The 52,456-nt window shown below is 52.4% G+C and carries 73 protein-coding genes and 2 pseudogenes (1 of these 75 cut by a window edge); 40 read left to right on the top strand and 35 right to left on the bottom strand.

The window, feature by feature from the left end; all coding sequences use genetic code 11:
* The 3 genes from FZZ85_RS01940 to FZZ85_RS01930 form a co-directional block, all read right to left on the bottom strand.
* Positions 1-112, bottom strand: partial view of a hypothetical protein gene (locus FZZ85_RS01940; RefSeq protein ID WP_226411674.1) — the 5' portion only. It extends 65 nt beyond the left edge of the window; 112 of the gene's 177 nt are visible here — the first part of the coding sequence; it begins with the start codon at positions 110-112; the stop codon falls past the left edge of the window.
* 3 nt (positions 113-115) lie between these two features.
* Positions 116-277 (bottom strand): hypothetical protein, encoded by a 162-nt coding sequence (locus FZZ85_RS01935; RefSeq protein ID WP_226399520.1) that lies wholly within the window; start codon positions 275-277, stop codon positions 116-118.
* An 83-nt stretch (positions 278-360) separates the two neighbouring features.
* Positions 361-513, bottom strand: coding sequence for a hypothetical protein (locus FZZ85_RS01930; protein WP_226399519.1), 153 nt, complete (start codon positions 511-513; stop codon positions 361-363).
* Between the two features lie 106 nt (positions 514-619).
* Here FZZ85_RS01930 and FZZ85_RS01925 point away from each other — a divergent pair, with 106 nt between their 5' ends.
* Both FZZ85_RS01925 and FZZ85_RS01920 read left to right on the top strand, forming a co-directional pair.
* Complete coding sequence (locus FZZ85_RS01925; RefSeq protein ID WP_226411672.1) at positions 620-781, top strand: hypothetical protein; 162 nt, start codon at positions 620-622, stop codon at positions 779-781.
* Between the two features lie 109 nt (positions 782-890).
* Positions 891-1,319, top strand: coding sequence for a tellurite resistance TerB family protein (locus FZZ85_RS01920; protein WP_226411670.1), 429 nt, complete (start codon positions 891-893; stop codon positions 1,317-1,319).
* On the opposite strand, the gene FZZ85_RS01915 is transcribed toward FZZ85_RS01920, so the two are convergent.
* From FZZ85_RS01915 to FZZ85_RS01895, 5 genes are all read right to left on the bottom strand, one after another.
* Entirely contained in the window at positions 1,316-1,465 is a 150-nt protein-coding gene (locus tag FZZ85_RS01915; RefSeq protein WP_170950621.1) for a hypothetical protein, read from the bottom strand. The two genes, FZZ85_RS01920 and FZZ85_RS01915, sit on opposite strands and share 4 nt — an antisense overlap.
* 46 nt (positions 1,466-1,511) lie before the next feature.
* On the bottom strand, positions 1,512-1,694 hold the full coding sequence (locus tag FZZ85_RS01910) for a hypothetical protein (RefSeq protein WP_226411668.1): 183 nt from the start codon (positions 1,692-1,694) through the stop codon (positions 1,512-1,514).
* Positions 1,695-1,775: 81 nt separating this feature from the next.
* Positions 1,776-1,946: a hypothetical protein gene (locus tag FZZ85_RS01905; RefSeq protein ID WP_226411666.1), complete on the bottom strand. Its 171-nt coding sequence runs from the start codon at positions 1,944-1,946 to the stop codon at positions 1,776-1,778.
* A 78-nt stretch (positions 1,947-2,024) separates the two neighbouring features.
* Positions 2,025-2,216, bottom strand: a complete 192-nt coding sequence (locus FZZ85_RS01900; protein WP_226399509.1) for a hypothetical protein — start codon at positions 2,214-2,216, stop codon at positions 2,025-2,027.
* A 71-nt stretch (positions 2,217-2,287) separates the two neighbouring features.
* Positions 2,288-2,653, bottom strand: coding sequence for an AbrB family transcriptional regulator (locus FZZ85_RS01895; protein ID WP_226411664.1), 366 nt, complete (start codon positions 2,651-2,653; stop codon positions 2,288-2,290).
* 411 nt (positions 2,654-3,064) lie between these two features.
* On the opposite strand from FZZ85_RS01895, the gene FZZ85_RS01890 reads away from it, so the two are divergent.
* Positions 3,065-3,520 (top strand): lipocalin-like domain-containing protein, encoded by a 456-nt coding sequence (locus FZZ85_RS01890; protein ID WP_226411659.1) that lies wholly within the window; start codon positions 3,065-3,067, stop codon positions 3,518-3,520.
* Between the two features lie 18 nt (positions 3,521-3,538).
* Here the strand turns inward: FZZ85_RS01890 and FZZ85_RS01885 are convergent, their stop codons facing one another.
* A complete protein-coding gene (locus FZZ85_RS01885; RefSeq protein ID WP_226411657.1) occupies positions 3,539-3,814 on the bottom strand; it encodes a hypothetical protein in 276 nt (91 codons plus the stop codon).
* A 64-nt stretch (positions 3,815-3,878) separates the two neighbouring features.
* On the opposite strand from FZZ85_RS01885, the gene FZZ85_RS01880 reads away from it, so the two are divergent.
* On the top strand, positions 3,879-5,117 hold the full coding sequence (locus FZZ85_RS01880) for a cytochrome P450 (RefSeq protein ID WP_226411655.1): 1,239 nt from the start codon (positions 3,879-3,881) through the stop codon (positions 5,115-5,117).
* On the opposite strand, the gene FZZ85_RS01875 is transcribed toward FZZ85_RS01880, so the two are convergent.
* The 9 genes from FZZ85_RS01875 to FZZ85_RS01835 all read right to left on the bottom strand — a co-directional run bounded on the left by FZZ85_RS01875 (position 5,099) and on the right by FZZ85_RS01835 (position 9,108).
* Positions 5,099-5,353 carry a hypothetical protein gene (locus tag FZZ85_RS01875; protein ID WP_226411653.1) on the bottom strand — a complete coding sequence of 85 codons (255 nt, stop codon included), beginning with the start codon at positions 5,351-5,353 and terminating at the stop codon, positions 5,099-5,101. The genes FZZ85_RS01880 and FZZ85_RS01875 overlap by 19 nt on opposite strands.
* A 63-nt stretch (positions 5,354-5,416) precedes the next feature.
* Complete coding sequence (locus FZZ85_RS01870) at positions 5,417-5,641, bottom strand: hypothetical protein (RefSeq protein ID WP_226411651.1); 225 nt, start codon at positions 5,639-5,641, stop codon at positions 5,417-5,419.
* A 12-nt stretch (positions 5,642-5,653) separates the two neighbouring features.
* On the bottom strand, positions 5,654-6,256 hold the full coding sequence (locus tag FZZ85_RS01865) for a hypothetical protein (RefSeq protein ID WP_226411649.1): 603 nt from the start codon (positions 6,254-6,256) through the stop codon (positions 5,654-5,656).
* Between the two features lie 71 nt (positions 6,257-6,327).
* Complete coding sequence (locus tag FZZ85_RS01860; RefSeq protein ID WP_226399493.1) at positions 6,328-6,567, bottom strand: hypothetical protein; 240 nt, start codon at positions 6,565-6,567, stop codon at positions 6,328-6,330.
* Between the two features lie 163 nt (positions 6,568-6,730).
* Positions 6,731-7,603 carry a phycobilisome rod-core linker polypeptide gene (locus FZZ85_RS01855; RefSeq protein ID WP_226411647.1) on the bottom strand — a complete coding sequence of 291 codons (873 nt, stop codon included), beginning with the start codon at positions 7,601-7,603 and terminating at the stop codon, positions 6,731-6,733.
* Positions 7,604-7,803: 200 nt separating this feature from the next.
* Positions 7,804-8,037 carry a hypothetical protein gene (locus FZZ85_RS01850; RefSeq protein ID WP_226411645.1) on the bottom strand — a complete coding sequence of 78 codons (234 nt, stop codon included), beginning with the start codon at positions 8,035-8,037 and terminating at the stop codon, positions 7,804-7,806.
* A gap of 104 nt (positions 8,038-8,141) precedes the next feature.
* Positions 8,142-8,546, bottom strand: coding sequence for a response regulator transcription factor (locus FZZ85_RS01845; protein ID WP_226411643.1), 405 nt, complete (start codon positions 8,544-8,546; stop codon positions 8,142-8,144).
* Between the two features lie 8 nt (positions 8,547-8,554).
* A complete protein-coding gene (locus FZZ85_RS01840) occupies positions 8,555-8,704 on the bottom strand; it encodes a hypothetical protein (RefSeq protein WP_226411641.1) in 150 nt (49 codons plus the stop codon).
* A 206-nt stretch (positions 8,705-8,910) separates the two neighbouring features.
* Positions 8,911-9,108 (bottom strand): hypothetical protein, encoded by a 198-nt coding sequence (locus FZZ85_RS01835; RefSeq protein ID WP_226411639.1) that lies wholly within the window; start codon positions 9,106-9,108, stop codon positions 8,911-8,913.
* 162 nt (positions 9,109-9,270) lie between these two features.
* Between FZZ85_RS01835 and FZZ85_RS01830 the strand changes: the two genes are divergently transcribed.
* Positions 9,271-9,498 carry a hypothetical protein gene (locus FZZ85_RS01830; RefSeq protein WP_226411637.1) on the top strand — a complete coding sequence of 76 codons (228 nt, stop codon included), beginning with the start codon at positions 9,271-9,273 and terminating at the stop codon, positions 9,496-9,498.
* Positions 9,499-10,049: 551 nt separating this feature from the next.
* On the opposite strand, the gene FZZ85_RS01825 is transcribed toward FZZ85_RS01830, so the two are convergent.
* Positions 10,050-10,220, bottom strand: coding sequence for a hypothetical protein (locus FZZ85_RS01825; protein ID WP_226411635.1), 171 nt, complete (start codon positions 10,218-10,220; stop codon positions 10,050-10,052).
* A gap of 197 nt (positions 10,221-10,417) precedes the next feature.
* Between FZZ85_RS01825 and FZZ85_RS01820 the strand changes: the two genes are divergently transcribed.
* The 3 genes from FZZ85_RS01820 (at position 10,418) to FZZ85_RS01815 (ending at position 11,088) form a co-directional block, all read left to right on the top strand.
* Positions 10,418-10,597, top strand: a complete 180-nt coding sequence (locus FZZ85_RS01820; RefSeq protein WP_025362229.1) for a hypothetical protein — start codon at positions 10,418-10,420, stop codon at positions 10,595-10,597.
* A gap of 96 nt (positions 10,598-10,693) precedes the next feature.
* A complete protein-coding gene (locus tag FZZ85_RS12005) occupies positions 10,694-10,816 on the top strand; it encodes a hypothetical protein (protein WP_255615901.1) in 123 nt (40 codons plus the stop codon).
* Between the two features lie 104 nt (positions 10,817-10,920).
* Positions 10,921-11,088: a hypothetical protein gene (locus FZZ85_RS01815; RefSeq protein ID WP_226411633.1), complete on the top strand. Its 168-nt coding sequence runs from the start codon at positions 10,921-10,923 to the stop codon at positions 11,086-11,088.
* Positions 11,089-11,105: 17 nt separating this feature from the next.
* Here the strand turns inward: FZZ85_RS01815 and FZZ85_RS01810 are convergent, their stop codons facing one another.
* Both FZZ85_RS01810 and FZZ85_RS01805 read right to left on the bottom strand, forming a co-directional pair.
* A complete protein-coding gene (locus FZZ85_RS01810; protein WP_226411631.1) occupies positions 11,106-11,990 on the bottom strand; it encodes an LOG family protein in 885 nt (294 codons plus the stop codon).
* A 47-nt stretch (positions 11,991-12,037) separates the two neighbouring features.
* Positions 12,038-13,426: a PhoH family protein gene (locus FZZ85_RS01805; protein ID WP_226411629.1), complete on the bottom strand. Its 1,389-nt coding sequence runs from the start codon at positions 13,424-13,426 to the stop codon at positions 12,038-12,040.
* Between the two features lie 934 nt (positions 13,427-14,360).
* Here FZZ85_RS01805 and FZZ85_RS01800 point away from each other — a divergent pair.
* From FZZ85_RS01800 to FZZ85_RS01785, 5 genes are all read left to right on the top strand, one after another.
* Positions 14,361-14,663, top strand: coding sequence for a hypothetical protein (locus FZZ85_RS01800; RefSeq protein WP_226411627.1), 303 nt, complete (start codon positions 14,361-14,363; stop codon positions 14,661-14,663).
* Positions 14,664-15,102: 439 nt separating this feature from the next.
* On the top strand, positions 15,103-15,279 hold the full coding sequence (locus FZZ85_RS01795; protein WP_226411625.1) for a hypothetical protein: 177 nt from the start codon (positions 15,103-15,105) through the stop codon (positions 15,277-15,279).
* A 772-nt stretch (positions 15,280-16,051) separates the two neighbouring features.
* Entirely contained in the window at positions 16,052-16,312 is a 261-nt protein-coding gene (locus FZZ85_RS01790; protein ID WP_226411623.1) for a hypothetical protein, read from the top strand.
* A 109-nt stretch (positions 16,313-16,421) separates the two neighbouring features.
* Positions 16,422-16,547: a hypothetical protein gene (locus tag FZZ85_RS12000; RefSeq protein ID WP_255615898.1), complete on the top strand. Its 126-nt coding sequence runs from the start codon at positions 16,422-16,424 to the stop codon at positions 16,545-16,547.
* Between the two features lie 858 nt (positions 16,548-17,405).
* Entirely contained in the window at positions 17,406-17,555 is a 150-nt protein-coding gene (locus FZZ85_RS01785; protein ID WP_226411621.1) for a hypothetical protein, read from the top strand.
* 6,345 nt (positions 17,556-23,900) lie between these two features.
* On the opposite strand, the gene FZZ85_RS01780 is transcribed toward FZZ85_RS01785, so the two are convergent.
* Positions 23,901-24,395 carry a hypothetical protein gene (locus tag FZZ85_RS01780; RefSeq protein WP_226411619.1) on the bottom strand — a complete coding sequence of 165 codons (495 nt, stop codon included), beginning with the start codon at positions 24,393-24,395 and terminating at the stop codon, positions 23,901-23,903.
* A 175-nt stretch (positions 24,396-24,570) separates the two neighbouring features.
* On the opposite strand from FZZ85_RS01780, the gene FZZ85_RS01775 reads away from it, so the two are divergent.
* The 3 genes from FZZ85_RS01775 to FZZ85_RS01765 all read left to right on the top strand — a co-directional run bounded on the left by FZZ85_RS01775 (position 24,571) and on the right by FZZ85_RS01765 (position 26,295).
* Positions 24,571-24,786 carry a hypothetical protein gene (locus FZZ85_RS01775; protein ID WP_226411617.1) on the top strand — a complete coding sequence of 72 codons (216 nt, stop codon included), beginning with the start codon at positions 24,571-24,573 and terminating at the stop codon, positions 24,784-24,786.
* Positions 24,787-25,604: 818 nt separating this feature from the next.
* Entirely contained in the window at positions 25,605-25,793 is a 189-nt protein-coding gene (locus FZZ85_RS01770) for a hypothetical protein (protein WP_226411616.1), read from the top strand.
* Between the two features lie 112 nt (positions 25,794-25,905).
* On the top strand, positions 25,906-26,295 hold the full coding sequence (locus FZZ85_RS01765; protein WP_226411614.1) for a putative quinol monooxygenase: 390 nt from the start codon (positions 25,906-25,908) through the stop codon (positions 26,293-26,295).
* A gap of 42 nt (positions 26,296-26,337) precedes the next feature.
* On the opposite strand, the gene FZZ85_RS01760 is transcribed toward FZZ85_RS01765, so the two are convergent.
* Both FZZ85_RS01760 and FZZ85_RS01755 read right to left on the bottom strand, forming a co-directional pair.
* Positions 26,338-26,592 carry a hypothetical protein gene (locus tag FZZ85_RS01760; protein WP_226411612.1) on the bottom strand — a complete coding sequence of 85 codons (255 nt, stop codon included), beginning with the start codon at positions 26,590-26,592 and terminating at the stop codon, positions 26,338-26,340.
* Entirely contained in the window at positions 26,585-26,872 is a 288-nt protein-coding gene (locus FZZ85_RS01755; RefSeq protein ID WP_226411610.1) for a hypothetical protein, read from the bottom strand. The genes FZZ85_RS01760 and FZZ85_RS01755 overlap by 8 nt, the downstream gene beginning before the upstream one ends.
* A gap of 652 nt (positions 26,873-27,524) precedes the next feature.
* On the opposite strand from FZZ85_RS01755, the gene FZZ85_RS12135 reads away from it, so the two are divergent.
* The 3 genes from FZZ85_RS12135 (at position 27,525) to FZZ85_RS01740 (ending at position 30,691) form a co-directional block, all read left to right on the top strand.
* Positions 27,525-27,605, top strand: a complete 81-nt coding sequence (locus FZZ85_RS12135) for a DUF1651 domain-containing protein (RefSeq protein WP_370631112.1) — start codon at positions 27,525-27,527, stop codon at positions 27,603-27,605.
* A gap of 506 nt (positions 27,606-28,111) precedes the next feature.
* Positions 28,112-28,291, top strand: coding sequence for a hypothetical protein (locus tag FZZ85_RS01745; protein ID WP_226399437.1), 180 nt, complete (start codon positions 28,112-28,114; stop codon positions 28,289-28,291).
* A 636-nt stretch (positions 28,292-28,927) separates the two neighbouring features.
* The gene (locus FZZ85_RS01740; protein ID WP_226411608.1) at positions 28,928-30,691 is read left to right on the top strand and encodes a gamma-glutamyltransferase family protein; all 1,764 of its coding nucleotides are present in this window, start codon (positions 28,928-28,930) and stop codon (positions 30,689-30,691) included.
* 16 nt (positions 30,692-30,707) lie between these two features.
* Here FZZ85_RS01740 and FZZ85_RS01735 read toward each other — a convergent pair whose 3' ends face one another.
* The gene (locus FZZ85_RS01735) at positions 30,708-31,100 is read right to left on the bottom strand and encodes a DoxX family protein (RefSeq protein ID WP_226411606.1); all 393 of its coding nucleotides are present in this window, start codon (positions 31,098-31,100) and stop codon (positions 30,708-30,710) included.
* 445 nt (positions 31,101-31,545) lie between these two features.
* Between FZZ85_RS01735 and FZZ85_RS01730 the strand changes: the two genes are divergently transcribed.
* Together FZZ85_RS01730 and FZZ85_RS01725 are read left to right on the top strand one after the other, a co-directional pair.
* Complete coding sequence (locus FZZ85_RS01730; protein WP_226411604.1) at positions 31,546-31,719, top strand: hypothetical protein; 174 nt, start codon at positions 31,546-31,548, stop codon at positions 31,717-31,719.
* Positions 31,720-31,735: 16 nt separating this feature from the next.
* Positions 31,736-32,617 (top strand): GNAT family N-acetyltransferase, encoded by an 882-nt coding sequence (locus FZZ85_RS01725; RefSeq protein ID WP_226411602.1) that lies wholly within the window; start codon positions 31,736-31,738, stop codon positions 32,615-32,617.
* A gap of 152 nt (positions 32,618-32,769) precedes the next feature.
* Here FZZ85_RS01725 and FZZ85_RS01720 read toward each other — a convergent pair whose 3' ends face one another.
* A complete protein-coding gene (locus FZZ85_RS01720) occupies positions 32,770-32,997 on the bottom strand; it encodes a DUF3136 domain-containing protein (RefSeq protein ID WP_226411600.1) in 228 nt (75 codons plus the stop codon).
* 145 nt (positions 32,998-33,142) lie between these two features.
* Between FZZ85_RS01720 and FZZ85_RS01715 the strand changes: the two genes are divergently transcribed.
* From FZZ85_RS01715 to FZZ85_RS01700, 4 genes are all read left to right on the top strand, one after another.
* Positions 33,143-33,361, top strand: a complete 219-nt coding sequence (locus FZZ85_RS01715) for a CP12 domain-containing protein (RefSeq protein WP_226411961.1) — start codon at positions 33,143-33,145, stop codon at positions 33,359-33,361.
* A gap of 63 nt (positions 33,362-33,424) precedes the next feature.
* On the top strand, positions 33,425-34,111 hold the full coding sequence (locus FZZ85_RS01710) for a response regulator transcription factor (protein WP_226411598.1): 687 nt from the start codon (positions 33,425-33,427) through the stop codon (positions 34,109-34,111).
* Positions 34,112-34,194: 83 nt separating this feature from the next.
* The gene (locus FZZ85_RS01705; protein WP_226411596.1) at positions 34,195-34,434 is read left to right on the top strand and encodes a DUF3136 domain-containing protein; all 240 of its coding nucleotides are present in this window, start codon (positions 34,195-34,197) and stop codon (positions 34,432-34,434) included.
* A 23-nt stretch (positions 34,435-34,457) separates the two neighbouring features.
* Complete coding sequence (locus tag FZZ85_RS01700) at positions 34,458-34,721, top strand: hypothetical protein (RefSeq protein ID WP_226411594.1); 264 nt, start codon at positions 34,458-34,460, stop codon at positions 34,719-34,721.
* Between the two features lie 28 nt (positions 34,722-34,749).
* On the opposite strand, the gene FZZ85_RS01695 is transcribed toward FZZ85_RS01700, so the two are convergent.
* Together FZZ85_RS01695 and FZZ85_RS01690 are read right to left on the bottom strand one after the other, a co-directional pair.
* On the bottom strand, positions 34,750-34,914 hold the full coding sequence (locus FZZ85_RS01695; protein WP_226411592.1) for a hypothetical protein: 165 nt from the start codon (positions 34,912-34,914) through the stop codon (positions 34,750-34,752).
* A 240-nt stretch (positions 34,915-35,154) separates the two neighbouring features.
* Positions 35,155-35,592 (bottom strand): hypothetical protein, encoded by a 438-nt coding sequence (locus FZZ85_RS01690; RefSeq protein ID WP_226411590.1) that lies wholly within the window; start codon positions 35,590-35,592, stop codon positions 35,155-35,157.
* A gap of 109 nt (positions 35,593-35,701) precedes the next feature.
* On the opposite strand from FZZ85_RS01690, the gene FZZ85_RS01685 reads away from it, so the two are divergent.
* On the top strand, positions 35,702-35,899 hold the full coding sequence (locus FZZ85_RS01685; protein ID WP_226411571.1) for a hypothetical protein: 198 nt from the start codon (positions 35,702-35,704) through the stop codon (positions 35,897-35,899).
* A gap of 3 nt (positions 35,900-35,902) precedes the next feature.
* Positions 35,903-36,181 (top strand): hypothetical protein, encoded by a 279-nt coding sequence (locus FZZ85_RS01680; protein WP_226411569.1) that lies wholly within the window; start codon positions 35,903-35,905, stop codon positions 36,179-36,181.
* Positions 36,182-36,601: 420 nt separating this feature from the next.
* Here the strand turns inward: FZZ85_RS01680 and FZZ85_RS01675 are convergent, their stop codons facing one another.
* Positions 36,602-36,778 carry a hypothetical protein gene (locus FZZ85_RS01675; protein WP_226411567.1) on the bottom strand — a complete coding sequence of 59 codons (177 nt, stop codon included), beginning with the start codon at positions 36,776-36,778 and terminating at the stop codon, positions 36,602-36,604.
* 8 nt (positions 36,779-36,786) lie between these two features.
* On the bottom strand, positions 36,787-37,056 hold the full coding sequence (locus FZZ85_RS01670) for a hypothetical protein (RefSeq protein ID WP_226411565.1): 270 nt from the start codon (positions 37,054-37,056) through the stop codon (positions 36,787-36,789).
* Between the two features lie 144 nt (positions 37,057-37,200).
* On the opposite strand from FZZ85_RS01670, the pseudogene FZZ85_RS01665 reads away from it, so the two are divergent.
* The 4 genes and pseudogenes from FZZ85_RS01665 (at position 37,201) to FZZ85_RS01650 (ending at position 38,687) form a co-directional block, all read left to right on the top strand.
* A pseudogene (locus tag FZZ85_RS01665) lies at positions 37,201-37,853 on the top strand (phosphoesterase).
* A 108-nt stretch (positions 37,854-37,961) separates the two neighbouring features.
* Entirely contained in the window at positions 37,962-38,180 is a 219-nt protein-coding gene (locus FZZ85_RS01660; protein WP_370631111.1) for a hypothetical protein, read from the top strand.
* 4 nt (positions 38,181-38,184) lie between these two features.
* On the top strand, positions 38,185-38,406 hold the full coding sequence (locus FZZ85_RS01655) for a gibberellin regulated protein (protein WP_226411561.1): 222 nt from the start codon (positions 38,185-38,187) through the stop codon (positions 38,404-38,406).
* Positions 38,403-38,687: a hypothetical protein gene (locus FZZ85_RS01650; RefSeq protein WP_226411559.1), complete on the top strand. Its 285-nt coding sequence runs from the start codon at positions 38,403-38,405 to the stop codon at positions 38,685-38,687. The genes FZZ85_RS01655 and FZZ85_RS01650 overlap by 4 nt, the downstream gene beginning before the upstream one ends.
* A 15-nt stretch (positions 38,688-38,702) precedes the next feature.
* On the opposite strand, the gene FZZ85_RS01645 is transcribed toward FZZ85_RS01650, so the two are convergent.
* Positions 38,703-38,873, bottom strand: a complete 171-nt coding sequence (locus FZZ85_RS01645; protein WP_226411557.1) for a metallothionein — start codon at positions 38,871-38,873, stop codon at positions 38,703-38,705.
* A gap of 671 nt (positions 38,874-39,544) precedes the next feature.
* On the opposite strand from FZZ85_RS01645, the gene FZZ85_RS01640 reads away from it, so the two are divergent.
* Positions 39,545-40,120 carry a helix-turn-helix domain-containing protein gene (locus FZZ85_RS01640; RefSeq protein WP_226411555.1) on the top strand — a complete coding sequence of 192 codons (576 nt, stop codon included), beginning with the start codon at positions 39,545-39,547 and terminating at the stop codon, positions 40,118-40,120.
* A 392-nt stretch (positions 40,121-40,512) separates the two neighbouring features.
* Complete coding sequence (locus FZZ85_RS01635; protein WP_226411553.1) at positions 40,513-42,042, top strand: iron uptake porin; 1,530 nt, start codon at positions 40,513-40,515, stop codon at positions 42,040-42,042.
* Between the two features lie 96 nt (positions 42,043-42,138).
* Here FZZ85_RS01635 and FZZ85_RS01630 read toward each other — a convergent pair whose 3' ends face one another.
* A complete protein-coding gene (locus tag FZZ85_RS01630) occupies positions 42,139-42,363 on the bottom strand; it encodes a hypothetical protein (RefSeq protein WP_226411551.1) in 225 nt (74 codons plus the stop codon).
* A gap of 80 nt (positions 42,364-42,443) precedes the next feature.
* Complete coding sequence (locus tag FZZ85_RS01625) at positions 42,444-43,112, bottom strand: Fe2+-dependent dioxygenase (RefSeq protein ID WP_226411549.1); 669 nt, start codon at positions 43,110-43,112, stop codon at positions 42,444-42,446.
* A 114-nt stretch (positions 43,113-43,226) separates the two neighbouring features.
* Here FZZ85_RS01625 and FZZ85_RS01620 point away from each other — a divergent pair, with 114 nt between their 5' ends.
* From FZZ85_RS01620 to FZZ85_RS01600, 5 genes are all read left to right on the top strand, one after another.
* Positions 43,227-44,231, top strand: coding sequence for an extracellular solute-binding protein (locus FZZ85_RS01620; protein WP_226411547.1), 1,005 nt, complete (start codon positions 43,227-43,229; stop codon positions 44,229-44,231).
* 142 nt (positions 44,232-44,373) lie between these two features.
* Positions 44,374-44,958, top strand: a complete 585-nt coding sequence (locus FZZ85_RS01615) for a ferritin (RefSeq protein WP_226411545.1) — start codon at positions 44,374-44,376, stop codon at positions 44,956-44,958.
* A 457-nt stretch (positions 44,959-45,415) separates the two neighbouring features.
* On the top strand, positions 45,416-45,709 hold the full coding sequence (locus tag FZZ85_RS01610; protein WP_226411543.1) for a 2Fe-2S iron-sulfur cluster-binding protein: 294 nt from the start codon (positions 45,416-45,418) through the stop codon (positions 45,707-45,709).
* 331 nt (positions 45,710-46,040) lie between these two features.
* Entirely contained in the window at positions 46,041-46,808 is a 768-nt protein-coding gene (locus FZZ85_RS01605) for an alpha/beta hydrolase (RefSeq protein WP_226411541.1), read from the top strand.
* Complete coding sequence (locus FZZ85_RS01600; RefSeq protein WP_370631099.1) at positions 46,805-47,764, top strand: NAD(P)/FAD-dependent oxidoreductase; 960 nt, start codon at positions 46,805-46,807, stop codon at positions 47,762-47,764. Before FZZ85_RS01605 ends, FZZ85_RS01600 begins: the two co-directional genes overlap by 4 nt.
* Before the next feature lie 45 nt (positions 47,765-47,809).
* Here FZZ85_RS01600 and fldA read toward each other — a convergent pair whose 3' ends face one another.
* Together fldA and FZZ85_RS01590 are read right to left on the bottom strand one after the other, a co-directional pair.
* Positions 47,810-48,319 carry a flavodoxin FldA gene (gene fldA, locus FZZ85_RS01595; RefSeq protein WP_226411537.1) on the bottom strand — a complete coding sequence of 170 codons (510 nt, stop codon included), beginning with the start codon at positions 48,317-48,319 and terminating at the stop codon, positions 47,810-47,812.
* A gap of 875 nt (positions 48,320-49,194) precedes the next feature.
* Entirely contained in the window at positions 49,195-49,743 is a 549-nt protein-coding gene (locus FZZ85_RS01590; protein ID WP_226400324.1) for a Crp/Fnr family transcriptional regulator, read from the bottom strand.
* A gap of 1,799 nt (positions 49,744-51,542) precedes the next feature.
* On the opposite strand from FZZ85_RS01590, the pseudogene rpmG reads away from it, so the two are divergent.
* Positions 51,543-51,741: pseudogene (rpmG, locus tag FZZ85_RS01585) on the top strand (50S ribosomal protein L33).
* A gap of 293 nt (positions 51,742-52,034) precedes the next feature.
* The gene (locus tag FZZ85_RS01580) at positions 52,035-52,241 is read left to right on the top strand and encodes a hypothetical protein (protein ID WP_226411535.1); all 207 of its coding nucleotides are present in this window, start codon (positions 52,035-52,037) and stop codon (positions 52,239-52,241) included.
* Positions 52,242-52,456: the final 215 nt, after the last annotated feature.

Below are 52,456 nucleotides of genomic sequence, written 5' to 3'. Positions count from 1 at the left end.
CGCAATGGGGGCAATCCTGCCCCCGCTTCTCCACCTGCACAAAGGGGATCCAACGGGAGTTGGCCTGCCCCTCGTAGCCGCAGTGCTTGCAGTGAATCCGGAACTCCGCCATGGCTCAGAGCCCGGGCTTTTCCTGACGTTGCACGGCCTCATGGGCCTGGCGGAGGCCATGCACCATGAAGCAATAGGCCTGATTGCAGACCAGATATTTGCCTTCGCCGATGGCGTCGATGGTGGACCCGCGCGAAGTGGCAAAAATGCGGCTTTTGAACTCCATCTCATCTCCAGAGCTGACCTCACTGTTGTGGGGACATGGAGCAACGGCAACCGGTGTAAACGCGCATTTTGCGCTGGACTCACTCAGTCGACGCGCTCGCAATGGTCGCCATCACACTGCAGCCCGCATTGGGGTTGCTTGGCGCCGTACTGCCAGGGACGACGCATGGCCCAGTACTCATCCACCAAACCGAGCAGGTAAGTGCCGATGCGCCGGAGCAGGGAAGCCTGTTTCATCCCCTCAAGCTGGCAACAACGCCGCAAGCCTGCAACCGAAGGCGACGAAATCAATGTGGCAAAACACAGCCTGGGTGGGTTAGGCCCGGTGCAGTGCTGTCGACCCATGACCACCACGCAACATTCAAACCACCTGCTTGAAGAGCTGGTTGCCGAAGAGATCAGTATTCAGATCGATCAAATCGCTGAAAGCCTGCAGCGGGAAGGCTGGCCAATCTCCATGGTGAAGCGGTTTATGCATGTGGCCGTGGAGCGACTGCCGGAATAACTCCAAAGGCGACTAGGTCAAACAACTCATCTGCAACGGGCTGTTGCGCTTTTAACAACGGCGACCCAGGCCATTCATCAACTGTTGGGCAACGATTGCGCCATTCCCAATGAATGTCGTCACTGCTTTTGCAGCCGTTGGCCTTACCGCGGTGTCATGGGACGACACCCTCAGCCGAGCTGAGGCCAGGGCGTTCCGGCATGCCCTCGGCTATCGCGAGCCCTACTGCCGAATGAGTGAGAACGAGGTGGTGCTGCTGATGGATGCGGTGCTTGCCATGCGGCTTGAGCGTGGGACCAAGGCGCTGATGCTCGAGGCCGCCAAGGTGCTCACGGCCGATCAAGCGCTCACGGCCTACGCCATGGCCTCAGAACTGATGCGCTCCGATGGGCCCTATTCCGCCGAGGAGCGGCGACGGCTCGACGTGCTGGCCTTGATGCTCTCGATTTCGCAAGTGGAGGCTGAGCGCATCGATTCTGTCTTTGAGTTGCTGCACGCCCCTCTGGAGCCAGCCGTTCTCGTCAACGGCGCGACCTAGGCCGCACGCTTGTCATCACCAAACCAAATCCCCCGGCGGCTATCGGGCAGGCGAACAACGGCGCGCTCATAGCGCTGGCGGCAGCTTCGGGCACGGAGGTGCTCTTCTGCCTCCTGAAGCAACTGTTGCAGCCTGACGTCGTCCATGGAGTTGCCTTGATGCCCACCCATTCAGGCCACGATCTGAGCGGCGTCAATAGGCCAAATTCAACTCGTCTGATCCGTAGCGGAGCAGAAAATCAGCTTCGGATTGATCGGAAAGCAACAGACAGGTGTAGTCATTGGCGCCCGTTCGGTAGCAGTAGACGTCGAGCTCGTCAGGGTTGCGGTTGGAGTGGATGATCTCCCCCGTCCGAAGCACGTAACGCGTTGCCATAAACATCCACCAACGGATTCCTCCGCGATAGCGCTGATTCAGCCCTACCAATCGTCTCTGTGCTGAGCTGCGAACAGGAGGTCATTCGTTGTCGACGCGGATGAAAAAGCGACTGTCAACATCCATCTCGCCCTGCTCATCTGTCTCCTCCGGATCACCCTCCACCAACTCAACGGCGAAATCTTTGTCGTCCAGTTCATGCACAACGCTCTGACCGTGCACCAGGTTGTGGACGAGCAGGAGTCGTTTCATTGTTGGAAGAAGACACCATTCCACAGGTTGATAGCAACAACTTGGTGGCATCGGGTTGCTCACCCAGCCGCTTGACGTTCAGCGAAAGCCGAAACCATCGCGGCTCGGCTGCTTAGCGGAATACTCCCGAGACAGAGCATCAAGCATCAGGGCGATGTAACGGTCATCCATGCCGATGTCCTGCTTCAGCTGACGCATCAGGCCGTTGATGCTCTTAAACGCGTCTGGAATGTGATGGTCCAGATGCTCTTTGGTGGGTTGATAGGGCATCGAAGCCAAAAAAATTCCCCGTGGAACCTAAAGGAACCACGGGGAATGCGATGTTTCTGCTGAACGGGTGATCAATCCTCTTCTTCGGAGCCGCCAACGGGAATCAGGCGGATCTGCTTGCGTCCGAGCTTGATCTCATATTCATCACCGGGCTGCAGTTCTAACAGGGCGGTGTAAGCCTTGCCGATCAAGAGATTGCCATTGCCCTGAACTACAGCTTTGTAAGAAAGCTTGCGACCTCCTTTGCCCACACCGGATCCACCAGTGGAGAACGAGAGGCCCTTGGCCTCAAGCAAAGCCTCGTAGAACGCGGTGAATTTCACCTGTTCAGAGCCGTCTTTCTTCTGGACGACGTAACCACAACCTCTGGCCAAATCTGTCTTGGCGCAATCGCCAAGTTCTTTGACGCGGTTGAGCAATTCAGCTCCGGTAAGCATGGGCCTTTGTGGTCGTGACTTCTCTATTAGAACAAATATTGTGCTGGTCACAAGGGGAAAAAAGACTGAATTCAGTTGATTTGCTGTGAAAACAAAAAATCAGCATGTGTGGATGGTTTGACACAGCCCTCAGCATCTAACAGTTGGCCCCCAAATAATGAGTTGAGATGACCCGCGGATGGTCGGTGAGCACAACCCAAAAGCCGGTGGTGCATTTCAAGCCAGAACCCCTCAGCCATCCCCGGGTTCTGCGTCGGAGCGCCATCGACACCTGGAGCGTGTGCTGATCACTTTCGTTGTTGTTGCTACTGGATCGGCATTCAATGGCATCAATTGCCTAGGAATGCCTCGCTTCATGCTGTTAAAGCCAGATCACGATCGATAGGTTGCCGCAGAGGAACAGGTTCAGTTGTGAGAGTCAGTTCAGTTCAGCCCGCCCAAGCCATCACCACTCCCACCGTTTATGGCGCGTGGCAACTGTTGAGCTACGAGGTTGAAGAACAATCCAACGGCGAAACCTTCGCGCCGATGGGCGAGAACCCCACGGGCTATGTGATCTTCACGGCCGAGGGTCGTCTCTCCTTCATGCTCTCAGCGGAGGATCGCCAACCAGGCAACAACGCCGACGAGCGATCTGCCCTTCTCAGCAGCATGATCGCCTACACCGGTATCTACCGGCTCGAAGGTGACCGCTGGATCACCCATGTGGATGTGGCATGGAACCCGGAATGGGTGGGCACGGAACAAACCCGCTTTTTCGCGATCGACGGCGACCTGCTCACGGTGCACACCCCCTGGCGGGTGATGCCCAACTGGCCCGACAAAGGCCTGACCCGCAGCATTGTTCGCTTTCAGCGCTGCCGCTGAACTGGTTCCGGCGAACGCTCAGGCGTCGGTCTCGCTCTTCTGGCCACCACAGGCATGGCGGGGTTGGTAGCCCTGCTGCTCGGCCAGGTAGCGGAGGTAAACGATCTGATGACGATCCGGCATGCCCACGGCAGCAATCAGACCCAACGGACCAAAGAGAAAACCCGCAATAGCCCAGCGGTTGCTGTTGCGCGCCTTCTGGGCGGCAACGGTTTTCGAGAGGCCTGCGCTGATTAGATGAGCAACCAGCACCACAACCAGGGACTTGACTTCCACAGAGAACGGGCGGCACACCACTTGAGATAGCCAGCGCCTGCAGCACTGTCAGCCTTAGAACGGCAGCTCACACCAAGCTGCGATGGCCACCACCCCCCTCCCCAGCACGGGCGCCGTGAGCGGACTGGGAGAAACCCTGGCCTTCTTCACCCAGGCGGATTTCGCCCAACGGCGCTTCCAGTCCCACGGCGATGTGTTCGAAACCAAGCTGCTGGCCCAGCGGATGGTGTTCATCCGCGGCGAACGGGCCATCGGCGATCTACTGGGGCAAAGCGACTCACTCGAGGGCTGGTGGCCTGAGAGTGTGCGGCAATTGCTAGGCAGCCAATCGCTGGCCAACCGAACAGGCCCCGGCCACAAGGCTCGGCGGCGCGTGGTGGGGCAGCTGTTTTCCAGCGCAGCGCTGGCGCGCTACACCCCGTCCATTCAGCAGTTGGTGGACGAGCTCTGCCAGGAGTTAATCAGCACAAACACACCGCTGCCTCTGGCGGCGCGGATGCGGCGTTTCGCCTTTGCGGTGATCGCCACCACGGTGCTGGGGTTGGATGGCGTCAGCCGTGACGCCCTGTTCGCCGATTTCGAGATCTGGACCCGGGCGCTGTTCTCGATTCCGCTGGCGATTCCGGGCACCCCCTTCGCCAAGGCGATGGCGGCACGCCAACGGCTGCTGAACCGCATCAAAAGAGTGCTTCAAGCGGGGGGCAACCAAGGAGGCCTGGATCTGCTGAGCGGCGGCTTGGATGAAGCCGGCATCCCCCTGGACGATGACGACCTGGCCGAACAGCTGCTGCTGTTGCTGTTTGCCGGCTACGAGACCACCGCCTCGTCCTTGAGCTGCTTGTTCCGGGCCCTGCTACTCAACCCGGAGGTCGAGAGCTGGTTGCGCGAGGGCTTGGCGGACGATCCGGCATCACCACGCTTGGACGCGACGGTGCTGGAGGTGATGCGGCTCACGCCGCCGGTGGGGGGATTCTTCAGGCGCAACCTCGCGCCGATCAACCTGGCGGATGTGGCCGTTCCCGAAGGCAGCGTGATTCAGGTGGTGCTGAGCCCGACGTACAACAACGATGACGACGATCTGGTGACGTTCAGGCCGCAACGCCACCTGGATGGATCGTTCAACCAAACGCTGCTGCCCTTCGGCGGCGGCGAACGGGTCTGCCTGGGCAAGGCCCTGGCGGAACTGGAGATCCGCTTGATGGCAGTGGGACTGCTGGAGGCGGTGGAACTGCAGCTGCAGCCGGATCAAGACCTGACGCTGCAGCTGATCCCCAGCCCCACTCCTAAAGACGGCCTGCTAGTTCAGGCTGCAGCGCGGTGACGGCGGCGGCCCAGGGGTTCGATCCAGTCCACCAGGACTTCCTGGTGGCGCAGCATCGGCTCCGGCAGGCGGCAACCCAGATTGATCTCACCTTGATCCATCAGGCGCCCTAGGCGGATGGCGGCTGCTTCTTCGGGCCGGTCGAAGTTGGTCTGGTGAGAGGCCAACCAGCTCACCTCATGCTCGGTGATCACCCCAGTGGAGAGGCTTTCCAGGAAGATTTCTCCGACGGTCATGGGGTTTGTAACGAATTCGTTACATCCTGGCGTGCGGGGCCGGCGGCCGTGGATCGATGCCGCTCAAGAGAGCCACTGATCGGCGTCCATCACCTTCTTAATCAACAGGCCGAGGCGCTTGAACTCCGCAAAGTTCACATCCTTCACCGCCTGATCCAGACCGCAATCCACCCAAGCACCATCACGCTTCTCCTCAATCGTGAAGTCCTGGTCGAGGGTGTCGCGGCGGATCCGGTAGGTGAAGCCGTCGTCGTGAAGGTAATCGGCGGAAACCAGCTGCAGACCCATCGATCGCTCGCGTCAATCCAGCGATGGTGGCGTGAAGGTGTCGCCCACCGCAACAATCCAACGGGCCGCCGCCGCCGTCACCTGTTCCTTGGTGACGTTGAACTCCAGATCATGGCCCTGCTCAAGCAGGTCGGGAATGATCGTCTGCCAGGCCATGCCGGCGGCACTGGCATTGAGATCGCCGATCAGCACGAAGGCTTTAGCCGCCCCGGTGACGGCATCGGTGTAATCGGAATTGGCACTCACCTTGTTGCGGTACCAGTCACCCACCAGATCCCGCTGGGCTTTGCTCAGGAACGGCGGGGCGCCAACGAGATAGGCATCAAGCACCAGCATCGGGCTGGGCACGCTCTTGCCGGGGTGCTTGAGCTCGAACCAGGCTTGGCCGATGGAGGCAGCATCGGGCCAGTGGCAGAGAATCGCGGCGTCCTGGCTGTCGAGGGAGCGCTGACTGGCCAGCTGATCGATGCGTTCCAGCAGGGCGGGCCCGGTGAGGGGCGGTTCACAGCGGGCGTGCTCGGCGCGGGCTTCATTGATCGCCTCGGCCACGGCCGCCTCGTTCTCGTTGAGCTGCTCGAGGGCCCGCTTGAGGTTGGCGTCGGCGGGAATGGCCACAAAGCATCGAGCGGGGGTCAACCCCAAGATGTCATTGCCGTCGCCAGGACGCAGCCAAGGCAACGAACACGCTATTGATAGTTTTCCACCTGAAGGTTATAAGCCGACACCAGCAGATTTTTATCCAGACAGATCTCGGCTGGAAATTTTGGCGACGCCGATTTAATCAGCCGCAAGTGAACATCAATCGGCTTGTATCCCACTCTCAGACAGCTTTCAAAGAATTTGGAGACAGCAACTTCGAGGACTTCAGCACCAAAGAGAGGTGTCACTTGACCGCTTTCATGCACCAATAGCCCGAAGTAATGCATCGACTAAATCAAAGCGACGAGACTTTACAAAACCGAGAATCATTTGCAATAAGCATAATTACTCACCAAATACCGTGCCAAAACGTGGGGGCTCTCATAAAAAAGCAGGAGGGTTGCCCCTCCTGCCCTTACTGTTCAACTCATCGCTCCAAGCAGCAATGAATCAGAAGCGGCCGTAGTTGAACTTGCCGCCATACATGCGGCGGTAGGCAGCGTTGCGGGGGTTGCTGACGGCGTTCGTGTAAGAGAAGCCACCACGATCGCTGTCGTCTGAATAAACAGCAGCAGCAGCGAAGGAATTGAGATCCATGCTGAAACGTTTCACCAGGGAAGGGCCGGTGTACATGGCGTTTTCAGAGCTGGCATTGGCCGGAGTGATTTCGGCCATGCCAACAAAGGTGGAGCAGGAAGCCCGTGCTTCCGACTTGAAGCCACGCAGATAGGGAACCGTGTCGGTTCCGAAGGTTTCGAGGTACTCCTCCGAGCGAACGAGGCTGTCAACGAAAGCGTCAAAACCCTCTGCAGAGATCAGCTGAATGCCAGCACTCACTTCCTTCTGATTGATAGGAGGGCGACCCAGCAGGTGCTTGGTGGTGAGCTCGATGCCACGCATGGGAGACACAGCGTGGAAAAACTTCTGCTTGTAAAGCTCAGATTTCACCAGGCCTGCCATGAAGCCCTGCACGTTGATGCGGCCGTCACAGAGGAAGGCCTCAAGTGAGACGAGACGCTGGTTGTCGGAGATACCGATGTTGCCAAACACCTGCTTGTACCCGGCGGTGATGGCAGCTTCCAGAGCCTGGCTGCCCGTTGAGGCATAGGAGTGGTTGATCGCCGAGAAGGGGCACTCCTCATGGATCCGGGGGCCCATACCAATGCCCATAGCGGCGCACTGGTTTTGCTTGTACTCAGCAGGTGTAGATGCCGCCTTGCCCTTGTTGGAGCTGGCACTTTTGGCTGCATCCACGGAGTTCGCAAATGCGAATGACACCCGCTGTTCGTGGGTGAAATCCCGCTTGTACTTCAGGGCTGGCATCCGAGAAAACAGTGAAATCAGGTCAAAGATATGGCGATCGCTTCATCAATGGAGATGAACTTAGTAATAGTTAAAAGCTGCGTTGCAGCAGCAATAGGCGTTGATTGCTTCAGGCCAAAACAAAGGCCTGTTCTCGGCCAGAACACAGGCTCTTCCCAAGGGTGTTGGCCACAACCCTTGGGAAGAGTTGGTCATTAAGCTCAGCCGCCATTGCAGTAGCGAACGGCTTCAGCTTGAGAGAGGCCCTCAGCCACAACAGTTTCAACGCAGCCGTTGAACAGGCGGCTCTCCTGCTTCACGGCGCACAGGCCTACGGCAATGGCCGCCAACGACACAGCCGACACCACGGTGGCAGAGATCTGAACCAGGCCATAGGCGAGCATCGCCCGCTTCTTGCCGCCACAGGACTGCTGGTTGGTGATTTCTTCGGACATCACAAATAAGCGACGCCGAGGCTCTATGGATCGAGCGTTGGCAACCGAAGAGAGATCACGACCGTGATCACCGAACAGGCGATCACCGAACAGCCCCCCAGGAATCAGCCGAGGGGATCGATCAGGCCGTAGAGCAACGCCATCACCGCCAATTGGGTGCGATCAGCGGCACCCAACTTGTCTTTGGCGTTCACCACATGGGTCTTCACTGTTTCCACCGAGATGCCGAGGCTGCTGCCGATGCCCTGGTTGGTGAGGCCTCGGGCCACGTCTGCCACCACCTCCAGCTCCCGCTCGGTGAGCTCTTCAATCAAGGGCGGCAGATTCGGGTTCGGTGCCTGGGCTGCACCGAGCTGGCGTATTTCCTCGGGGAGATACACGCCGCCTTCAGAAAGGGTATGGAGGGCTTGAACGAAATCACGCTTGCCGGTGCCGAGGCTTGATTTGAAGATCACCGCATCGGCATAGGCCTGCATCGCCTCCTGCACCACGGCCTTGCTTTCACGCACCAACACGATCAGCAGCTGACAGGTGGCAGCTCCGCCTTCACCCGACGCAGCAGGTTCATGCCGTAGCCGGTCTCCAGATCCGACGTGCAGATCAACAGGCTCGGCTTGAGGCGCAGCACCAGCTCAAAGCCCTCCTCTTCAGTGGTGGCGGCACCCAACACGGCGCGGCGGATGGCTCGGTCAGACAGAGGGAAGCGAGGGTGAGGCGATCACCTCAGCAGGCCACCACCCGCTGTATCTTGAAAAACTTAGCCGTTGCCTAAATGGCTGCATACAACGCGCGCGATTCGAGCCGCAGCTCCATCCCGAGAACTTACGGATGCTTTTCTTCTAGCGGCGTTTGGATGGCTCAGCTGCAGAACCATCACGAGATCGATCTAGAGCCATCCCGACGCACAACGCCGCGGATGGAGTGGGGATAGCGCTCACGCCCCAGCCGCCAGGCCTGGGCAGCATCGGCCACCTGCACCGTTTCGGCTTGTAGCTCGCCCTTGCGCTGAAGAATTAGGTCATAAATGAGGAGACATGCAAACCAGCGGCGGGCTTCCTTATTCAGCGACACGCCAATGAATTTCGCATCCCTCAGTTGAGGGAGCCGTGTGGGTGGTTGTATCCCTCAACTGAGGGATGCAGAGCAATGACCAAGGCACCAAGCCACCTTCGTGTCATTTGGCACAACAGCATTGATGTGGGGCCAGCACATTGATGCAGTTGCTTCAAAGCTGTGGTCAGCCGGCTGCGTCGATCCCTGATTCAACTCGGTGACCGCGTTGGCCGCCGCGTGCCGCGCTGGCCGGAGGGATCATGGCCCGATGCCATGCAACGCAGTCCCCGCCGGGTCCGCACTACTGCCAAGGACGTGATCAAAAGCACCGCCCAGGCAGTAGTGGGGCTTGGGCGCCGGGCTGCACGTCTGGGAATGAAATCGATCAATCGAGCCAGCAATCGATGAACAGCGGCTTGCTTTTGCTGTCTGTTCTGCTGTTTGTGGCAGGTGTCACCTTGATCAACCTGGGCTGATTAAGCACAAATACTCAACACGAGTAAACGGATCGATCGACAACCAAATTCAAAAAAAACGACAGCGGTTGATACAACTTGTCGCTGGAAATCACCTGATTATTCATTCATCAAATTCGAAAGTCCATGGAGTTCCTTGTGGCCAGCTGCTTCATTTTTCCGCTGTCAGCCCTATGGATTCAATCCAGGGAAGACGACAACAATGAAGATGAGATGGACTTCCTCTGAATCAAGTCCTGTAGGACAGCAAGACTGAGGCCTTCAATGCATGGGCCAGAAGATCCGCCGCCAGCATGGTGAGAGCAACACCCTCAGCACAATTGACATCCCCTGATTGTTGTCGAGACGACAACTACATCTCTGGTCAATTTCAGATGTTCATCCCAGAAGCATGCATCAGCTCCAAGCCGATGGATGCTTCTAGAGGCCACAAGACCTGGCGATCCGAGTGATCAAACCAAGATGAGATGGACTTTCTCTGAATCAAGCCCTGGAGGACGGCAAGGCTGAAGCCTTCAACTCATGGGCCAGAAGATCTGTGGCCATCATGGTGAGAGCAACACCCATCAGGGCGAGTGCTATGCCCTGATTTTTGTCTGATGCAACAGCTACATTTCTGGACAATTCCAGATGTTTTTCCCAGGAGAAATGCATCAGCTCCAGGCATATACATGCTTTCTAAGGCCATAAGCCTTTGCAATCCGAGTGATCAGCGGCATTCAGAAATGTTCTGTAATGACAGCAATGCATTGAGATGAGCATTCTTTCCTCAAATCGGTTGCAAGTACTACGTTTTTGATTTGCAGCGGCAAAAGTTCTCGGGTACGTTCCGCTCACCAAGCCACAAGCCAATGGAACCGATCGCGTTGACTCTGGGCCAGAAATTTGAAGTCGAGAAATTCTCACGCGAGATCGACAACTCAGATGACCTTGCAGCCCTACGCAGCATTGCCAAAGAGCTGTTGGTGGCATGGAAACAACAGCAAGCCGCGTCAGCCTGGATCGTGCGCCAGCAGTCACAGGGCCTCTGAAATCAGCTCCTTTCGCTCTTAGCGCCAATGGAAGGCAACCAAATGATCACCACCATTACGTTGGAGAGAGATGTTCTGCGTCTTCTGCACCGAGTCGTGGCAGAAGCTCACGACAACTGGCCCGGCGGTGACGCCAACGAACAGGCATGCCTGTTGAACATGAAGACTCAGCTCTATGCAGCCTTAATGGACCACTTACTCGAATCGGGTTCCATCTGAGCCTTTGTTCAGCAGAAAATCAGTACTTTTCCCTTACCCAGTAAAAAAACTCATGTTTAGGCAGGAGCAGCGGCAACAGACTTGATCCGGCTGTGGAGTTCCCTATGCAATCTGATCGCTCCCGCCTGCGCGAACTGGAGATTCGTGTCGCCAACCCGCAGCACTGGAGTTCCGGCGAACACCAGATCAATGTTGAAAACCTCAGGCAGCTGCGCTTTCAAATTGAAGATCAGCTCAAGAAACTGCGCCTGCACAATGAGCCCTCATCTTGATCGGGTAGCTTGCCTGTTCAGCTCGCCTCAGGCTCGGCCCGCGTTCGGCTGCGGATGAAGTCCCATGCCTCTTCCGCTGAGTCCGAGAAATGAATCAGATCAAGGTTTTCATCTGAAATCAAGCCCATATCAGCGAGGTAATCAAAGTTCACCAGCCTCCTCCAGAAATCTGTTCCGAACAGAACAATGGGCATGCTGCCTTTGGTGCCGACTTGCCGCAGGGTGAGCAGCTCAAACAGTTCATCGAGCGTGCCAAAACCGCCCGGGAAAAGGATGGCTCCAATGGAGCGCATCAAAAAATGGAATTTACGCAGTGAGAAATAGTTGAACTTGAAGCAAAGGTCGGGGGTGATGAAGGGATTGGGATGTTGTTCAAACGGAAGCGTGATATTCAGCCCGATGGAACGGCAGCCGGCCTCAAAGGCACCTCGGTTGGCGGCTTCCATGATTCCTGGTCCTCCACCAGTCACGATCACGTGAGATGAGCAATCGTGAGGTTGTTCCCTGTTGCACTGGCCGTGCTGGGACGCCAGACAAGCGAATTCCCTGGCTGCATCATAAAAATGAGACAGATCCACCAAATGTTGCGCGTGCTTCAGCGCTCGTTTCAAACTTGAAGAATCGGGATTTTCACTCAGGCGTTGCTCGGCTTGCGCCAGCTTCGCTGAAGCAGTGTCCTTGTCGACGATCCTGGCGCCACCAAAAACGATGATCGTCGATTCGATCCCCGCTGCTTCAAGATGCAGATCCGGCTTCGTGATTTCAAGCAGCATGCGCACACCACGCATGTCATTGCTGTTCAGCAAGTCGTGATCTTCATGGGCAATTCTGTAAGTTGGAGAACTAATAATCGCATCCAGATTGGCTTGCTCAGGGGTTGAGGTTTCTGAAAATTGAGTCATCTATTCAACCTTGATTGGTGTCCGCTTTTCGGCTGTGTCTTCCTGCGTCAGAGGATGTTGGCCGCCAGTTCAGCTAGTTCACTGCGCTCACCCTTGGTGAGGGTCATGTGTCCCACCAGGGGCTGGCCTTTGAGCTTTTCCACCAGCCAGGTGAGCCCGTTGCTTTCGGCATCCACATAGGGATTGTCGATTTGGTACGGGTCACCGGTGAAAACAACCTTGGTTCCTTCACCAACCCGCGTCACGATCGTCTTCACTTCCAGGGGGGTCAGGTTCTGCGCCTCATCCACCACCAGGAACTGATGGGGAATCGATCGGCCGCGGATGGTATTAATCGCCTCAACCTCCAACAAGCCCATGCCCTGCAGGTCGGCCCAGGCGTTGCGTGGTTCGCGGTGCCGCTGTTTCTTTGTTTGCTCAGCGTCCTCGCCAGGGGACGAACCGGTAATGAAATCAATGTTGTCAATGATCGGCTTCATCCAGGGACCGAGTTTCTCCTCAAGCGTGCCCGGCAAGTAGCCAATGTCTTTGCCCAGAGAGATCGGTGGGCGCGTCACCAACAGGCGTGCGTATTGATGGGTGTCGGCCACCTGGTGCAAACCCGCGGCAATGGCCAGCAATGTTTTGCCTGTGCCGGCCTTGCCCACCAGAGTTACCAGAGCGACGGAAGGATCGAGCAGCAGATCCAGCGCAAAACTTTGCTCGCGGTTTCTCGATTTGATGCGGCCTAAGTGGGCGCGATGCAGCCAGTGCAGCGGTTTGATGCTGTTGCTGTTGCCTTGATGCCGGGCCAGCAGGGTGTGGCTGTCGTTGCGCTGATCCACGAGCACAACGCCTTCATTGGCCTGGAGATGCTGCCCATCGGGATCGGTGAGAGCCTCCAGAGACAGCTGGTCCTCGTCATGCAGGGTCTTGATCGTCTCCGCATCGGTGCTGAGCTCACGGAACCCTGAGTAGAGATCGTCGATCGAGACGTTGTCGTTGACATAGTCCTCGGCCTGCAGGCCCACCGCATCAGCCTTGATTCTCAGGTTGATGTCTTTGCTAATCAGCACAACCTCAGGTGCCTGTTTGAGCCCACTGCATCGCATCTGCTCGAGGGCCACCGCAAGGATGTTGTTATCGCCGCCGCCTCCCTGAAGCTCTGCCGGTAAGTCTTGAAGGGCTTGGGCCTGACAGAAAATCACCTGCAACTTTCCGTGATTTGTGCCCTCAATCTGAACACCCTCGGCAAGGCTTCCGCGAGCGCGATAGGAATCCAGGAGCCTTGAAATCCGACGAGCATTCCTGCCTTTTTCAGAGTGATCTTTCTTGAAGCGATCGATTTCTTCAACCACTTGCATGGGGATCACAACCCTCAGATCACCAAAGCGATGCGGTGCCTCAGGGTCGTGGAGGAGCACATTCGTGTCGAGAACGACAATTTTGTCTTTCATTAAATCTCACCATTGATTGATCAATTGGTGTTGAAAAGCCATCAAGATCATGATTTGCAAAAATTCCGCAGTAGATTCGTATTTCCCCATTATCAAGACACAGGGAGATCACTGTATGTAAACAATAAACGCGGGCAGGTCAGCCAGGATTGTTTGTTTGAACCAAAGAGAATCGATTGCGTTGCCTTGATGGCGCGAGCTGAGACATGCCGTGCTCAGTCGTCGTAGATCTTGCATCCAGGCGCAGTGGGGGACTTGTCGCAACGTTCCTCCCAGTACAGATCGTGCTGAGATTTCATCGCTTGCTTGGGTTCATCAGCCTGCTCTGGCTGCGTCTTGTCAAATGCATTAAGGGGAATGCATAGATCGAAAAAACCTGAACAGATCGTAACCATCTCTCTCCTTGTCTCTGACTTATCTCTACTCCTCTCCCCTTCAAAATCAATAGGTACTTAACCCATTCCTTTACACAAAAAAACCGCTCTTCAGAAAGGAAGAACGGGCAATGGCCACAAAGATGAATGATCCAACCCGATGTCGGATCACTTGTTTGGCGGATGATCAGGCAGCCTGCTGGTTGCCTGTCTCTTCTTCCTCGGATCGGATGAAGCGCTTGCGTTGAGCGGATTCATTCCCAGAAAGATCGACTGGCTTCGACGACTGATCCAATTTGGTGCCTGGCTTGTCCAACCCCATCAAAAGGGGATGAATACCTCTCCTGCTCATTGGAGTTTCCTCTTATTAAGATCTCGCGTCGTGGTCTCTCGGCCCTTTCGCGTGATTTAACTATCGCGCAGATCGGTTTCAGACGCGCCTCGAAATTCTTAAGAGAATCTTGCGAGTCGACCAACAAGGCCGGCCTGGGAAGGATTGAGCAAGCAAAATGCGTTCATGAATCGAACGCAACGCACAGCGGAGTGCTCAGATGAATTGCATGCGAACCAGCCTCGCTGCAGCAAGCCTCGCTATCTCCGCAGCAACTCCCGCAGGAGCGGAGATCGTTGCCTCAACATGCCGACTGCTCAGCTACAACGGCTCCAAAACCACCGTTGAGACCTTCCGCTGTGACTTCATGCAGCGCGGCGACAACGTGATGGTGAACAGCGCTGAGCATGAGTTCATCTTTCTGGCTGCTGATCAGGGCGAGGCCTACATCCGCATCAACTCCATCCCGCTGCGCTTCACACGCACAGGTGAATACACCCTGGAGGTGACGCAAGCGCCCTGGCTGCGATGACCGTTGCGACCACACCCCAAATGGGGGTATCAAGAAGGTTATGCACGGGAGTTGATTGATCAGACACTGCAGAGGATGCAGTCTGTCGGCGATCGACCAGTGAATGTCCCGAGGTCCTCCATAATCTTGGGGTTTTCCTCCTCGAATCCGAGAGAGCTTTGAAACTGTCTCTTTCAGGTGAATGAGGGAAGCCCTGGAGCCATTACTCCAGGGTTTTCTTTCTTGGAGCAGCTTGTGGTGTGAGGAACGTGGCAGAGGAGAAGCCACCCTTCCCGATTGCTTGCCGCCATGAAGCAGAATCGTGCGTCGATGTATCCGTGACCAACCAATGAGTATCGAGTGGTTACTCAATTCAGGATTTCTTCCGTGAATCTTCGGGGGGCATTGCCTCAGCAGGCATCTCGGTTCTCATAGCGTTCAAGCAGTAACTCGCTTCCATATGTGCCCACTTGACCTTTCCAGTCTCAAGTGGGGCGATGACGGCGAGCTGTCTCCCAACGACACCCTCAGTCTGGTAGAGCGATTGGCAATAGCGGAAGAGATGAGCCAAGGGGCCGACCAATCGAGTCTCAACTCCAGTTCCATTCCCCAGGAGGAACAATCGCAGGATTCCTGATCTGAGCGGATGGATCGAACAAGGTCATGCTGACCTTTGGACCTTCCCATGCCTATCCACCCTCAGCTGAACGACTCAACCAACCAGCCGATCATCGGAATTCAAAAGTGCCTTTCCGTTCGAGACTCTCACCACTTCGCCTGAGAGCCCAGAACTTCGATAAACGACGCGATACACGTTCGTAAAAGCAAGCGATTTGGCGCGTGCATTAACGAACGCCTTGAATTCAGTCTTGAAGCACTGCTCTTGAACCCATTGTTCTGCACCATTGCTTCTCTCAACGCAGTACATCATTTTTGAAGGCAGAGGACACGCAGCCTGATGAGGCAGCGGCGTCTTGCCCTCGATCTACAAGCCAGCTTCGGGATCACGTCTTCAGTTGGTGACGGGGAGATTGAAGGCGTCACGCTCCAAGGTTGTTCTTGCGTCAGAAATATCCATCACGTTTGGATGCACAAGACGGACTTACATCGCGTCGAGCGATGAGGGGATGCGATTCCGCCACCGGTGTGCCCTTGAACGCACAGCACGGCACTCCGGTTGTTTCCCCACTCAACGGATCGGATCGAGTCACTTACAACCGATGACCGTTCTCGCTTGAGCCTTCAGATTGTGATCGTCACTACGATCAATGGTTTCAATCCTGTTTCAGGTGACTGACGTCGAACCGGCGTCATCAACTAGAGCAACGCTCACCCTGCCGCTCACATCGCTACGCGGGTCTAATCCTGAGACTAATTCGTGTAAAGTTTCCGTAAGCAGCCCCAGGACCATGCTGAAAGCCTTGTTCTCCCTGGTGTTTGCAGCTGTGATGTGGGTCCAGGTGCCTCAGTGGGAGCCAGATTGGTCCCGGTGCTCTCTTGATGCGCCGGACGTGGATTGTCACTGGTACGTCACTGCACCAGACAACACCTATGGCGAAGGCTTCAGCTGGGAGAACGCACCCTGGTTCAGTGCCGAAGGTCTTCGGGATGTGGGCGATCTAAACAACACAATGACAACGATTCACAGCCAGGCCCTTCCAAGCAGCTGAACGTCGCTTGTCTATGAGGCTCAAAGCCTCTTACCGAGCCAGTGGCTTACATACAATTGACGCAGAAAGCGAAGCGTCAGCCCTAACCTTTCTCTTTGGAGAGACCTCAATGACCGACTATTCAGCAGCCATCACCGCTCTCATCGTGGTCACCGTGGTCATATCTGCTGCCGTCGTTTACGTGCTGGCTCAGCCGACTGACCTGCCGAGATACAAAGAAAACAAGGATCAATAGACGTCATCACGTGGATGAATAATTACCTTGCCACCCACATCGCACCAAAGGCCTGAATCCATCACTAGGTTCTTTCAACTATCGGCACACACCTCGCATAAAAGGTCCAAACGTCGCATTTGTAGGTGGCTCCGTGACAGTGGGTATAATGACTGTGGTTGCTGTTATTAGCGGCGGCAACACTGGTCATTGCCCTCGCAGCAAGCAGGCTGAAGCGACCTCAGTTGAGGCCCACCACAAAGCGGATTATAAGGCTATCGATAAAGCCTGATCTGCTCAAACCATTCAGCGAAGAGGGTAAACCTCCACTGAAGTGATCATATGGAGCGTGCTCAACGCCTCGCCGATGGACTGACCAACAAAGACCCACCGGTCAGCACCGCAGCGAAGCAACCGAGCCCAAGGATGAGGCCAGCCGCAACGCGAGCGGAGCTCGAAGTTTCTGGCGTGCGTAGCTCAGTTCTGGAATCTATCTGAGTTGCTGCGACTAACCAGTTGTGGCTCTAGCCGTACCTCGTTACAACTGCACATCGCATCACTCCTCAACTTGATGCGCCCACGCCCCCCAAGCGTTGAGTTCAGGAAAGGTCAACACCTACCCCCAGGTCTTTGCAGTTAACCCTGTTTTCATGCGGTGCCCTGCAAAGGGTATCGGCGAATATTTTCACTTTTGAAGCTATTTCTTGATTTAACACAACCGAACTGCGAGTTCAGTTTGATACACATAAACGGTATCTACATGAACCTGCATCAACAACTATCACGCATCTGGGAGGTTTTTACTTGTAACCAGTATGGTCATGCGACTTGAAAAGACTCGTGCCTCGCAGGACTTCTCCTCTCTCAGGGCCCTTCCGTGTGACCAATCCCAAATCCAAAAGGTGGAGAACAGCCATCAAAGCAAGAGAGAATCAGCTGCTGACTCTTGCCAAAGAGGCTTTGCAAGAGAAGAAGGAAAGAAAAGTAATTAATTTTCTGGGCTATACCGATCAGGACATCGCTGCATAGCCATCATTTCGTACAACAAACTGAGCACATCGGGCTGAACCACCACCTGATTGGCTGTGCTGTAGCCCTCTTCGGGAGATTCCCCACCCAGGGCAGATGAGAACACAAAAAGACCTCTGGTGATCTCACCTCCAGAGGCCCATGTCCCTCGTTTGACGACCAATCCACTTTCTTCCAGATGACTCGTGAAAGGAAGTGGGAGAACCGTCGGAACCGGTCGCGGACACCGGCCACGTTTTAGTCGCCCACAGGCAAAAAAGGTGTCAGGGAATGCCGCCCATCAAAAAGGGGACGAATGCGTTGAAGGTGCTGGCGTCCAAGCGACACCACTTTCTTCAATCAGTCAGCACTGCCGTGGGCATCGTTTACGACCTGCCAAAAAAAATGGGGGGCGTTCCCTAAGTACCCCCTCATTTGACGCATCGCCCCTTCACCGAAGAAGCGTTCGAATAATGACTTGGGGTTCAGCGACTGGTCGTCGCCATCACGACAAAACGAAGAATGGGTTCAGACCCCAAGAAAAAGACAGGGTTCCTTCGCCGCTACTGGTGAAAGCGCTTATCGGTGCTCTCTTGTGCCGACCGCTACGACAGCTCTGCTTCAACCCGAGGCATTACAGAAGCAGGCCACAACACAACCTTCATGGAGTTCGCACTGCTTGCGTTGTTTACGTGCTCGCTTGCTTCAGTCATCGCAACGGTTTTCCGCGGGACCTACTGATGAGGAGCACGTCCCGTCGGTTTGCCTTGGAGCACCGCTTCGCAAGCACAGTGCTTTGGTCGCTCTTAGCTGCTCTGGTCTTCCAAGCACTGGTGAGTCGATAGACAGATTCATCTGCACAAGCAATTAAAAACCCGTCTTGCGACGGGGTGAATGTCAGTCCTTTACAAACTGCCGACTTATGCAGACATAGCGTTGAACTCTTGCCTGTTTTTAAAAACTTGAGCATTGATGTGCATCAAAACTTTGTCTACTTCCTGAAAAAACATTTCCCGACACCATTCGTCCGAAACCCTCCCAGCTACATCCATTAGAGTGATGTTCTACTCTTCAAGCTTCACCTAATTTATGCATTTAATGATAATGGCAGGGGTGACACAGGGCGCAATAGCTGCTGATAACTGATGCTCTACAAAAGGCATTTCGCTCTCATCCCAATTGGGCAGTCAAAAAAATACCTCCGCCAAAGGTAGAACTCTTGAGACAATCTCAGGGATGCGACCTTGTTTCCAACCCATGAGGTGTTTTCTCACAGATTAATCATGCCTGGGGGATGAGAAATCGGGAAGCCTTTCATGGACAGCCTATTGCTTGTCCCTCTAGCTGAGCGCCCTCGTGGTTCTGTCGCAACGGCGACAGGCAGGGGGGCAGGTGAACGGGAATGATTCTTGAAGTTAATGCACACCCATGGGTTTTCTCGCTGTCGCCGGCTGCATGCTGTTGGCCACTGCCATGTCCGCAGCTTTAAGCAACAAGCCTTCGAAGGCCTGATGGTTGGGAGGGGGCGAGCTTGGCGGCGGCCCCCAACAGATCAGGTCAGCTTCAAAACGAGGCGCTGAAAAGACCTGGGCCAAGCCTAGGTTTATTAGTACCTGCACGTACTAAGCATTAGTACTCGATTGGCGAATGGGTGACGGGCTTTATCTGCTCTGAAGATGGTTACCGCTCAAAATCAAGACTCCTTCTTCACCTTCGGAAAAAACTTGGTGAGATAGAGATGAGGGGACAACTAACGCTCAACATTATCGAACGTTAGTTCCAGAGAAAAATCCAGGAGTGACGGCTCCAGGAATTACTTCAGACACGAAGAGAAAGCACTAGTCGTCTCAGGTCCAGTTTTTTTGTTCGAGGACCAAGCGGAGCTTCGAACGACACAACCGACTTGTTGAATCAACTCCTGTTTGACATCCGCCAATACCCCCGAATGGGGGTATCAAGCATCTCGTATGGATGAGAAATTTATCTAACGCGGAAGGGCCAAAAGACCACAACGCTAGATCTGCATAGGAGGTCTGAACAATGAGGAGAAGAGTAATGCAACCCCTGTTGATGGAGTTGGACAAGCCAGACCACAAAGTCGAGGACAAACCGTTGGAAAGGCCTGACCCTCAGATGGCTGGGCTTGAGTCACCTCAACATCAGCGTTTCCTTCGTGCCGAGGCAGAAGAGGAAACACAAGCCGAAGCGGGATGAATGAGATGAGTCCTACCAAGCTAACCAACGCGCCAGAAGGCTTTGAGTACTACAGAGTTTGCGATCATCAAGGCATCTGCCATGTGGTCAGAGGAATGCGTGAAGTTCAGCGACTTCTTCATAAGAGGCCTGACCTGACTGTCACCAAGATTCCTTGATTAAAGCCACCAAGCTCTAAAGGGCTTGTCAATCACTACCGTTCACTTGCTTCAAGGGGCGAATGACTTTTTCCTCAGAACAAATCCAACGTTCCCGTGAGCTGGCGAAGGGACGAAGGACAAATGGCGCAATTCAGCGCCTGCTGATCGATGAGTTCAACTTGCGACCCGCCCAATGCCGTGCACTGCGTATTACCGCTCTAGCAGACGAGAGAACTGCTTAATCAGTTCTCGAACAGGACTGCCGGACTGCTTTAGAACCAATAGGAGTGAGTAATGACAACCCTTGTACTGCATCCATCAAGAGAACACTTCTGACCATTGTATTAAGGACTTGTGCATTAAAACTGATGTAAAGGCCTATCTCCGAGCACGTGACATATCGAAGGTCAAGGCGTGCATTTACAGAGTTGTCGACCAGACCACTAACGCTTTGAAAGCAATCGTTCGCGACGGCCAAGATTTTGTGGGGTGAATGGAGTCCCAATTAGCTCCTGCTCTCGTTTGAAGTGAGGTCTAACTGGCATTCGATGCACGCCCATTTCGTATGTCTACGTTGCAACCGTCGTTCTCTTTAAGGATGTGATTCGACGGTGTCGACAAGACAGACCGCTTCATCATTGCCGCGAGGAGACGGGGCTGAAGCTGGATTGCATGAGACATCTCCAAAGCTGACGGCACTTGAGAAAGCGATGTGGCCCAAGTTGAAGAGAGTGGCCGACCCTGCAAAAACAGCAGGGCCAGGACCTGAGGAAGAATTGCAAGCGCTGGGATCCCACATGACAGAAGGAGATGAGCTGGGCTCCTGAAGGGGCTAACCCCAGTGCGGAAACCACTGGGGAAGAAGCCCTGCACGGGCCAGGCCAAGTACAACAGCAAGTGTTACCAGCTTCATCCCCGCAAGGATTCCTGCGGTCTTCCAGCTGAACAGTGATTTCGTAAGGGTGATCAACACAAATTCTCGGGCCAAGAGCATCATGTGCCATTGACGAGCTGGCCTCCTAAAGCTGACTGGGCCCCTTGCTCACTGGTCGCCAACTGAAGACATGATCCCGAAGCTCATTTGGAGATAGCAAGCAAGCAGCTCTGCCCTGACCAAGCTGAGTACATCAAGGGATACGGATGATGTTCTGTGTTGAACGAAGCGATGGTCCCGACATTTGGTTTCAGGAGCAGTGCTTCGAAACTGAGTTCAAAGCTTTCACCAACGCCCGAGCCAAATCGCTAAATACTTTCGGACTCTATCGAGTCGTGTACGAAAGCTCTGGCAACTCAGGTGAGGTGCTGAGGGTTTCAAAAGGAAAAGCGATCCTGGCTGAAGATGACCGACTCGTTGGATAAGTGCTGGTGCCCAAACAGCGGAAATTCCGTAGTTTGGGCTGGCACATCAAAGGCATTGCTAGAGCAAGGAACCAGGCAATAGTCGTGTACAACGTCGTTAAGCAAGAAGCTCCCGACCGTTGGGTCAAGGAGCTCTACTTCCAAACTGAATTCAGGGCCTACTTGTGTGCCCGCACAAAGTCGAAAGCGCTGATGTGCACTTACATGGTGGTTGACGCAACCACCAACCGAGTAACCTCGATCGTTCGTCATGGCAGACCCCTTATTGCATGAGTGATGGTGACAGCGCCATCTTCCTCATCTGGGATGACGACGGTAAGGGCCACACTGTTGCTATCGAAGCTCTTCTGCTGCTTGTGCTGGCACTTGCTTTCCTTCTACTCAGAAGGATCGCGAAGAGAACTTACTCACGGTCCTACAGGCTTCCGCCCCAAGAGTTTGACCTAGAAGACTTGTGCCGAAAGAGCAAGAAATAAAGCAGCCAATATCAAAGAGTCTTCCAAAGAAAAATACCATCGACACCCCTTTGACATAAGCCCTCCAGTGTCTTCTGCAATCCATCAAGATCCTTCAAACGCTGCCCACTCGGCGTCTGGACATGCACATGTGATCCGGCAAGCCGTCATTGATCAGCGTGTAGAGCTGCGAACGACTTTTATACCCAAGGTGCCTCGTAGCGGCACTCACAATTATGAGTTGTATTGCGCTGTCTCATGATGCCTCCAGGTGTCCAATATTTTGACAACCACTGTCTAGAGGATCAACGCAATGCGCCTTCGGATAAACCACAAGATTTAGCCAGTAGGGCCCGGAGATCTCAGATCAGCCTCATGTGAATCCCCATCCGAATCTGGCCTTTTTGGTAGGCACTGTGATCATGGTTATGGCCGCTTTTGCAAACGCCGCCAACACTGGTAAATGCCCCCGCAGCAAGTCTGCTGAAGCAACCTCAGTGGAGGTACATCACAAGTCCGATGTCAAGGCGGAAGTTAGGGCCTGATCTGATCAGACGATTCAGCGAAGAGGGTCAACCTCAACCGGAGCGATGGTCTGAAGCGTGTTCAACGCCTCACCGATGGACTGTCCAACAAAGATCCCACCGGTCAGCACCACAGTGAAACAACTCAACCCGAGAATGAGTCCAGCTGCAATACGAATGGAGCTCGTGGTTTCTACTTTGCGTTGCTCAGCATTGAAACCCATCTGAGTTGTTGCGACAAACCAGTTGTGGCTCAAGTGGTCGTTCGTTTCAACTGCTAGTTGAATCACTAGAAATGCTTGATGCTTTTCAGCACCCGTCCCACAACACTGAGCTGATTCCCAGGACATTTCACTAGCAGAGGTGTCAGTGGTGTTGTGAGCGTGCAGTGGACTTGGTGCCCTTTGGATTGAGACTCCGTTGCCGCAGAACTTTCAACATCCCAGCTATGGGTTGAGAGCGATTGAGACGAAATAGCGACAGTATCCCTTGAGCCAAAGCAACGTCGCAGTGGATGCCTGATTAATGGAGTTCTCGGTCTTGGCTCTGCGTTTGAGACCCGTAGATAATTTGAGCCAAAACCAGCACCAGGCCAGCGAGGGGCAGCACAAGAGGAGTCATGTCACAAGATCCACTATTGATTCCACGAGACCACGCCATGAGCAAATCGCACTTGCAAATATCACTTGGCGCTGTTCAGACGCCAATCACGCTGAACTGACTCCCCCCTGGTCAGAGAGAAGCCAGCTTCCTTGTCAGCTCCCAATGGTTATGCAGGTTCGATTGGATGGAGGTTATGGACGCTCCAACGACACCGTCGCCGAGCCCATAGGTTCAATGACGACCCAATGAGGCAATGGCAGTGACCAAATGAGCCGCAGCAAGGTTGCGACGCTGCGCTCTGCTAAGTCGATGAAGAGTCAGGGGGACGCGGGCGAGGCAACGTGCATCGTTCATCTCCCATTCGCGCAAAAGCAGTGGTGCGCGCGCATAGTCCATTACCACAACGCCTCGATAACGAATCTCACTAAGAAGAAACGCCTAATTCATCTGCAATTCAGTTCGAAAGGCTGCACATTGCACACCAAACTGAACCGGACTGATTCATGTGGAAGTGTTGCCTCCGAATGCGTCTAGAGGGATGGCTAAGGGGCTACCCTCTTTTTGTTGTCTCATCAACCCTTCGAGCAGATTGGGCGTTCCAGAGAATCGCTGCCATCCTTGGCGAATGGGCAAGAAAACCAAAAAATCAAAAAAGGCCAAAGCGACCAACTCGGTCCTTCTCTGGCATCAGACTTTTATCAAGCGGATAAGGCAGCGGTTTGGTCTGAGCAAGTACCAAATGCTCTGGCTCACCTTCGGCAAAGGTCTAGTAATCGGGTACGTCCTGGCGTTCCTGGCTCACCGTTGAGTTCTAAGCACCGACGACTGAATGGACTCCACGCAGAGACTGATAGAAAAGCTTGTAGAGAGACGGATGCAAAACACTGGAGAGTCTCAAGCGGTAGCCACTGCAAACGTGATGGCAGCTTTCGAAAAGCTCAAAAAAAATGAGACCTAGCCTGAAGCAAATCGATGGACATTGTTTGAGACTCGCAAGGTGGGTCGGTGATTTTTACATCATTCACACCGTTATATTCACCATACAAGAACCATTCCGTATAACGACCTGAGCTACCGGCCCATGGGCATGACTTCTGATCCTCCAAGGGCTCTTCCTTTGATCGCCAAGTCATACATTTCCTGGTGAATATCATCTGATTCCTTGTTGAACCAATTGGACAACTCTGGCTGCACAAATTTTTTGGGACCCAGATCAACGAATGAATACTCAAGCGTAATAAAGTCACCTCCAATAGTTCGATAACCAAGCTCAAGGAGCATCTGGCCACTTGCAGATGGAGCTTCAATATGTGCTTGCGTTGCCTTGAGGCTGAGCTCCACCAACTTGCTCGCAACAGTGCCGTCACCGGATGCATCCCTCATTCTGATCATTAATGCTGACCCCTTGCTTTGCCTGAGGAAGAGCTGAGTTTGCTTCCTTATAAGCCATTGACATGCAATGGCATTGGAGTGAACCGAGGTCTTAAAAAACGAGAAATCTTCCTTACGGTTCTGGGGCTTGTTGTCCTGCTTGAGTAAACCGAGCTTTGAGAGCAGCCATTTCATCACATCGTTTTCAAACAAGACCGTAAATAGCCCATTTTTGGGCTGGTGAGTGAGATTCTTTTTAACGCTTAACCTGAGTATCTGTTGTTACCAAGAAGCTTGAGCAATGACATTGTCGAATGTGTGAGCGTTGTAACGACCAAACGAAAACGATGAAAGCCATGACAGGGGAGATTTGCCAGCACGCTCAATGGCTCAAGCAGACTTGATTGCTCAGACACCTCGCGGTTCATCCATCCAAAAAATCGAAGCCGGCAAGTTTCTGGTTTGCGATAGCGAGAACGTGTGCTTTTTCACGCGCAGCCTCTACCTCGCCGAAGAGCAGCTGGAGGAGATGGAGCTTGGCTACCGATTCCCATATTCAACCAATTTCTGCAAAGCACGCACCTGACCAGTGGAGCCATTTGAGTAGCGAATTTCGCTGAATCCACTGGCTCCAATGGCTTATGTGTACTGCGTCCTGGTCTCATGCGCCTAGCCCGGGACGCGGACCCAAGTCAGCGGCAACTGCTGGGTCCGTTTGTCTAGCGAATCCAGCCTTTCTCCCGTGCCCCATCGATCAAAAGGCCTGGGAGAAACTCTTCACAAGGCGGGGGCAATCGAGCATTCGACGAGTCCGTATCAATCGCAACCATCATCTGGATCTGCCGAAATTTTTGGCGTATCAGAACAACTTCAGAAATTTCCGGACAAGCCTGCTGTATGGCCTCATCATTAAACCCACAGTTGCCTGCAGACCAGATGTAGTGCTGAGCAGCACGGGGCGAGCGACCCTGGTGCTGGCAGAAGAATTTCCCCTTTGAGAGCGATCAACGGGGAAATCTCTCTGCGCCTTAAAGCTTTAGAAATTCAGTGCGTCAGGCGCAAATCTGTTTGAAGTGGCGAACGTACTTGTACGGATACCGCATCGCTCGAGGAGGACTCGTTTCTCCTCGCGGTTTCGTGGCTCCACATCGTTAGGTCGCAGCTTGGTTGAAGGTCAGCCATCGCGGCAGAGGGAGCTGCTCGAAAACGCCGGTCACGCCCTCAGCAACATTCGATCCGATGAGACCTTAATCAGAAGATAATGAAAGAAATATAATTACCTATTTGCGATATTTAAAGGTTTATAAGCAAACTAGAAAGCAAGTGCTTAAGTCGTCCCGTTGATTCATGGAGGACAGTATGCACAGTCAGAAGAACTCCCCGGCCTGCTTTTTGCGCTGGTCTGTGAGCAAGGTTGCTGACAGGCTCTATGCAGTTGCGGCAACGGTTGATGGAAAGCAATACGACTTTGTTGGCAATTTCAAAAGTGTTCGAGAAGCCCAACAAGCAGGCCGCCGCTACGCCGAAGACTTGGTTCACAACTCGATGGCTGGCGGTCGCTTATCACTGAAACAACAGCCTCTAGCTGCCTGATCAGCTCCATTTGAACGTGATTTGAACAGAAGCATGGGTTCCCCTGGAGAGTGCACCTCCAGGTTTTTTTCAACCTGAATCCATGGAACACTTGGGCACCGCCTGAGAGCCAATGGCCAGCTTCGACAAGTCCACACCCTTCATGTTGCTGGCACGAATCCACGTCAAGCCCGGTTGTGTTGACCAGTACCTGGAGCTCGCCCGCGTCACCGATGAAGCAGTTCAGGCTTCTGAGCCCGGCATGATTCATCACACCTTTGATCAAGACCCAGACGATCCTCAGTCGTTCGTGTGGTCAGAGGTCTACGCCAACGACGAGGCGTTCAGCGCCCATGTCTCCAACCCTCCTGTTCAGAAGTATCTGAAGAAGCATGCGGAGCTTGGCGATGGCTTCAGCGTTGAGGTTTACGGAACGGTTGGCGATGAATGCCGGCAGCTTATGGAGTCCTTTGGACTTCCACTCAAGATCTTTGAAACCAAGCTCGGTTACAGCAGGGTCTGAACAACCTGGCGGAAAACATCGCTCGAGTTGTGGCAGTGATGCCTACGAAGTGCTATTCAGTTCATCCTTGAGCTTTTCAAGACGCGTCGTGAGCTGCTTAGCGCGACGCGTTGTTGGTTTGTTGTCACAGCCCTGCAGCGCTGATTTGATCACAGCGATCTCCTTCTCAAGCTTCCGTATCCTCGTGAAGGAAAGCGCTTCCTGAGCAAGACCGATCAGAAAATCGCCGCGCGGAGCGTAACAAGGAGCATCTTCAGCTGACTCGTTGTGTGCGGTCGCGTTATCGGGATCAATCATGAACCAGGGCTTTCTCGGCAATATCGGCCGCCACAAGAAACACATAAGAAAGTGCATTCATATGACTGGCCAAGTCTTTAATCGATTCAACAATCTCCTTTCGCGATAAACCACTCTCCCGCTGAAGCCGAATGATTTCGTGGGTCAGACGGGTCACATGGTCGCGACCGTAGTTGTAGGCAGTACCAAAACAATCCTCACTCTCCTCATCAGTCCTGCAGGCTGCGGCAAAGTCCGAGGCAATTTTCTGGGAAAAATCTTCAACCTGACGGCAGGACATCGCTTTCTGGATTTGCCAGAATGTATGCGAAAAAAGAATGAAGCCCTAATAACTTTTTGAACCAATAAGTTTAATTTCGTATTCTTGCTTATCGATCAACTACAAAACTTTATGTTTTTCTTTGAGAAACAAAAAGATGCTCGAGATCTTGCTCGAGAACCTGGACTCACGCATCAACCAGTGCAAAGGTGCCTCGCCTTGGTTGGACTGTGGTCGCAAGCCAAGGTCACCAGAAGCTTTTCTCAAGCCTCGTTTTGACTGAGACAAGCTTCTTTTTCTCGAGCACAACAACAACGCATCCATCAATGTTCCGTTGGACTCGCCAGCGCCCTTGAGGCCCGAAAGGCTTCCTGCTCGAATCGGGCCACCGTCCAAGCTGCGAATTCGCCATCGTGAAGCCGGGGCGTCGCTCCTGCAGCAGTGTTTTGCAGAGGTGTCCTCTTTTGCCGTCGCCCCAGCCGTCTTGCCCCGTAACCGCGCAACCCATGAACCACCGCAACAGCCTGGAGGAGAAGGCTGGCTGGTAAACCCAGAGCAGCAGAAGGTGGTGCAGTTCAAACCGGACGCAGCCAAAGATCATGCTCAATCTGTGGCGGTGCACACCTACAGATAGATTCCGCCCAATCCACCGGTGCCCCAGACCCGGCGGCGGATGCTGCGGCACAACGCGATAGAAGCCTGGAACACGATGTTCAAAACAGGATGGCGGAGCTGTTCACCACCCGTGCGCTGATGACATCAAAAACATTTGGCTTGGTCTTGGCCCTTTCCGTTGGACCCCACAGTTATGGCTTGGGTGCAAGAGGGGAAGCCTGAGCGCCATGGCGCCTTGACGAAAGGGCCATCAGAAGTGGAGATAGAAGCGTCAATCAATTTCCATCCAGGCCGGCATCGGGATCGAGGCCGACATCGTCGATGCAGGCTTGTTTGTCGGCTTGGCACAACAGCTGCATCAGGTTTTTTCGATCAAGAGCTGACAACTAACCGTTGATTTCCCACTTGAGACAGGTTCTCCGCTGGCAGCTACCGGTATGACCCTTGAGGACCTCAAACATGACAGCCTCTTTTGGGCTGATGATTCGATCTCTACGACGGGTTGATCGAGTAATGCCAGAGCAGCAATACCTACTTGCCTTGGTGCTCGCCAATGCTCTCCATCCTTGCGCTGGTGAATGTCAGTGACGACTGCTGGACCCCTACAAGTTCTTTCGCCAACGTGATCGAAGTTGCGATCAACCGATGACCAATGGATCCGGCACCTGGACCAACAATCAGCCCCCAGCAGCAGCTGAAAAACTCTGGAGAGGCCTGGCTCTGGTGGGAGCCTTCCACATCGGAGGAATGCTGATCAACGTCATCTTCCAGATGATGGGCAACAACAGCCTGGATGGAATTCCGGCCAAATTCCTCGGCCTCTGAACCGATCAGCCAAGAACAACAACGTTCTTCAACCCCTGCCCATGGCAGGGGTTTTTTATTGGGGGCTGGCAACGCGTCAAACGCGACACAGGCGAAAGAGCAGCCAAAACGAGACCCAGCACCCCCAGACTGAGCACAATTGCTCATTGTTAAGGGAGATTGCGCAGCATTAAGTTCTCGACGCATGCACGAGTCGTTCCCGAGGAGTGGGCTCTTTGGGAACTTTTTTTAGGTAAGTTCAAACCAGGACTGCGATGTATCCCGTAGGTGGGCCTGCGGATACATCTCTTCCTGCTGAAAGTCCGCTTCTCTCTAAAAGCGGGGAGGAGCAAGCTAGGGAGCATGCTCCCTATTCCCTCCAAAGGCGATTGCCGTGATGTTCGCGCCAACGCAAAAAACGATCAGGCGGGAATGATTCTCATTGAGCAGTGATGCCAATTTCGTCTCCTGAGAGTTCTCTGAAAAACGCTCCACTCGTGTCGCAAGCAGAGCTCCACAGATCCACTCTTGAGATGAAGTCTGTGGTGCCTTCAATGCGGCAAGCAAGAGCAGGCTGAGGGGCCGGCTCTTTTTTTGATCGGAAGGTCAGAAGTCCGCTTCACCAGCCACAAGACTGAAAGCAGCCGATCCACCGCCATGCTCCCCCAGCTCAAAGCGTTGCTGCTGGCGCTGAGCCTTTGGAGCATCCTCCCCGCAGCTGCAACCCCGATCAGCCGCGACGATCCGGAATCCACCGACCCTGGCCACAAGGGCATCTCAAGCGCTAGCGGATCAGCCGTGGTGGTGACCGCCAATCCCCTCGCTAGCGAGGCAGCACTGGCTGCGTTGAGCGACGGAGGCAGCGCCATCGATGCTCTGATCACAGCACAAGCATTGCTGGCGGTGGTTGAACCCCAGAGCTCCGGCTTGGCGGGTGGCGGTTTTCTGCTGCACTGGGATGCCAAACAACGCCATCTTTCAGTGCTGGATGGCCGTGAAGTAGCCCCGGAACGCAGCCGCCCCGGCGACCTGCTCGACGCCGCGGGGAATCCCCTCCCCTGGCGACAGGCCACCAGCCAAGCCAACGCTATCGGCATCCCCGGCACCATGGCTCTGCTCTGGGAGGCCCATCAAAACCACGGCCGTCTGTCCTGGGCACAGACTCTGCAACCAGCGATCCACCTGGCCAGTGCTGGCTTCCTACCGAGCCCGCGGTTGTTGCGCTCCATTCGCCTGGCTCAGCGTTTCGGTGTCGCCCACAGCCCTGCATTTCAAGCGCTCTACCTGCCTGGCGGCCAGCCACCAGCAGCGGATCAACCCTTCCGCAACCCAGCCCTGGCACGCACCCTGAGGCTGCTGGCCAGGAGAGGGGGCTCAGCCTTTTATCAAGGGCCCTTAGCGCAGCAGATCCTGGAAGGGGTCAACGCCCTACAGGCCAGCGAGCCGAACTTCCGCGGCTGGAGCTCCGCCGATCTGAGCAGCTATGCCGTGATCCGGCGCACCCCCCTCTGCAGCCAGCAGCTGCAGCACCGCATCTGCACGATGCCGCCCCCCAGCAGCGGTGGCTTGGCGCTGCTGCAAACCCTGGCGCTGCTGAACCAGAACACTGACCTGGCCAGCTCCAGCGTAGATGAGCCGCAGGTGTGGCGAGAGCTGGCCCGCGCCCAGGCCTGGGCCGATGCCGACCGCCTCTACTGGGTGCACGATCCCATCAATGGAGCGGTCCCCAGCCCAGCCCTGCTGGATCCGGCCTACATCGCCAGCCGGGCCAGAGCCATGCAGCGCGCTAACGGCTTAAGACCAACACCGGGGCTACCCCCAGGCATCGATCGTTATCCCTACGGCAGGCCGGATCGAGGCATCGAACAAGGCACCAGCCAGATCACGATCGTGGACTTGGGCGGCAACATCGCCTCATACACCTCCTCGGTGGAGACGATTTTCGGGAGTCGGCACCTGGTGGGAGGAATGGTGATGAACAATCAGCTCACCGATTTCGCCTTCAAGCCCAGCCTTGGCGGCAAACCGGTCGCCAACCGCCGTCTGCCGGGACGGCGGCCGATGTCGTCGATGGCACCGACGCTGGTGTTCCGCAACGGCGAGGCGGTGCTGGCCCTGGGCAGCCCCGGCGGCCGCAGCATTCCCCACCTACTCAGCCGGGTGTTGCTGGCGTCATTGGTCTGGAACGAACCGCCGGCGCGGGCGGTAGCCCTTCCCCATCTCTCCCGCCGAGGCAAAGCGCTGGTGCTGGAAAGCGATCCCCCGCTGCCCTGGCCGTTTCCGCTAGAGCAGCTCAAGAGCGAGGCAAGCCTGCGACGTCAGGACATCGGCAGCGGCACCGCTTTGCTGCAAAAAGTCGATACTGGCTGGCAGGGGGCCGCGGATCCGCGTCGTGAAGGAACGGCTCTGGCCCTACCCTGATCTAGCCATCCGGCGATCAACCCTTGTAGCGAAGGTGAGTGAAGCTGGGCACGCCATTGCCCCAGGCGCGAGTGATGGCCAGGATCAATGCGCCAATCAGGGCCAGGTTCATCGCAAAGCCGCTGTCCACAGGGAATGTGTGGAAGATCAGTGTGGTTGGCACCAGGAACAGCAGCAGCAGCGATGCCCCCAGCACCGTGTTGCTGCCGAACACCAGCAGGATCGATCCAGCGATCAGCACCACAATTGCCGCCACCAACAGCACCGAGGCCAAGGATTCGGGGATGCCCTTGGAGGCGATGAAGCCTACGGTTTCAGCGAAGTTGGTGAACTTGGCCGGCAGGGCATTCACAAACACCGCCGCCATCAGCACCCGGCCGAGGAAATCGAACAGCTTCGAAGCAGTCATGTGGATCGAAAGCCCGCAGGGGCAAGTGGGTCGTGAAAAGCACCCTAGAGAGCAACTCTTCACTGGGAACAGTCATGCCCCCCCGAGGAGTGAGCCTCAGGGATTGATGCCCTCATTAACTTCCGTCCGACATCACCATCGCCGGGAAGCCTGAACAGTGCGGAGAGGAGAACCGCCCGCAACAGTTCGGATCTCAAATGCACCATTTGAAGCCCCGTCTAAGGCACCGCTTGATGCGCCCGCGCATTGTCCCCAGATGGGGGATGGATCGCTGCGTTCAAAGGAACTAAGAAGGTTCCATTCGAGGCAAAGCCATGAAGCTCGACCTTGCCCAAGCACAACCCATGGGAAGCCTCATTGTTGAGGGAACCCACCGCCCATTCCACGCCCTTGCCTGCGCCCTCAGGCCGGCAGCACTGCGCATCGGACGGAAGGTCTCAGCACGATGACAACCCCATCACCACGTTTTGGCGTTCGATACAAGAAGAACGACGGCAGCCAACACTCGCTCCAACTCCACGCGGCCAATCGCCAAGAAGCGCGCATTGTCGCCATGGAAACCGACGCCTACGTGCGTCTATATCCAACCAGTGTGGATTCGATTCTTCAGGCCGCCTGACGCCACCTGAATATTGATGCTTGAGATCAAACCGTTCACGCCAACCGATCTCGACGTCGTCATTGGGATGGCCCGTGAACAGGATTTCGCTCCAGGAGTGGGCGACATCGAGATCTATGCCAACACCGATCGCCAAGGAATCTGGTTGGCCTGGCAAGACAACCTGCCAGTGGGCTGCATCGCCGCCGTCACCTACACCCCCAGCTACGCCTTCATCGGCCTGTTTGTGGTGAAGCCGGAGCATCGGGGTCAGGGAATCGGCCGTCGCCTCTGGCAACACGCCTTGAAAACCCTCAGCAGTGTGGAGTGCATCGGCCTGGAAGCCGCAGTCCAGATGGTGGGCTTCTACGAGAAAGCCGGATTTCAGAAGGACTGCGTCACCACACGCCGGCAGATGCTCTGCCGCAGCGATCAATCACTACACCCGAACACCACCCTGCTCGACCGCAGCGATATCACCGTTGTGCCACTGCGTGAGATCTCTCTCGAGGCGATTCAGCGCTACGACGAACGCCACGAAATCAGCCCAAGGCCCCATTTTCTTGAAATGTGGTTACGCCACAGGGCAGGAGACGTCTTTGTAACAAGGGATGCCCAGGGGGAGTGCCACGGCTACGTGCGCATTCGGCCCTGCCTTCTCCCCATCGGTGAAGGTTGGCGGGTGGGGCCCTGGTTGGCGGAAGATCCCGGCATGGCATCGCTGTTGCTGAGAAACGCCATCGATCGCCACAAGGGAGTTGTTCTGATCGACACCCCGGGGCATAACCCGGCTGCCAAAACGATCACTACGACGAAGGGCTTCAAACCCATGGGCTCAACCGTGCGCATGTACAAGGGCGTGATGCCACAAGGCCACGACCGCAACGTTTATGGCTTGGCCTGCCTCGAGCTCGGCTGAATCCGAGGATCAAGCAACCACTCCCTGAATTCCTGAGTCAACGCATAGCTGTCTTCATAGCGTTGCATTTGATCAAGCACGGCAATCCTGCGAATCACCTCGATAACAACTTGAGCCCTAATGACATCAGCTTCAATCGACATCCCCCCCCCTTAAGCATCTTGAATTGACGAGAACTCTGCCTGAATCATCAACATCAAACGTTCAGGAGATTTGTATTGTCTCGGCAAGGAACGGTGCAACAAGCATAAACGATCCCAACAGAGTGTTCTTTGAAGTTCAGCGCTTGTTTTGCCCTGCTTGATCAGCATCTTCAGGGCCTTGCAGTACAGCGGATATTTGGCCTCAAGCTCTCCGATGCTGATACTGGATGTACTCATGGATTCGTCACTCCGCCGGGCAGAACTATGGAACAAATGAGGCCATTGCATCGCCTCCCATATGGGGACAATCGTTCTGTCCCCGGATGGGGGTAGCTCAACGATGCAGCAACCATGTTTGATGGTTTCGGTTGCAATCTTGAGCGTGGAATCAATTGAAACCCACATCGCTAAAGACCGTGAGGAACTGGCAAGGGCGGAGGCCAGCGGAGATGAGGCCAAGGTGCGTCACTACGCCACCGAGCTCGAGGGGCTCGAGACGTATCGGAGCCACCATCCTGGGGAACACAAAGACCCCACCTCCCTCGAAGTGCATTGCGACCTCAACCCCGAAGCTCCGGAATGCCGCGTCTATGACGACTGACGAAGGACGAAACCATATGGGCCGGTTGGCCCGCAAGGATGGATAGAAGAGGCAGGGAAGCGCATGGATCTGACCCCATACCTGCAGAGCGAACCCAAGTCTGCCGACGAAGAGCCCCTGCTTTCCGTTGCCATCAACGGGAGCATTGCCTTGGCAATGAAGGGTCGATTCTTCCTGCGCTGCTTCTGCGAAAGTTTCAGCGAAAGATCTCGTATCGGCTGTGCTGTTACGGATGAAGAGTCCTGCCTAAATTATCTCAAAAAGGATTCATTTGAGCTACTTCTCTGCACGGATCTGCTTGAAAAAGGCAATGGCTTTGAGTTGGTGCGAAAAGCCCAAGAGCTTCAACCCGGCCTTAAAGTAGTAGTGCTGGCATTAAGCGATGCCATTCCGGTGGAATACGACAACGCGCCATGGCTGGAAGCCGTTGTTGCCGAAGCCGACATCATCGAAGACCGCAAACCACTTGAGGCAGCTGTGCTGGCGGTGATGGGACATCACTTCTACCGCAGCCCATCACTGCGCTCGGATGAACTTCCATATCTCAGTTGCCCGCGGCTCACACCACGGGAATACGAAGTTCTCGACCGCCTCGCCCGCGGCATGTCTGATCGAGAAATTGCCGAAGATCTGATCGTCACCGAAGAGACCGCACGCACCTACACCAAGCGGCTGTTGCGCACCCTGGAAGTGAACAACCGGGTTCAGGCGGTGTTGAAGGGAATGCGGTGCGGCATGGTTCAGATCTGAGCCAACAAATCACCCCAAATGGGGGTAGAGCTCAAGTCCCCAGCCAGGCATCAATGGGTGGCGATAAGTGATATCACGAAGAGATGGCAGCAATCACCTTCACCCATGAACCATCCCTCGCAGAATTGCGTGAAACAGAAACGGTGTACACCCGCGCCATGGAATACCTGGTGGCAGATGGCGTGAAAGAAGGGGAGGCCAGAGAGAGCGTCTGCTGGCGACAACTGAACCGACTGCATCAGGCCCTGCCAGACCGTTACGGCAATCCGCGCGCGCTCTTCCTTTCACTTCAGGCGCATCAGCGAAGCCAGAAAGCGGCCTAGTTGTCTCGGCACTGAATCAGACCATGGACAATGAATATCAGCCGATCAGTCGAGTGGAACGGCTACTGGCAGCTCACCCCTGGTTGCTCGAGGCCCAGGCCTGGAAACTGCTCAGCATTAAATACGTACTGATGGGCCCAGAGCTCACCATCCACAATCCCGATCACCTCCAACTGATCATGCAGGAGTGGGCCGATCATCTTGTGGAGATGGATGACGCCGCACTGCGGCAAATGTGTGCCTGGATCGATCGAAACCGTCTTGAGGGTGAGCAGGCCGAGCTCTGACTTTCACCAAAGCAGCACGCGATAAACATCACTCCACCAGAAATTCACTACGCAGGGCCCGCGAATCCTGAATCCGCTGCTCCAGCGCGAGCTGACGGAGACGAGTGTTCAACCAGGTGCGCAGTCGGGTGGACGACACCGACATGTTCCGCAGACCATCCGAAGTCTCAGGCGTGCCGAAGGGAATGGTCATCAGCCGAGCAGAGTGGATCAGATTAATTAGATCGGAGCCACCCCAGCCCCACTTCCAGCAAGTTCTCCCCTGAAAGGCAATGCGTGTTCGTGCGGATTGTCAGGGCTTGGCCCAGCCCCAAGACTTTGTTCATTGAGATCGGAGGCGTCCATGCGAGACGACGGCCCAACCGAGCAGATGTCAGAAGCAAACTGACTTTCAGCCCCCCTCCGTCACAAGGACCGGGGGTCTGCTGTTGAATCAGGCCTTGCGCTTTTGATCAGCCTGCCGAAGTTGCTCCCGCAGGATGATCGGATCATCACAGTGGGATCTGCGGTAGAGGGCTTTGATCTTGCGCGACTCCTCATCGAGCAACTCAAGCTCAACCGCGTCCGCCATTCCCACGGTGAAATCTTCGATCTGGCGGTCTTCAAACTGATTCTCCAGAGCCATCAATTCCTTCAACGAATCACTCATATACAGACAACTCGCCGCCATCAATTTAAGGTTTTCCCGAATCTTGAGGTCTGCCTGCTCGCGTACATCCCGAGCCTTTTCCAGCGTTGCAATCAGCTCAACACTGGCCGACTCCTCAATCGGTGCAGCAGACACCGTCGAGGTTGCTGCACAACCCAGCGCCAGCACCAAGAGCAACGCCAGAACGGACTGCAGAACCTTCATCGGAACCTCAGAAGACATGTCACGTTAAAGGGAGTAATGAGACGACGTCCCCTCAAACAAGGGAGACATTGCCTTGGATCCGCGACCACACCCCCTCGAGTGGGTGATGTGTGGACCACCCAAGAGCATGACCAACACAACTGCGAAAGCTCAACTGCTCGATCTGCTGATCGAACCGCTGAAGGGATGCAAAGGGATCTACGCCAATCGGCAGAACCTGATAAAACCGGTGATGGGCATGCCGGTGCGAAACCACCTCGATCGCCTCAGGGCAAGCCATTTGCCAGGCACCAGAGGCCACAGGACACGGGAGTGCAATCCATAAGAAATGACTAGAGACGCAAAGAAAGCAAGCCCGTATCGGCTGTCGCAGCCCAGTCCAATCACGAATCCGTATGACAGCTCCAGTTTCAAGCGAGATCCCATAGCCGAGACCCTGCGTCTGCCCTACTCCGTTCAAGGCAACGGAACCGTGGAATCGATCGGCAATCACCTCTATCGGGTCTGCAGACCAGCCGTGTGCACCGCTGTGATGGGGCTCAGCAACGCCCTCTACCTGAGCCGCAACGTGCCTGAAGTGGAACACAAACACCGCTCAAATCGATGACAAAAAAATTCGCTCCAGCCATGGAGCGAATCATCAAGCCGGGGCAATCCCCATCACCCAGCCGATAGCGCCAGATGTTGAAGCGATGGCCTGATATTACTCAACCAGCCCCAGATCCAAGAGAAGCGATATCACTTATGCAGCGCCCTTGAGCACAAACAGACGCTTCATATGGTGGCCATGGTCGTTATATTGCGAGACCTCATCACCCGGCCCGCCACTTCGGCGAGGCTTTTTGTAGCAAGACACCAGATCTAGCGCCGGACCAACGCACTGCAGGCGGTTCACAAAAAGGGAGGGGTCCCAATCCCTCCACTGTTCGACGCAGTCCCCCCCCTGTTCTGAGCTGGAGGTTACTCATTCATTGTGTATCTATGAGAACCTCAGGGCATCAGTGATTGCACCTAGCCAGCGGTCAGCTCAGCAATCCAACAGGCCGGCATCAATCTTGACATCGGGATTGAGCCTGATCAGCATCCAAAGCAACATGGCCGAACAATCTCTGTCACTCACGCCGTAGTCATATTTCCAGTCAGCAACAATCCCCCTGAGCTCATGCTGAGCCTGGGTGATGAATTCATCGTCCCATTCCTGCACCAATCCACTCACTCCTCTTCGAGATCCTCTTCTCTGACGTGAAAGGGTTCATCGGCACCGGGCTGATCGTTCTCCAGCACGAGCACCTTGAGCGAATCATCGCTCTCAAACACAAACAGCCCATCCTCATCTGGATGAACGCCCTGCATTTCGGGATGCTGATTGACGAGTCGCTTCAGCCGGCGATTCTCTTTCCAGTACTTGTATCCCTTTTCAACCAGGTAAACCGCCAGAGCCAAGTTCACCAGCACCAGGGCGAGGAACTCCAAGGCCTGCATAAATCAAAACCGAGTTCCGACGACACTAGCGAGAGAAGCAGGTGGTGTCATAGCAAGCGATACCAAGCGTCCAAAGGCACGAAGAGGACGAGACAGGGCAGCGACGACAGCCCATAATGAGAATGATTCTCGAATTACGAGGAGATTCAGAAGGAGTTGAAGCAACAGCGGGGTGTTGCCAGCCTCTTTGTTCTCGGTGATGTAGTCGGATCAGAACGCAAGTGCAATGCACTGCTCGAGCGTTTGAGGCAGCCGAAACGCGGTGATCTTCAGCCCGAGTGCATTTATGGCTGGTGGGAAGAGCAGCTTTTGGCGGAGTGTGGTTACCGCGGAGAACGCAAGGCTGAAGGCCTCAGAGCAGAGCAAGGCGAGGCGGCGGTCGGAGAACTTCTGGCTGCGGTAGACGCCGACCATCTCAACTGGCTGGCATCGCTGCAGTTCGGCTTCATCGAACTCGACTGCGCATTGATTCATGGCAGCTCCGCTGACGTCGGCGACCGGCTGACAGAAGACACTTCAGCCCTGGTGCTGCTGGATCGGCTAACGCGGCTGGATGTGAACCGACTGTTTACGGCGCGATGTCGTCGTCAGTTCCGACTGGAGCTTTCCGGAGGATCGATCCAATCCCACGTCAAAGACCATGCCGGTGAACAGCAGAGCGAACAGGCTGTACCCAAACGAAGCGTGATCGGCATTGGTGGGGGGAAGCACTACACCCTCTACGATCCCGCCACGGATCACATCGAGTTTCGAATTGCGGGAGAACCCTCCCATGCTGCGGCCGGGGCTTTGGCTGATAACCACGGTGCTCGAGCTCAATCAACGCGTAAGGCTGTCCATACGCTGGAACAAAACACAAGCGACGCTTGGTTGACCACAGCCAACGAAAGCTCACAGCTCGCCAGATGGTGCGAGCCCACGCCTACCCAGTACTGGCGACTGTCAGCAGCCTCAGCCTGCTCAGCATCGCGATTCTGCTGATTCCACAAACCGTCAAAACCCATCGCTACAACCGCTGCATCTATGCGCAAATCGCCATGCGGGCCAGCATCAATCCCAAGGGGGACACTGCTCCCGGCAAACTGAATTACCTCAAAGCCGTCGAACACTGCGAAGGCTTCTGAACCGATGCGCGCCATCCACCATTTATCGGCTCTCAGCTTCGGGATTTTGGCCCTGTTGGTAAACCAAAAGCCAGGGATGGCCCACGGCAAGGGGATGTACACGACGAAAATCGAAGCCCAGCAGCGGGCGGCTGAAATCGGTTGCCGCAGGATTCATAAGAACAACGGTCGCTGGATGCCTTGCACTGATGAACGGGAACTCCACCAACAGCTGCGCAAGCAATGAAAGCCTCCAGAACAACCAGCCGACAGGCGCGGCGCATCCATCGCTGGCTGGTGCCGATCGCCGCAGCACCGCTGCTGATAACCGCTGGAACCGGCTCCCTCTACAGCCTGCTGCTGGAGCAGAACATTGACGCCTTCTGGCTGCTCAAGCTGCACACAGGACAGTTCGGCTGGCTCAACCTTCAGCCCGTGTACCCAATCCTGCTGGGAGGTCTGACAATTGTTGTGACTGTGTCTGGGCTGACGATGCTGCTCAGGCAAGCCCGAGCGAAAGGGGGTTGAGATCACCCAACGACCTCACTCCGCGCAAGTGCAGCCGCATGAGCCACTGCAATGGCAAGGTAGATGATTGGGGTGACCAGTGGCACAAGCCTCTGAACAGAAAGTCTGACCGTCGCGAACAACAGCCTGAGACATCTGAACCTCGCAGGTGCAAGGCACACAGGCACAGGGAGTAGCGGGAACCATTGCAAGCAATCAACTCACTATTGTATAGGACGAAAAACAGAAAATTCCAGAAAGAACATACAATTCTCGCAGGAATATTGATAACGGCTTTCATCGCAGGAAGATATTTAGCGGCGAAGAGATGACTCAATCAGCAAGAATGAGCAATAGGACCTAAAAGAGAAAGGTCAATAATCACAGCGCAACAAACAATATGACACAGACAAAAGCAATCAAATCAGCCAGGAATCAACCGTGTAATGAAAAAATTAAGAGAACAGTATCCAAAAGCCCATGGATAAAATTAATCAAAGAAGAAACAAAACGCTTCAAGAAATCAATACATGGTGCTACCAACGAGCGTCACACCTTTCAACTACTGGTCACGACAAGGCCGCACAAGCCCTGACGGAAGAGCACATGGAATCACTCCAGAACGTTAACGCCGAAAATATGCTGTGGGTCGGGCATTAACAGACACAGCGCCTTTATCGCGCCGACGAATTGTGTCGTACCTGACCTCAAAGAAAGCAAATATCACAAGCAGAGACAAAACCAAAAAGCCGCATCGTGCTATAAAAGACATTAAATACGCACGAAACAATGGAATATCTTTTCATACATAGCGAAAAAATTTCAACAAAAAAATTAGACACCAGTCGATGTGATAAAAAATACAAGTCAATACGTCAATGAATACTCTGCACAACCACTCAGGTGGAATAGGGAGGCCGATATCCCTGAATTCGTCCGAAACAGTTCGCCTAGAAAAACCTCACAGCGGAGAAGAAATAGAAATAACAGTAAAGATGGGAGTTATAAGAATCGCAGCCAACCAATCCAAGAATGCAGAAGACATAACATTGGCTTTTGCATGCAGAGCAGATATTTTCAAGTTTCACTATCCAACAGATCTAGAGATCACAATAGAATCAATAACAGATACAACTTATTTTGTTGAATGGACAAAAACAAAAGACTCCAATAAAAGCGACGACATCTTGGACTGGTTGATACAACTACATATCGTGAGGCATGAAGCAAATATGGAAAGCCGACTTATGAAATTTTTTGAGTTATTGATGACCAAACTAGGCAAGAGAACATCGGAAGGATTATTGCTGGAGCACACACTGCCTCATGCACGCATTGCTGAAATCATTGGATCAACTAGATCAACAGTATCAAGAACAATCAGTAACCTTCGAAAGAAGCAAAAAATTTATATTGATGAATTAAAGGAACAAGTGATCATGCCTGTTGACTAATTAACGTCCGCATCGGCATGTCCCACCCTTCCACTTAGAGCACTTTGATTTCTTACAACCCTTTTTCTTATTTACTGAAAGACGCTTTTCGGAAGATTCGGCCAAAATCCTACCCAATCAAGACAGTAACAATACTGCTTCACTAGGAAATACAACCACCTTTCAGGAGTAGCAAAAAGCACAAGCTTGCAACTCATCTGATCCCAATCAAGAGGGTCTACAGCCTGCAAAGAGCGTTTACCGGCATCATAGGTATTAGGTAAATCGCGAATCAAAAGAACTTCGAGGTGTATAGAAAGCTACACCAGTATGAAGTAAAGGAGTAGCAAGCAACACAGCGGAAGAGCAAAATAGGAATGCCCGTTTTGGGCTTTCCTGTGTGAGGAATTCAAATGAAGCTTTTCCAGCAACTGCTGGTGGCTCCCGCCGCCCTTGGCCTTCTGGCCACTGGCGCCAATGCCGCCGAGCTGAACATCAACGGTGTGTCTGATTACGCGGCTTCCGCTGATCAGGTCACCAGCGTCACCCAATTCTCCGACGTTTATCCCACCGACTGGGCCTATCAGGCTTTGGCTGGTTTGGTTGAGACCTACGGCTGCGTCGCCGGCTACCCCAACGGCACCTTCCGTGGCAACCGGGCCATGACCCGCTACGAAGCGGCTGCCCTGCTGAACGCCTGTCTCGACCGCGTCACCGAAGTGACCGACGAGCTGCGTCGCCTCATGGCTGAGTTCGAAACCGAGCTGGCCATCATCAAGGGTCGCGTTGACGGCCTCGAGGCCCGTGTCGGCGAGCTGGAAGCAACCCAGTTCTCCACTACCACCAAGCTCAAGGGTCAAGCCGATTTCTTCATTGGTGCTGTCTCCTATGAAGATCGGGATGACTGCAATGCAGCGAAGGCGGGTGAGTGCGAAGACGACGCCACTTCGTTCTCATATCGCTACACCCTGAATCTGAACACAACGTTTAGCGGTAAGGATCTGCTGTACACCCGTATTCGTACGGGCAACATGTCCAATGTGTGGACGCAGGACAACTCTTACTTGTCAGACGCAAAGTCAGGCACAAATGCACTCAAAATTGATAAACTTTGGTATACCTTCCCTGTTGGTGACGAGTTCAAGGTCACGGTAGGTGCCTTGGTCGAGAACTACTACATGGTGGAAACACCTACTCGCTATAAGCCAATCCTCAAGGCCTTCAAGCTGGGTGGTTATGGCATCGCAATGGGCGCAAGTACTGGTCAAGGTGCTGGTATCCAATGGCGTCAAAATGTCGCTCCTGGAGAAGCAGCTTGGAATGCTGCCATCAGCTACGTAGCTGATGGAAACGAGGGTGCTAGCTCATCTTCCAAGAAAGGGCTGTTTGGTGAAGATACCGACGGCCTGTTCCTGAGCCAAATAGGCTACGGAAACAGGAAGTGGTACATCTCAGGTCTATACGCTCACAAACAAGGTGAGCAAGGTTCAGATCCTGCAGAGGGCTACTCAACTCCCGCTGTTAACAAGGATGATGCGGCACTGAATGCATTCGCCATTCGCGGCTACTGGTCTCCTGAAGATTCGGGCCTGATGCCTACTGTCAGTGCAGGCATCGATTTCGGTTTCAATGATGCTGAGGCCGATGGCCAAGTCGAAGAAAGCTTCGGCTGGATGGTTGGCCTCAATTGGAAGAATGCCTTCATTGATGGAAACAAACTGGGTGTAGCTTTCGGCAGCTACTCCAGCTATGCAACAGAAATGAAAGGTGACAGTGACCCCGATGACGAAAACTTCGCCATCGAGGCCTACTATGACTACCAGGTCTCTGACAACATCACTGTAACTCCTGCAATCTTTTGGATTGAAGATGCTGATGGTGCAGCAGCTGTTGATGGTTCAAATCGCCTTGGCGGCTTGATCAAAACCACCTTCAAGTTCTGATCCTTCAGTGAACAAAGAACAGGCGCCTTTCAGGGCGCCTTTTTTTTGGCAAAAGAAAGGGGGCAAATGCCCCCTTAATCTAAAAAAGGATTGAAGTCACCAACAGTTCTCGCCCTCACCAATAGGAACGCAGATATCTTCTTGCTCTGCCTTTTTCTTTAGAGCAGCAGCATCAGCGTCCAAAACACTTTCCTCATCAACAGCTTGATCTGTAGTCCATTCCTTAAGACCTCCGGCATCCTGAGCATGCAAGGCTGGTGCAGATGCAACAAGAAGCGAGGTCGCAGCGACGAAAACTGAGATAGCAGAGGGCTTTGGCATTGAAATAAAGCTGAACTAATCCGATTGTAGGAAAGATGTAGCCAGGAAATACAAATAACGGCTATATCAAAATATACAAATCAGTTCGAAAGACGGCGAACAGCATTCGAATAACTCTGGAAAATCAAATCAAGTTCATTGGATCGGCCATGGCGGGCCAACAAACCACGTGCTCCGGCATCTATGTTGAACAAGATCGAGCGGTCATCAGGAGCCTTGACATAGCTCTCAATCCAGCCAACACAAACATAACGGACACCGCTCAAAACCGGTTCAACACAATGGAGCGTAGAGGACGGATAAATGACGATTTGACCAGGAGGCAATCGAAATTGCTTTGTTTCCTCCCCACCGCTCTGGATCATTAAAGATCCACCCTGATAGGTGTCTTCATCACTCAAAAAGCAGGTAAAAGATAAATCCCGACGACCATGACGAGAGAAAGGGTTATCAACGTGCCATCCATAAGAATCTCCAGCACTGGATCTAGAAACCAACAAGCTGTGGACCTTGCGAACAAGTGAAAAACTTTTGATCAGGGGATCGCTAGTAACTGCTGAAGTAATGCTGTTGCTAATCGCAAGAGTGAGCTCAGCATTTGGATCAAGTTGATGATTATTCTTCACCAGTGCAGCGTGGTCACCTGCGGTCAATCGACCATCTCTCCAGGGAAGGTTGGGAGCACTAAGGCGCTGCTGAAAGTCACGAACTGCAGGGAGAGGCAAAAGAGAATGCGTCAGAAAATCCATCGTTCAAAGAGTCTCAAGGATGAAAGCCCTTAACAAATGCTACAAAACGAACCATCAAAAACAGCTGACGGGTGGAATCACTGGATTAGTATAAATAAGACTTAGTTTAGAGACATGCTTAGGTTCCTTGTAGCACTGAGTTTGGTGGCACCATTCGCTGCCATACCTTCAGTAGAGGCAAAGGAAGTAAGGGTTTACTCAGGACGGCATTACAACACTGATCGGGCAGCCTACAAACAATTCAGTAAAGAGACTGGAATCAAAGTAAGACTGATCGAGGCCACTGGGATATCACTTGTTGAACGTCTTAAACGAGAGGGAAAGAATTCAAATGCGGACGTGATCTTATTGGTTGATGCAGCAAGAATCAACAACGCTGCAGAGGCTGGTCTTCTCCAACCCGTACCCTCGAAAGAACTTCAGTCGAATGTACCCTCACGTTATAGGGATCCATTAAATCGGTGGTTTGGCTTTACGCGGCGAGTTAGGGCAATCATTGTAAACCCTAATGTCGTTGATCTAAATACGATTAAAACCTATTCCGATCTTGCAAATCCAGCTCTCAAAGGAAAACTCTGTTTGCGCAAAAGGAAAAACGTCTACAACCAATCACTTGTAGCCGATCAAATCTTATTGAAGGGTGAAACTGCTGCCTCAGCTTGGGTAAAAGATATGGTCAAAAATGTAAGTCAGCCTTACTTCGGTGGTGATGTATCACTAATTCGTGCAGTTGGACAAGGTAGGTGTGGAGTCGGGCTAGTCAATCATTATTATCTTGCACGAATGCAGGCAGGTTCGAGTGGGATAGACGATCAGAATGTGACATCAAACATCAAATTGATCATGCCTAATCCGGCTCATGTGAATATCAGTGCCGCAGGAGTTGCCAAGTCAGCCAAAAACAAAGAGGAGGCGATCAAATTCATTGAGTTCATTTCGTCACCAAAAGGTAGTCGTCTAATTGCAGACCCAACCTTTGAATATCCGCTAAAAAACCTTGGAAAATCAAAGGAATTGAAAGCATTTGGGAAATTTACGCCAGACAATATTTCTATTAGTGCTCTAGGTGCAACGCAGAAAACCGCAATCCAAGTGATGGCAAATGCTGGCTGGCGTTGATCTACAGGGATTAACAATGAGTTGAACAAAATACGGAATGAAAGTTTTTGATAATGACTCTCATTTAACTTGGTGCAAACAACACACCAATCAAGCGCACCGATGTGTCTATGCGTATCATTTGGACAACGTCAGGTAAAAAATGCTGAGCACAACCAACTCAACTCCCGCATCGTCTATCGCTTGCGGTCCATCAGGTCGGGCAATTGCAGAAGGGATCGACTCTGAACTACTGAACGCCATCCAAGACCATCTCAACATGGAGAGGCAAGCCCATGCCTCCTATTTCGCCGCAGCAATCTGGTTTGCAGAACGTGAGTTAAGAGGATTTTCAAGTTTCTTCCGAGATGAATCCAGTAGCGAGCAAAAGCATGCTGCAAAGTTCGCGGAATACATCATTGCGAGGGGACAAAGTGTTGCTCTAAAAGCAGTCGATGCTCCATTCCAAAACTGGACATCTCCTGCAGATGTAATGGGTACGGCATTCCAGATGGAAGTTGATGTCACAACCTCGTTGCAGCAGCTCTATTCAATGGCAGAACGAGTGAGTGATACACGTACAACAGTATTTCTCGACCCAATGGTAGAAATGCAAACTCAGTCAGAGCACGAATTTGCTCACCTGCTGGGACGGGTGAAGTTTGCAGACAATCAAGCAACAGCCTTGTTGATCATCGACAACGAATTGGAACAAGGCAAAAATAAACCCGCGTCCCTACAAGGGTAGAGCTAAAAAAATGGTCATAAGTTTATCAATACGTATAAACTTTGCGAACTCAGATATTTAATCCTAGCGGATCAATTGCGAAACATTTTATATCCCGCATCAGGGATTTAGGTGACACCTCCAAATATTCAGCAATTAGTCGGTGGGACCACCCCTGGTTCCGCAATGCCAACGCAATCTTCAGACGCTTTTTACGCCAACCATTTGGACTCCCTAAATAGTGCGAGACCCTAGAGGTTGAACTAGAATTCATAAGAATTAGAATTTAATTCATGATATTTTAAATTTAATCATATATTCAAGGAAGTCATCGATTAGATGTAACTAGCGATGATGACGAAAGGATGGCCAATACATGCCTGAGATCAATCTCAACTGTAGTCAATGAAGCACGTATAAGATACAAATATTCGCGGTGACAAATAGTAAAGTTTATTGTAGGTTTTTAGTTGGCGTGATGCACACATTCAAGGTCGAATTAAGGATGCCTGATGGAATCAAGTACTTCGATTGTCCTGATGATGAATACGTTCTAGAAGCGGCAGAGCAAGCTGGAATTGATATGAGTTATTCATGTAGAGCAGGGGCATGCAGCACATGTGTGGGCAAAATTATTGAAGGAACAGTAGACCAGTCTGATCAAAGTTTTCTCGATGATGAGCAAATGGAAGAGGGCTATTCACTTCTATGCGTAACTTATGCAACATCGAATTTGATCGTAAAGACTGATTGCGAAGAAGAGCTTTGGTGACAATAGATAAGGCGAAAGGGTCCACGACTAATGAAAGCACACAAGAAAAAGGATATTAGCTTGGTGGATCAGTATCTGAATGCATCATGCTTCAACAAAATAAGCGATACAACATATCAGAGCATGCTGAATTACGAATCAAAAGCCGACCCAATCGAAAAGAAATTGATTACAAGGATCAAAGAACAAGTCAGACATGGAAAAGTTGTGCTTTCTTCTTGATCAAAAGATAAAAGCTGATCGACTTAGATGTGATAAAGAATACAGCAGGACGTCTACTCTGAAAGGGGACATAATAAAAAGCATAAGAAGATAAGAAAAATTGAATCAGATGAAAACCAGCTATATACTATGGATTGATCTTCAGCCGTCACTGTACTGCCTATTCAAACGAACAGCACAAAGCTTAAGTAAGAATTTTGAAGTCAAAAGATGGGCTTTCGAACATGATCTTGACGAATCATGTGATATTAATACAGTCACCAGGCTACTGAGGCAAACAATAGATAACTCTTCAAGACCAGTTCATCTCGTTGGCCACGGAATAAGCGGAACAATTGCATATTTATACGCTCAAAAATATCCAAATAATATATCCTCGGTTTCAGCATTATCAGTAGATACTCATTCAACAAATCAATGGACTAGTCACTATCAGAGCATGCGCAGCCAATTACCCTGCTCGAGATTTCATATTTTAAGCCATCTAAGCAGTCTTTTGGTAAATGGAAATTCAGAGCAGATTAGAAGTGCTGTGACGAGGCTATTAGCAAGATGTCTAGACAATGATTTTGTATATGGGTCTATCGTTAAAAGCCAAATAATTGAGAATATAAATAAAGCCAACGTTCCCATACTCGTAATAAACGGAGAAAAAGATTTCGTGATTGATGAACAGAGTTGCGACAGATGGAGACACTGTCTAAAGCCTGGAGACTGCTACCAGAAAATTGCCAATGGACGCCATTTCTTCCCATTTACAGAATGGAGTCAAACCTCAAATATGATCGAATCATTTATCAAAATGGTGCCAGACAAAAGTCGCAAACTTGTACCTGATTACTACAAGGATCTAAGTGTTAGCAAAACCAATTCATGAATCAAATGAATAACTTCGACGTGATTATCATTGGTGGTGGGCCCGCAGGATGCTCGTGTGCGCTGTATACAGCAAGATCAAATATATCAACAGTTATCCTAGATAAAAATCCAGCAGTCGGTGCACTTGCAATAACTCACAAAATTGCAAACTATCCAGGAGTAGAAGGAGACACTTCAGGTGAACAGCTATTAAAAACAATGAGAAATCAAGCAATTAACTATGGAGCGGAATACAAGCAAGCTCAAGTATATGGAATCAGCATGACTGATTCTGAGAAGACGGTCTACACGCCAGAAGGTACGTTCGTCGGAAAGACATTGGTACTAGCAACGGGCGCAATGGGAAGAGCATCAACACTTCCCGGTGAGAACGAGTTTCTTGGTAGAGGCGTTAGTTATTGTGCAACATGTGACGGTGCATTTTATAAGAACCAAGAAGTAGCCGTCTATGGTTCAAATCAGGAAGCAATCGATGAGGCACTTGTACTCACAAAATTTGCATCAACAGTTCATTGGATTACTAACAGTAAGCCAAGTCCCAGCTCTCCAGAAGTACAAATTCTTCTCGAATCAGAGAAAGTAAAACACTGGAAGCGAACAAGAGTCAACTCCATACAAGGGGATGATCAAGGAGTGAATAGTGTCAAAGTGCAATCATCCGGAAAAAGTGAAGAGGAAATAATTAAAGTTCAAGGTGCTTTTGTCTACTCCACAGGTTCACTCCCTATCACTGATTATCTACAAGAACAAATCCCGGTCAACAAGAATGGTGGAATTCGAGTTAACAACGATATGATGACGGATCTTGGAGGAGTCTGGGCAATCGGTGATATCCTCAATACACCCTTTAAACAAGCTGTTGTTGCTTGTTCGGATGGATGCATAGCAGCGATGGCAATTGATAAATATCTGAACAAGCGTAAAGACATTCGAGTGGATTGGGTCCATCGATGAAAAAAGCGCCCTTTCGGGCGCTTATGGTTCAGTAATGAACTTGGTTCAAGACTCCGCATTTATTTGCTGAACCCAGGCTTGCAATCGTTGATCTGTTAATTCCGACTCGTTATCTTCATCGATTGCGAGTCCGCAGAACTTACCGTCAATAACGCTCTTTGATTCATCATAGGTGTACCCTTCTGTGGAGACCTTACCAATCAACTTGGCACCAGATTGAAGGAAGGACGTATACAATTCCTCCATAGCATCACAGAAAAAATCGGAATAACCGGAGGAATCGCCTAGTCCAACGATAGCAACTGATTTTCCGGCAAAATCCTTATCTGGAATTTCCTGAACTAGATCATCCCATGCTGTTCCGGATCTTGCCTCATCAGCACCGGTATTCCAGGTTGGAACACAACAAATCAACGACTCAGCTGAAACCAACTCTTCGATTGAATCAATGTTGTCGACATCCTTCGCTTCTGTACCAGGAAGAAGCTCCTTCAGTCGATCAGCCACGTCTTCAGTTTTGCCCGTAGAGGTGGCAAAGAAAATGGTGAAAGTCATGCAAAAGAAATCACCCCACAAGAATCGCAAATACTCTTTATTCCCGATTAAAGCTTGTTTCAACTGCAGGTGAGATCAGTCACATCAGAAGAACTCATTCACCTAGGTCCGCCATAAGAATTTTTATCTAAGAATGTCTCAGAATATTCAAAGACTCGCGATATTCAGAGAGTGCTTGATCAAATCCTGTCTTACGGATGCGCTTGAGCCAACGGAAACGAACCAGGTCATCACGTTCTATGTGATCAATAAATTCTTCGAGGATTTCTGAACCAACAAGCATGTTAAACTCTGAAGAGTAATTTAGAACTTTAAAGAATGCTTCAAAGTGCAATGAGGCAAATGATGCTTTGCGCTTGATCTTAAGTGATACTCCATTTGAGCAATTTATAACAAAATCATACCTTAGAACAGGCTAAGCCTAGGTTTTTTTGTTTAACTACTTTTAAAATAAGAATGCCTGATAAGTCAATCTAATAACAAAAAAGCTTGAAATTACAAGCATACCTTTTAAAATTAGGCATTATTGTTATAGAAAAATCCAATAAGATAGTTTTATGGGCTGAACAGCAAGATAGGAATATAAGTTCAAAAAACGCGATGTTGTAGCCGAATCGCCAATAGACAACGGCAAAGCAATTCTTCTAATAAATTTTTCTGTATAGATTGAGAATCAAGATAACTGTTGAGCTCTGCCAGAGTTGTTTGTATCGCTAAACATCTATGACGGTAAAAAGATATCTCCGCAACGAGGCGATTTTTTAGCTGCTCGTGCTGGCAATCCTGTATTGAACGACTGGCACATTGAATTCGCCGCTGAATCCATTCAGCCTCTCTGCAGAGATCGCCAAGTACACCAAAGGAATTCACGATCCTCAGAATTGGAGAGGTGAAGAGTTGATGAGGTCAGGTGCAATACGCATCGTCACATCACCAGACGACATGGCAATCAAATCCGCTTGACGCCATTTCGAAAGAAGACGGGTTGTAGTCACCCGGGTAGCACCAATCAACTCGCCAAAACGATCATGGGTTAGACGGAAAGGAAGCTGATAAGCATCGCTGCAACGAAGTCCAAGCCGGTTGACCAAAAGCGCCAGAAGAGCGTGAAGCCGCTGTTCTGCCTGACCCAAATGACGGACTCTCAAGAGCTGCAACGTCCACTCATTGACTGCGTCGATGCCGAATTCATCCGTGGAGACGGAATCACGGCGAAACTTAAGCGCCGTGAGTGCCTCAACACAGGCCCCGTCACTGCACATGCGATCAGTGCGAAGCCTGTCGCCTGACTGCAAAAACGCCAAGGTCATTCCCTCGGTCTCCTCGCAAGGGCAATACACCCGGCAGACACCCTCTAACACTTCCAGAACGGTGGCCTGGTCTCGACCAGCAGGGTCCAGCAGAACGGTCTGAAGCCTGGGCATCGACAAAGGTGCCGCTGGATCTTCCGGCAGGAAACGGTAGGCAGACGTCGTCACGAACTATCGCGATTGAGAATTAATCGCAAGAGTACAGACTTCCTGTCGATATTGCAAGTCATTCTCAATAGGGCCCTTAAATTGAGATTCTTTCTCAATACGCTGCGAGGAGGCTCCCTCCGCACACAGAAGAAGTGATCGGAGCAGCTGCGCATCTCCCTGAATTCGAAGCATTGCCCTTATGTATGTAGGCCTAGTACACCTCAGCCGCTGAGAGACCAGTGGATCGCATTCAACTCTGAGGTGTTCTTATTGAGCGTTTTCTCTGTATTTCCTTGTCGTAACCAGAAGGCACACAACTACGGTTTTGATCAACCCACCCTCTAGCTCAAACGGGAGAGAACTCAAAAAAGTAATTAGTGAAAAAAGCAGACCTAGACAACGCTGATGCTTTCTGTCGCCATGAACGGGACCAACACGTGGCTAGTTGCGTAAGCAACCAGGTGTATCAGCAGCACATAGATCCATCGCATCAACAAACTAACCCCGTTCTATAACTGGATTTTGCCAGGAAAGAACGGAACCTCAACTCCTGCTCCAGCAATCAGAACTGTCTGGTGCGAATGGGATTCACCCACTGATACCTTGCTACCTCTCATAAATTCACCACTACCGTCACATCAACACAGCACACAGCCAATAACCAGGGAGAAGCTACCCATGGAGCATCGAGTCCTCCATCCAATGGTTCCTGCAGTGAACATTGGGCGCTGATTCAGGTTCTGACTCCTTTTCTAAACCGGTGGTGTCAGCTCAGCGTTTTGATTGGCCACAACATTCGGGTGACTCATTTAGCCACTGCCACCGACTCATTTGTATCGAATCGAACCCTTAACAGGGGTGATTGTGTCTTCGGAGTCCCCAAACCTCCACCCAATGGCTCTAAACCCATGCCATTGGGCGCTGGAGCGACCTGGCTCCCTCTCTGACGATGCGGGGAGTCAGTTCAGCGTTAACTGAAGGGTGACTTGATCTCAGGAAAAACGACTGAGTTGCTGGAAGTAGTCACCGCGATTGTCGTCACGGCAGGGCTGGTTGGCGGAAACCTTCTGCTGTTCTCACCATTGCGGATAGACAACAGGATTCAAGCTCCAGCACCTCCAGCTCAACCTGAGAACGCAGCTGGTCCAGTATTTAGGTGAGCAGCTATGGACATTGACTCGGCTCATTTGATCACTGCCATCTCCTCTTAAGAACAAGCAATAGCCATGGACAGTGCGACTGTGACTTTGGAGGCCCACCTCCATCCAATGGCCCCTGCATGACCATTGGGCGCTGATAACACCACTGACTCCCTCTCTGACGATGCGGGGAGTCAAATCAGCGTAGTTTCAATACAGAAAATTGCCAAATCTGATTTGACGCACGCACTGATATTGTCTGGTATCCCCATGAAATGGATTGAAACTACTCAGAGATATTCACTCGTAACATCGGCTTAAGGGGTTTTATCCAGATCCATTTCACGCGGGTAACAACACTGACTCCTCTCCAATTAGTGGACAGAGGGAGAGACCAAGGGCGCAGAGGAGAAGAAAACCAATCATCGATTCATTTGATGGCTGAGAATAGGTGTTTTGTACTCGTGCTCTGAGGAAAACCAGTCAATATGGAATTGAAGGTTCTTACGAGGCACCTTCATCCGATGGCTTATCCGGGTCATCACGCTGGGGTTACAACTGACTCCTCTGCTCAAACAGAGGAGTCAGTCCGGTTACTTATTCCCAGAATTGCATTGAATTATTATGGCCAAAAGCAAAGGCGTACGAATCGTTGTCACACCAATGCACCGAATGTAGAACAGCGACCTTTGCTGAAAAATGCTGCCCTGGGGTATCTCGATATACAACAACAAAAAACCGAAGAAACAATCCGGAAAGGCTCGAATTGATGAAATTCTGCCCTCAACTCAAAAGGATGACCCTTAATCGCGAAATAAAATAGGAGACGAGGTAAAAAGATCATTAGAAATACCGGCCCCAACAATCAATCCCTTTTCATATTGGACTCAAAAGATCCAACTTTTATTTGGCCAGACAACAAAGAAAATCATCTCTTGATAAACAAGTGTAGTCTTTAGCACGAATAACTGACTGGCAGATAGGGCTGAAAGACTGATGCAGATTACCGAAGCATTGGTAATAAATGCAAATCGATCAATGCAACCATCGATTGGTAGAATTTACAACAGAACTCGGCTTGACTGAATATATACTACAAGGATCAGCAATCAAATCTTGACTAACATCGAAGCATTCGCGCACATTATTGATCTCGCTAATAGAACAAATGATGCAGCCACTTACGAGTATTTAATGAGGGAGGCGCAGGAAATCATGCTCGACAAAAAGACAGGAGATATTGATTATTGCGATTTTAGGCAACTCGTAACAGAGCGACTTGAGAATCAAACAGTCAAAGCGAAAGAACAAGGCAGCAAATAAGTGAAGGACGAGTAACATCAATCAATATTAGTTTTTTTGCAACTGATAAATACGGCTATAAGCATTCGAATTATACAGAGTGATAGTTCAACAAAACAAAATTCATACAAGACACCAATGGCAAACAAAAAATCAAAGGCTTGCAAAGAGTAATAGCCTGCTCATGAAGCGTAAACTTGAAAAAAAATACTAATTTGGCATCACTACATGGGAGT

Origin of the sequence: Synechococcus sp. MU1642 (assembly GCF_020514115.1) — a bacterium.
Lineage (GTDB): Bacteria > Cyanobacteriota > Cyanobacteriia > PCC-6307 > Cyanobiaceae > Parasynechococcus.
Note: the sequence above shows the minus strand (reverse complement) of the source record. Positions and strands in the feature narration are given on the sequence as shown.

Bases quoted from the DNA above. Each gene is read 5' to 3' on its own strand.
- FZZ85_RS01810 (WP_226411631.1), bottom strand. From the start codon at position 11,990: ATGACTCAATTTTCAGAAACCTCAACCCCTGAGCAAGCCAATCTGGAT.
- FZZ85_RS01735 (WP_226411606.1), bottom strand. From the start codon at position 31,100: ATGACTGCTTCGAAGCTGTTCGATTTCCTCGGCCGGGTGCTGATGGCG.
- FZZ85_RS01930 (WP_226399519.1), bottom strand. From the start codon at position 513: ATGAAACAGGCTTCCCTGCTCCGGCGCATCGGCACTTACCTGCTCGGT.
- FZZ85_RS01615 (WP_226411545.1), top strand. From the start codon at position 44,374: ATGCTGAGCACAACCAACTCAACTCCCGCATCGTCTATCGCTTGCGGT.
- FZZ85_RS01745 (WP_226399437.1), top strand. From the start codon at position 28,112: ATGACCAATGGATCCGGCACCTGGACCAACAATCAGCCCCCAGCAGCA.
- FZZ85_RS01825 (WP_226411635.1), bottom strand. From the start codon at position 10,220: ATGCATTTCTCCTGGGAAAAACATCTGGAATTGTCCAGAAATGTAGCT.
- FZZ85_RS01815 (WP_226411633.1), top strand. From the start codon at position 10,921: ATGCAATCTGATCGCTCCCGCCTGCGCGAACTGGAGATTCGTGTCGCC.
- FZZ85_RS01805 (WP_226411629.1), bottom strand. From the start codon at position 13,426: ATGAAAGACAAAATTGTCGTTCTCGACACGAATGTGCTCCTCCACGAC.
- FZZ85_RS01905 (WP_226411666.1), bottom strand. From the start codon at position 1,946: ATGAAACGACTCCTGCTCGTCCACAACCTGGTGCACGGTCAGAGCGTT.
- FZZ85_RS01670 (WP_226411565.1), bottom strand. From the start codon at position 37,056: ATGCAGGCCTTGGAGTTCCTCGCCCTGGTGCTGGTGAACTTGGCTCTG.
- FZZ85_RS01870 (WP_226411651.1), bottom strand. From the start codon at position 5,641: ATGGGTCTGCAGCTGGTTTCCGCCGATTACCTTCACGACGACGGCTTC.
- FZZ85_RS01855 (WP_226411647.1), bottom strand. From the start codon at position 7,603: ATGCCAGCCCTGAAGTACAAGCGGGATTTCACCCACGAACAGCGGGTG.
- FZZ85_RS01600 (WP_370631099.1), top strand. From the start codon at position 46,805: ATGAATCAAATGAATAACTTCGACGTGATTATCATTGGTGGTGGGCCC.
- FZZ85_RS01880 (WP_226411655.1), top strand. From the start codon at position 3,879: ATGGCCACCACCCCCCTCCCCAGCACGGGCGCCGTGAGCGGACTGGGA.
- FZZ85_RS01765 (WP_226411614.1), top strand. From the start codon at position 25,906: ATGGCCAGCTTCGACAAGTCCACACCCTTCATGTTGCTGGCACGAATC.
- FZZ85_RS12000 (WP_255615898.1), top strand. From the start codon at position 16,422: ATGACCGACTATTCAGCAGCCATCACCGCTCTCATCGTGGTCACCGTG.
- FZZ85_RS01790 (WP_226411623.1), top strand. From the start codon at position 16,052: ATGCTGAAAGCCTTGTTCTCCCTGGTGTTTGCAGCTGTGATGTGGGTC.
- FZZ85_RS01760 (WP_226411612.1), bottom strand. From the start codon at position 26,592: ATGATTGATCCCGATAACGCGACCGCACACAACGAGTCAGCTGAAGAT.
- FZZ85_RS01635 (WP_226411553.1), top strand. From the start codon at position 40,513: ATGAAGCTTTTCCAGCAACTGCTGGTGGCTCCCGCCGCCCTTGGCCTT.
- FZZ85_RS01900 (WP_226399509.1), bottom strand. From the start codon at position 2,216: ATGCCCTATCAACCCACCAAAGAGCATCTGGACCATCACATTCCAGAC.
- FZZ85_RS01725 (WP_226411602.1), top strand. From the start codon at position 31,736: ATGCTTGAGATCAAACCGTTCACGCCAACCGATCTCGACGTCGTCATT.
- FZZ85_RS01920 (WP_226411670.1), top strand. From the start codon at position 891: ATGAATGTCGTCACTGCTTTTGCAGCCGTTGGCCTTACCGCGGTGTCA.
- FZZ85_RS01820 (WP_025362229.1), top strand. From the start codon at position 10,418: ATGGAACCGATCGCGTTGACTCTGGGCCAGAAATTTGAAGTCGAGAAA.
- FZZ85_RS01720 (WP_226411600.1), bottom strand. From the start codon at position 32,997: ATGAGTACATCCAGTATCAGCATCGGAGAGCTTGAGGCCAAATATCCG.
- FZZ85_RS01710 (WP_226411598.1), top strand. From the start codon at position 33,425: ATGGATCTGACCCCATACCTGCAGAGCGAACCCAAGTCTGCCGACGAA.
- FZZ85_RS01740 (WP_226411608.1), top strand. From the start codon at position 28,928: ATGCTCCCCCAGCTCAAAGCGTTGCTGCTGGCGCTGAGCCTTTGGAGC.
- FZZ85_RS01800 (WP_226411627.1), top strand. From the start codon at position 14,361: ATGCGAACCAGCCTCGCTGCAGCAAGCCTCGCTATCTCCGCAGCAACT.
- FZZ85_RS01625 (WP_226411549.1), bottom strand. From the start codon at position 43,112: ATGGATTTTCTGACGCATTCTCTTTTGCCTCTCCCTGCAGTTCGTGAC.
- FZZ85_RS01850 (WP_226411645.1), bottom strand. From the start codon at position 8,037: ATGTCCGAAGAAATCACCAACCAGCAGTCCTGTGGCGGCAAGAAGCGG.
- FZZ85_RS01860 (WP_226399493.1), bottom strand. From the start codon at position 6,567: ATGCATTACTTCGGGCTATTGGTGCATGAAAGCGGTCAAGTGACACCT.
- FZZ85_RS01685 (WP_226411571.1), top strand. From the start codon at position 35,702: ATGACCAACACAACTGCGAAAGCTCAACTGCTCGATCTGCTGATCGAA.
- FZZ85_RS01645 (WP_226411557.1), bottom strand. From the start codon at position 38,873: ATGGTTCCCGCTACTCCCTGTGCCTGTGTGCCTTGCACCTGCGAGGTT.
- FZZ85_RS01630 (WP_226411551.1), bottom strand. From the start codon at position 42,363: ATGCCAAAGCCCTCTGCTATCTCAGTTTTCGTCGCTGCGACCTCGCTT.
- FZZ85_RS01610 (WP_226411543.1), top strand. From the start codon at position 45,416: ATGCACACATTCAAGGTCGAATTAAGGATGCCTGATGGAATCAAGTAC.
- FZZ85_RS01590 (WP_226400324.1), bottom strand. From the start codon at position 49,743: ATGCCCAGGCTTCAGACCGTTCTGCTGGACCCTGCTGGTCGAGACCAG.
- FZZ85_RS01655 (WP_226411561.1), top strand. From the start codon at position 38,185: ATGCGCGCCATCCACCATTTATCGGCTCTCAGCTTCGGGATTTTGGCC.
- FZZ85_RS01755 (WP_226411610.1), bottom strand. From the start codon at position 26,872: ATGTCCTGCCGTCAGGTTGAAGATTTTTCCCAGAAAATTGCCTCGGAC.
- FZZ85_RS01700 (WP_226411594.1), top strand. From the start codon at position 34,458: ATGGACAATGAATATCAGCCGATCAGTCGAGTGGAACGGCTACTGGCA.
- FZZ85_RS01605 (WP_226411541.1), top strand. From the start codon at position 46,041: ATGAAAACCAGCTATATACTATGGATTGATCTTCAGCCGTCACTGTAC.
- FZZ85_RS01780 (WP_226411619.1), bottom strand. From the start codon at position 24,395: ATGAAATGGCTGCTCTCAAAGCTCGGTTTACTCAAGCAGGACAACAAG.
- FZZ85_RS12135 (WP_370631112.1), top strand. From the start codon at position 27,525: ATGCTGCGGCACAACGCGATAGAAGCCTGGAACACGATGTTCAAAACA.
- FZZ85_RS01895 (WP_226411664.1), bottom strand. From the start codon at position 2,653: ATGCTTACCGGAGCTGAATTGCTCAACCGCGTCAAAGAACTTGGCGAT.
- FZZ85_RS01935 (WP_226399520.1), bottom strand. From the start codon at position 277: ATGGAGTTCAAAAGCCGCATTTTTGCCACTTCGCGCGGGTCCACCATC.
- FZZ85_RS01915 (WP_170950621.1), bottom strand. From the start codon at position 1,465: ATGGACGACGTCAGGCTGCAACAGTTGCTTCAGGAGGCAGAAGAGCAC.
- FZZ85_RS01680 (WP_226411569.1), top strand. From the start codon at position 35,903: ATGACTAGAGACGCAAAGAAAGCAAGCCCGTATCGGCTGTCGCAGCCC.
- FZZ85_RS01910 (WP_226411668.1), bottom strand. From the start codon at position 1,694: ATGGCAACGCGTTACGTGCTTCGGACGGGGGAGATCATCCACTCCAAC.
- FZZ85_RS01690 (WP_226411590.1), bottom strand. From the start codon at position 35,592: ATGTCTTCTGAGGTTCCGATGAAGGTTCTGCAGTCCGTTCTGGCGTTG.
- FZZ85_RS01705 (WP_226411596.1), top strand. From the start codon at position 34,195: ATGGCAGCAATCACCTTCACCCATGAACCATCCCTCGCAGAATTGCGT.
- FZZ85_RS01620 (WP_226411547.1), top strand. From the start codon at position 43,227: ATGCTTAGGTTCCTTGTAGCACTGAGTTTGGTGGCACCATTCGCTGCC.
- FZZ85_RS01875 (WP_226411653.1), bottom strand. From the start codon at position 5,353: ATGACCGTCGGAGAAATCTTCCTGGAAAGCCTCTCCACTGGGGTGATC.
- FZZ85_RS01730 (WP_226411604.1), top strand. From the start codon at position 31,546: ATGACAACCCCATCACCACGTTTTGGCGTTCGATACAAGAAGAACGAC.
- fldA (WP_226411537.1), bottom strand. From the start codon at position 48,319: ATGACTTTCACCATTTTCTTTGCCACCTCTACGGGCAAAACTGAAGAC.
- FZZ85_RS01660 (WP_370631111.1), top strand. From the start codon at position 37,962: ATGGTGCGAGCCCACGCCTACCCAGTACTGGCGACTGTCAGCAGCCTC.
- FZZ85_RS01640 (WP_226411555.1), top strand. From the start codon at position 39,545: ATGAATACTCTGCACAACCACTCAGGTGGAATAGGGAGGCCGATATCC.
- FZZ85_RS01695 (WP_226411592.1), bottom strand. From the start codon at position 34,914: ATGACCATTCCCTTCGGCACGCCTGAGACTTCGGATGGTCTGCGGAAC.
- FZZ85_RS01925 (WP_226411672.1), top strand. From the start codon at position 620: ATGACCACCACGCAACATTCAAACCACCTGCTTGAAGAGCTGGTTGCC.
- FZZ85_RS01795 (WP_226411625.1), top strand. From the start codon at position 15,103: ATGTGCCCACTTGACCTTTCCAGTCTCAAGTGGGGCGATGACGGCGAG.
- FZZ85_RS01650 (WP_226411559.1), top strand. From the start codon at position 38,403: ATGAAAGCCTCCAGAACAACCAGCCGACAGGCGCGGCGCATCCATCGC.